The following is a 45,899-nucleotide window of genomic DNA, read 5'->3' as shown; positions in this document are numbered from 1 at the left end:
GCGCGCCCCGCGCCCGCCCCCCCCCCCCCACGACGGGCGTGGCCGCCACGTGGCTGGCGGTCGAGGCGGGCGAGGGCAAATACCTCTTCCCGCTGGGACACGCCGGCGAAATCTTTCCCTGGACGCCGCCACAGCCTGTGCCCTACACGCAGGCGTGGTTCCTCGGCGTTGCCAACCTGCGCGGCGGCCTCTATGGCGTCGTGCAGCTGTCGGCATTCGCCACCGGCGTTCCGGGCGCGCTGGCCGCCACCGAGGCGGCCCGCATCCAGTCGCGGCTCGTTGCTTTCAACGAGCTGCTCGAAGTCAACTGCGCTTTGCTGGTCGATCGACTGGCGGGGTTGCGGGGTGCGGAGGCCTTCACGGCCTCCGAACCTCCTGGCGCAGAAGCACCTGCCTGGCATGGGCATCTGTTTACCGACGCGGCGGGAGAGCGCTGGCAGGAAGTCAACCTGCAGGCGCTTTCCCAGCAACCCCAGTTTTTGAGCATTGGTGCGTAGTGCCCCCGCACGCCGTACCGGAAACTATCTGAAGGACCGACCGTGAGCTCGATCGCCGACAAGTTCAAGAAATTACTGCCCGTGACCAACGGGAACGACAAGGCCCGCGTCGATGGCTCCGGTTCCACGTTGTCTATCGACGACGTAGACACCGTCCAGGTCCCGGACGAGAAAACCGTGCGTATCGCCAAGAAGGGGGCCGCGCCCGCGGACACCGGCTTCAGCGACCTCGACCTGCCGGGCGGCGGCGGCGACGCCGCCAACGAGCCGGGCGCTGCGGCTGTCGAAGCGGTGCCCGACACCATCGACGGCCGCGCGGGCTCCAATCCGGCGCGGCAGCAGCGTATCCTGGCCATCATGCTGGCGGTCGCGGTGCTGTTGCTGTTGCTGGTGGCCGGTTCCGCCATTCTTCGCGCGGACCGCCTGGCTCAGCAGGTGGCTGCCACCGGCCAGTCGCTGATGCAGTCGCAGCGCCTTGCCAAGTCGATCTCGCAGGCCCTCGTCGGCAGCGCCTCGGCGTTCGTCGAAGTGAAGGACAGCGCCGACGACCTCTCGCGCCGCGTCGCGGGTCTGACCAACGGCGACGACTCGTTGCACCTGGAGCGAGTGGGCAACCAGTACGACGAGGAGATGAACAAGATCAATCCCCTCGTCACCCGTGCCGATGCCAGCGCCAAGGCCGTGCTGGCCCAGCGCCAGATCCTGACGCAGGTGGGAGCCGCCTTGCGCGACATCAACCAGCAGTCGTCCACGCTGCTCGAAATGACGGAAACCGTCGCGTCGCTGAAGATGCAGCAGAACGCCACGCTGCCCGAGATCTCGGCCGCCGGCCAGCTGGTGATGCTGACGCAGCGCATCGGCAAGTCGACCAACGAGTTCTTCACGGTCGAGGGTGTGAACCCCGACGCCGTGTTCCTGCTCGGCAAGGACCTGAACACCTTCCAGGAAACCACCCGCGGCCTGCTCGACGGCAATGCACAGCAGCGCTTCCCCGGCTCGAAAGACCCGCAGACGCGCCAGCAGCTCGAAGCCATCCTGAAGACCTACGAGCAGATGCGCACGCAGGCTTCCGCGATTCTGGGCAACCTGCAGGGCCTGGTGGCGGCACGCGAAGCGCAGGCTTCGATCCTGACCGACAGCGAGCCGCTGCGTAAGTCGCTCGGCGACCTGCAGGACAAGCTCTCCGCACGCACCGGCCTCGGCGCCGGAACGATCGTGCTGCTGTTCGTGCTGTCGCTGGCCGCCCTCGCCCTCGCCGGTGCCATCGGTTTCGTGCAGGTGCGCGAAGGCCGCGAACGCGCCGCCAACGCCGAGCGCGAACGCCTGGCCGCCGAGCAGTCCTCCGAAGAGGTGGGCCGCATCAACAACGCCAACCAGGCCGCCATTCTTCGCCTGATGAACGAACTGCAGACAGTGGCCGAAGGCGACCTGACGCAGGAAGCCACCGTGACCGAGGACATCACCGGCGCCATCGCCGACTCGGTGAACTACACGGTGGAAGAACTGCGCTTGCTGGTGGGCAACGTGCAGAACACGGCGACCCGCGTGGCGCAGACGACGTCGCAGGTGGAAAGCACCTCGACCGAACTGCTGGCCGCCTCGACCGAACAGCTGCGCGAAATTCGCGAAACCGGCCAGTCGGTGCTGACCATGGCCGAGCGAATCAACGGCGTGTCCACGCAGGCGCAAGAGTCCGCCACGGTGGCGCGCCAGTCGCTGCAAGCCGCATCCTCGGGCCTGCAGGCCGTGCAGAACGCCATCGGCGGTATGAATTCCATCCGCGACCAGATCCAGGAAACCTCCAAGCGGATCAAGCGCCTGGGCGAGTCGTCGCAGGAGATTGGCGAAATCACCGAGCTGATCTCGGACATTACCGAACAGACGAACGTGCTGGCGCTGAACGCAGCCATCCAGGCCGCATCCGCCGGTGAAGCCGGCCGAGGCTTCTCGGTGGTGGCGGAAGAAGTTCAGCGACTGGCCGAACGCTCCGCAGACGCCACGCGCCAGATCTCGGCGCTGGTGAAGGCGATTCAGACCGACACGCAGGATGCGGTGGGCGCCATGGAGCGTTCCACGCAGGGTGTGGTCGAAGGGGCCAAGCTGTCCGACAACGCGGGTACCGCGCTGTCCGAGATCGACCGCGTGTCGCGCCGTCTTGCCGACCTCATTGAGCAGATTTCGCAATCCGCCTCCCGCGAAGCCGATTCGGCCAACGTGGTGGCCGCGAACATCCAGCACATTTTTGCCGTGACGGAACAGACCGGCGAAGGCACGCGCACCACCGCCCAGCAGGTGCGCGAGCTGTCGCAGATGGCCGAAGAACTGCGCCGTTCGGTGGCCCGTTTCAAGATTGCCTGACCCCGATAGATAAGAACGGCGAGCACCCAACGTGTCGATTCAAACCCCTGCCACGGCCCCCCCCGCCGGCAACATGCCGGCCACCGAAGACCTCGGGCCGCTGGCCTGGGTGCTGGGAGAAATCCAGAAATCCCTTGACGGTGTAGGCAAGTCGCTGCGGCGCTTCGTGCGCGACGTGGACGCTGCTGCGGCCGAGCCCGAGAGCGGCCCGCTGCAGATGGCCCGCCAGCAACTGCACCAGGCCGTTGGCGCCCTTCAGATGGTGGGGCATTCCTCGCCCGCTCTGGTGCTTGGCGCCATCGAGTTCGCGGTACAGGGCTTCATTGCCGAACCGCAGCGCTGCACCGACGCCGCAGTGCTCAAGATCGAGCGTGCCGGCTTCGCCGTCGTCGACTTCCTGAACGCCTTGCTGGCTGGCAAGCCCGTGTCGTCGGTGGCGCTGTTTCCCCAGTACCGCGACGTGCTGGAACTGGTCGGCAACGAGCGCGTGCACCCCGCCGACCTGTGGAGCACCGCGTGGCGCTGGGTCGAGATCAAGCCTGCCCTCACGCAGGCCGCCGTGGCTTACGACCCGGCCGTGCGCTCGCGGCTCGACCGTGAAGTGCTGCAGCTGGTCAAGACCGGCGACGTGCACGCCGCGCGCCGGCTGCATGCGCTGTGCCTGGGGCTCGGACGCGGCGCGCTGCTGCCCCGCGTCGCCAGCTTCTGGACCCTGGCCGCCGGCTTCTTCGAAGCTCTGGCCACCGGCCTGATCGCGCCCGACGCCTACGTCAAGCGCGCCGCCTCGCGCGTGCTGCTGCAATACGCCACCCTCGCGCGCGGCGACAGCCTGGTGTCCGACCGCCTCGGCCAGGACCTGCTGTTCTTCTGCGCTCAGGCCGTGCCCACCGGCAGCGACGACGCCGCCACGCTGCGCACCGTGCGCAACGCCTGGGGCATCGCCAGCGAGCCGCGCGTCGACTACACCGTCGAGCAGTTCGGCCGCTTCGATCCGCTGGTGCTGCAACAAGCCCGCAAGCGCATCGAGACCGCAAAGGAAATGTGGTCGGCGCTCTCGGGCGGCGACATCACCCGCACGCGCCAGGTGGCCGACACCTTCGCGCAGCTCGGCGAATCGCTGCAGAAGCTGCATCCGCCGAGCCTGCCGATGGTGCTGGCCCTGACCCACGCGGTCGAAGCCTCCGTGCGCACAGGCCAGGCGCCCGGTACCGAACTCGCGATGGAAGTCGCCACCTCGGTGCTGTACCTGGAAGCCGCGCTCGAAGACCTCGACCCGAGCGATCCGCAGCTCACGGCCCGCACGCTGCAGCTGGCGGGGCGCATCGAACGCGTGCGCGCGGGCGGCCATTCCGAGCCGCTCGAGCCGTGGATGGAAGACCTCTACCGCCGCGTGAGCGACCGCCAGACCATGGGCACCGTGGTCGACGAGCTGCGCAGCCACCTGAGCGAGCTCGAGAAATCGCTCGACCAGTATTTCCGCCGCCCGGCCGAAAAAGGCCTGCTGCGCACCGTCCCGACGCAGCTCCTGCAGATGCGCGGCGTGTTCTCCGTGCTCGGCCTCGACCAGGCCGCGCTCACCGTGCAGCGCATGCGCGACGACGTCGAGGCGATGCTCGTCAGCACCTCGCCGGCCGAGGAAATGGCCGGCTTCGACGCGCTGGGCAACAACCTCGGCGCGCTCGGCTTCCTGATCGACATGCTGGGCTACCAGCCCGCGCTGGCCAAGCGCCTGTTCGTGTTCGACGCCGATGCCGGCGAACTCAAGCCGCTGATGGGCCGCCAGGCCACCGACAGCACGGCCGACGCCGCCGCCCCGAGCCAGGCTCCGGCCGCCGTAGCCGTGCTCAGCATCGAGGAAGTCGACGCCCAGATCGCCTCGAAGCTCGCCGCACTGGCCACGCCCAACCGCAAGGCCAAGGTCTCGCCGATCGAGGAATTCAGCAACAAGGCCGACAGCTGGACGAACAAGATCACCGGCCCGAGCGCGCTGCCCGACACCGAAGTCACCGAGCTCGAAGAAGACGACCTGCAGAACATCTTCCTCGACGAAGCCCGCGAAGTGGTGGAGAACGGCCTGGCCGCCATCGCAGAACTCGCCGGCTACCCGGACGACACCGAAGAACTCACGATCCTGCGGCGCGCCTTCCACACGCTCAAGGGCAGCTCGCGCATGGTCGGCCTCACCGACTTCGGCGATGCCGCCTGGTCGCTCGAACAGGTGCTCAACACCTGGCTGGCCGACCAGCGCCCCGCCACGCCGGAACTGCTGTCGGGCACCGAGCGCACGCTGAAGGAATTCGGCCAATGGGTCGAAGCCATCGCTTCGGGTTCTGCGCACGGCTGGCAGTCCACGCAGTTCAGCCGCGTGGCCAACGCGCTGCTGGCTGGCGAGCCCGTGCCCCCGCCGGTGCGCATGGCCGACGCCGAGGCCCTGGCGGTCGCCGCGCGCCACATCGCAGCCGAAGAGCCTGTGACCGCGCCCGCCCCCCTTCTCGAGGTTCCGGCGCCGGTGGCGGCGGAGCTGCCGCCGCTGCAGCTGCCGGATCTGCCCGATCTGTCGCTGGCCCCGGAAGTACCTGCGCCCGCACCCGCTGCGGCGCCCGAAGCGCCGCTCGAAACCGTGGCGTGGCAGGAGCCCACTGCGCCCGCCGCGCCCGAGACCGACGACGATTTCGCGTCGACCGATTTCATCGACTTCGAGTCGAAGCAGACCACCGAGCCCGCGGCGCTGACAGCCCTGCCGAGCGGCGAGGAGTTCGATTTCCTCTCGCCCGCGAAGACGCCCGTGGCCACCGAGCCGAAGCTGGCGGAAGCCGAGCCCGTGATCGAAGTCGTCGAAGCGGTCGAAGCCACCGTGCCGACCACCGCCGGCCTGCCCGATCTCGATTGGGAACCCGCGCCGCTGCCCGTGCAGGCCGCCGCCGAGCCGGAAGTCATCGAAGCCGCGGCGCTGCCGCCGCATGAGGAAGAACCGGTCGCCGAGCCCGAGCTGCAATCGGTCGCCGAACCGGAACCCGAACCCGAACTGCCCGCCCCGGCGGTTGCCGAGGTGATCGCGCCCATCTTCGAGGCGCCGGTGGCGCCTGCCGAAGCCCAGATCCTGGTCGCCGACGAAGCGCCCGAGCCCGTTGCCGCGGCAGCCACGCCTGTCGTGTCTGCCGAACCGCAGGAAGAAGCCGCGGAAGACATCGCAGCCGCGGCTGCGAGCGCCGAAGACCAGGTCAAGGTCATCGGCCCGCTGCGCATCGGCATCCAGCTCTACAACGTCTACCTCAACGAGGCCGATGAATGGTCGCGCCAGCTCGCCACCGACGTCGGCGAATGGGCGCTCGAATCGCACGAACGCCTGCCCGACTCGACCGTTGCGCTGGCCCACTCGCTGGCCGGCAGCTCGGCCACGGTCGGCTTCCACAGCCTGTCGGGCATGGCCCGCCTGCTCGAAGCCGCGCTGCAGCACCTGCAGATGCTGGGCAGCGGCACGCGGGAGCAGGGCATGGTGCTGGTGGCCGCGGCCGACGAACTGCGCCGCCTGCTGCACCAGTTCGCCGTCGGCTTCCTGCGCGACCCGGCCGAAGGCACGCTGCAGGCGCTGCGCGACATCGCCAATTCGCCGATGCCGACCGAACTCGCCATGCGTGCCGAGGCCCGGCCGCTGCATCAGGTGGTGGTTGCCGAATCCGTCGCCGACGTGGCGCTGGACGATTCCGAAGACGCCATCGACCTGGCCGACGCGGTCGACGTCGACCTGTTCCCGATCTTCGAGGAAGAGGCGGCCGAACTGCTGCCGCAGCTCGGCGAGGCGCTGCGCCAGTGGGCGCATCACCCAGACGATGGTGCCCCGCGCGCCTCGGTGCTGCGCACGCTGCACACGCTCAAGGGCAGCGCACGGCTGGCCGGCGCCATGCGCCTGGGCGAGCGCGCGCACCGCATGGAGTCCGAGATCGAAATCCTGGGCTCCCAGGGAGCGGCACGCGCCGACATCGAAAAGCTGCTGGCGCGCCTCGACACCCTGCAGGCCACCTTCGACGCATTGCGCGCGGCCGACGACGCCACGCAGGTCGAGCTGGCCCAGATCGTGGCCGCGGCCACTGCGACCGCGCCTGCCGCCCCGCCGCCGCAGGTTGCGGCCGAAGCCGGCGTGCCCGCGAACGACGAAATCGCCGCTCCCGTGGCGAGCCTCGAAGACCAGCCTGGCGTCCCCGCGACGCTGCAGCCGCGCCCCGCGCCCGCGCTGCTCACGCCGCTGCGCGCCGCAACGGGCCAGGCCGTGCGCATCCGCACCCAGCTGCTCGACCGCCTGGTCGCGCAGACCGGCGAGGTCATCATCACGCGTTCGCGCCTGGAGGCCGAGCTGGGCCAGCTGCGCGGCTCGCTGTCCGACCTGACGGGCAACCTGGACCGCCTGCGCCAGCAACTGCGCGACATCGAGGTGCAGGCCGAAAGCCAGATGCAGTCCCGACTGGCGCAGGCCAAGGACTCGCAGCAGAGCTTCGACCCGCTCGAGTTCGACCGCTTCACCCGCGTGCAGGAACTCACGCGCATGATGGCCGAGTCGGTGAACGACGTGGCCACCGTGCAGCGCACGCTGCAGAAGACGGTGCAGGCCACGGAAGACGATCTCAGCGTGCAGGCGCGCCAGACGCGCGAACTGCAGCGCGGCCTGCTGCGCACGCGAATGGTGGAGTTCGAGGGCATCTCCGACCGCCTCTACCGCGTGGTGCGCCAGGCCTCGAAGGACACCGGCAAGCAGGTGCGCCTGGACATCGTCGGCGGCTCCATCGAAATGGACCGCGGCGTGCTTGACCGCATGACGCCCGCCTTCGAGCACCTGCTGCGCAACTGCGTGGCGCACGGCATCGAGAGTGCGGCGGTGCGCGAGAAGGCCGGCAAGGACGCCAGCGGCCTGATCGTCATCGACCTGCACCACGAAGGCAACGACGTCTCGGTGAGCTTCCGCGACGACGGCGCCGGCCTCGACAACAAGCGCATCGCAGAGCGCGCCCGCGCCCTCGGCCTGCTCGAACACGACAAGGAGCTGTCGGCCGAGGAAGCCACCGAGCTGATCTTCAAGCCTGGCTTCTCGACGGCGGGGCAGGTCTCCGAACTGGCCGGCCGCGGCATCGGCATGGACGTGGTGCGCGCGCAGATCGCGGCGCTCGGCGGCCGCATCGAAACGCACAGCAACCCCGGCCAGGGCACCACCTTCAAGCTGGTGCTGCCGCTGACCACCGCCGTGACGCACGTGGTGATGCTGCGCGCAGGCGAAGTGTCGATCGGCGTGCCGTCGAACCTGGTGGAGCTGGTGCAGCGCGTGGGCGGCACCGACCTCGAGGCGGCCTACCTGCACAACAGCCATCCGTTCGGCAGCGAGCAGGTGCCGTTCTACTGGGCCGGTGCGCTGCTGCAGGCCTCGACCCGCAGCGAACACGCGGTGGCCAGGAACAACACGATCGTGGTCGTGCGAAGCGCGGCACAGCGCGTGGCCCTGCACGTGGACGAAGTGCTGGGCAACCAGGAAGTCGTGGTCAAGAACCTCGGCCCGCAGCTCGCGCGGCTGCCCGGCTTGGCCGGCATCTCGGTGCTGGCGTCGGGGGCGGTGGCGCTGATCTACAACCCGGTGGCGCTGGCCTCGGTGCATGGCGAACAGGCGCGCGAGCGCCAGGCCGCCGCGCTGGCAGCGCCGGCGCACGGCGCCGCGGCCGAACACGGCGCGCCGCAGCAGCCGCTGCCGACGCTGGCTCCGGTGGCACCGCAGGTCCCGCTGGTGCTGGTGGTGGACGACTCCATCACCGTGCGCCGCGTCACGCAGCGCCTGCTGCAGCGCGAAGGCTATCGCGTGTCGCTTGCGGCCGATGGCCTGCAGGCGCTCGAACGGCTGCAGCAGGAGCGCCCGGCGGTGGTGCTGTCGGACATCGAGATGCCGCGCATGGACGGCTTCGACCTGGCCCGCAACATCCGCGCCGACGATTCGATGGCCGGCCTGCCGATCATCATGATCACTTCGCGCATCGCCGAGAAGCACCGCGAATACGCGCGCACGCTGGGCGTGAACCACTACCTCGGCAAGCCGTACTCGGAAGAGGAACTGCTGCGCCTGGTGCGTGCGTACACGAGCGAATCGACGCTGGCTGCTGCCGCTTGATGCTGGCCGGGGCGCTCCCGGCGGCGACCAGAGAACAGGGGCCTTCGGGCCCCTTTCTCATGGCTTCTGCAGCACCTTGGCCCGCGCCGCCGCGTAGCGCTGCAGCGTCTTCTCGCGCGCCTCGGCGTGGTCCACCACCGGCTTCGGGTACGTCTCGCCGAGCGTAATGCCCGCCGCCTCCAGCTCCACCGGCGAGGCCAGCCAAGGCGCATGGATCGCCGCGTTCGACAGCCCCGCGAGCTGCGGCAGGTAGCGGCGGATGAACTTGCCCTCGGGGTCGAAGCGCTCGCTTTGTGTCACCGGGTTGAAGATGCGGAAGTAGGGCTGCGCGTCGCAGCCGCTCGAACTGGCCCACTGCCAGCCGCCGTTGTTCGAGGCCAGCTCGAAGTCGTTCAGGTGCAGCGCGAAGTAGGCCTCGCCGCGCCGCCAGTCCAGCCCCAGGTCCTTGCACAGGAAGCTCGCCGCCACCATGCGCAGGCGGTTGTGCATGTAGCCGCTCTGGTTGATCTGCAGCATGGCGGCGTCCACCAGCGGATAGCCGGTGCGGCCTTCGCACCAGGCGTCGAACAGCTGGTCGGCGTGCTTGCCGTGGTGCCACTGGATCCGGTCGTACTCGGGCCGGAAGCTCTTCGACTCGCCGCCCGCGTGCACGTGCGGAAAGTGCGCCAGGATCTGGAAGTAGAACTCGCGCCAGATCAGCTCGCTCAGCCAGACCGCCGCCCCGGCATTGCCCTGCAGCGAGAGTTGGTGCGCCAGGCTCGCAAGCTGCCGGATCGACACCGTGCCGAAGCGCAGGTGCACGCCCATGTAACTGGGCCCGCGCACCGCCGGGAAGTCGCGCGCCTCGGCGTAGCGGTCGATGCGCTCGAAGAAGTCCTCGAACAGCAGGCCCGCGCCGCGCGTGCCGGTGGGAATCTCCAGCGCCGAGAGGTTGCTTTTCTCGAAGCCGATCTCCCGCAGCGCGGGCACCGGCTCTCCGTAGGCCTGGGGCGAGGGCGCCAGCGCGTCGGCGTGGCTGCGCACCGGGTACGGCTTCAGGAAGAATGAATCGACCTTCGCCAGCCAGGCCCGCTTGTAGGGCGTGAACACGGTGTAGGGCTGGCCGGTCTGGGTCAGGATCTCGTCGCGGTCGAAGACGGTCGAGTCCTTGTAGGTGTGGAAGGCCACGCCCGCGTTGGCCAGCGCCCCGAACACCCGGGCGTCGCGCTCCAGCGCGTCGGGCTCGTCGTCGCGGTTGGCGAACACCGCCTGCACGCCGAGCTCGCGCGCCAGCGCCGGAATCTCCTGCACCGCCGCGGCATGCCGCACGACCAGCCCGCCGCCCAGTGTGCGCAGCTCGGCTTCGAGCTCCACCAGCGATTCGCGGATGAATTCCACCCGGCGGTCGACCGAGGGCAGGGCGTCGAGGATGGCCTTGTCGAACACGAAGGCGCAGACCACCTGGCGGCAGGCCCGCAGCGCGCGATACAGGGCCGCGTTGTCGTCCACCCGGAGGTCCCGGCGGAACCACATGAGCCCTTTGGGATAGGTCTTGTCTACGGCCAGTAAAATCGGGGGCATATGGCCGCCGATTCTGCCCCGATGAACCTCACGCATCACTTTCTGATAGCGATGCCCGGGATGGAAGACAAAACTTTCAACCGCAGCGTCGTGTACCTCTGCGAACACAGCGAGCGCGGAGCGCTCGGCCTCGTGATCAACAAACCCAGCGACATCAACCTCAAGGTGCTGTTCGAGAAAATCGAGCTCCACCTGGCCCGCCCCGAACTGGGCGAAGCCCCCGTCTTCCAGGGCGGCCCGGTGCAGACCGAACGCGGCTTCGTGCTGCACGAGCCGGTCTTCACGCAGGCCGAGAAGCCCGAGGAATCGGTCTACGCCTCGACCATGACCATTCCCGGCGGGCTCGAGATGACCACCTCCAAGGATGTGCTGGAGGCCCTGGCCACCGGCGCCGGCCCGCGCAAGGTGCTGGTCTCGCTGGGCTATTCGGCCTGGGGCGAGGGCCAGCTGGAGTCGGAACTGGCCGAAAACAGCTGGCTCACCGTGGGCGCCGACCCGGCCGTGATCTTCGACACGCCCGTGGAGCAGCGCTACGACAAGGCCTTGCTGCTGCTCGGTCTGGAGGCCTGGAAGCTTTCCCCGGACGCGGGTCACGCATGATGAACCTGGCTCACCCCCAGGCTGCGCGCACTTCGTGTCGCTTCGCCAACCCCCTACCGGGGGCGTGCCGGCCGCTTCGGGCGGCCGTGCGCGGCGGCCCCCTGTGAGCGGACCGGCGATGTCTGACAGCGCTCGGCCCCCAGCACCTGCCGTTGTCCCCGCCAATTTCCAGAGCTTCCTGGGCTTCGACTTCGGCGCCAAGCGCACCGGCGTGGCCAGCGGCAACCGGCTGCTGCGCACCGCCAGCCCGCAGGCCACCATCAAGGCCGAGGGCGCCGATGCCCGCTTCGCGCAGGTCGAGGCGCGCATCAAGGAATGGCAGCCCGACGCGCTGGTGGTCGGCGTGCCCTACCACCCCGATGGCGCCTCGCACGAGAACACCCGCCGCGCGCAGAAGTTCGCGCGCCAGCTGCGCGGGCGTTTCAATCTTCAGGTGTTCGAGGTCGACGAGCGTTACAGCACCACCGAGGCGCTGGCCTCGGGCGCACGCGATGCCGATGCGGCTTCCGCCTGCATCATCCTGGAGCAATTCTTGAGGAGTCTCCCGTGAGTTCAATCCCCGACGCCGAAGCGCTCTACACGAAGCTGCTCGCCGGCGTGAAGCCGCTGATGCGCCCCGAAACGAAGCTGGTGGGCGTCACTTCCGGCGGCGCCTGGCTGGTCGAGCGGCTGCAGAAGGACCTGGGCCTGAGCGGCGCGCCCGGCATCATCTCGTCGGCCATGCACCGCGACGACTTCGCGCGCCGCGGGCTCTCGGCCAGCGCGCAGACCTCGCTGCCCTTCGACGCGAATGGCGCCGACGTACTGCTGCTCGACGACGTGCTCTACACCGGCCGCACCATCCGCGCCGTGCTCAACGAGCTGTTCGACTTCGGCCGTCCAGCCAGCGTGCGGCTCGCCGTACTGGTCGACCGCGGCGGGCGCGAGCTGCCGGTGGCTGCCGACTTCGCCGCCACCACGCTCACCTTGCCGAACACGCAACTGCTTGCCCTCGCCCGCGCCGAAGATGGCGCCTTCAGCCTCAAGGTGGAGGAAAACCGCTGATGCTCTACAAGCGAAACCCCCAGCTCAACAAGAACGGCGAGCTGATCCACCTGCTGTCGATCGAGGGCCTGCCCAAGGACATCGTCACGCACATCCTCGACACGGCCGCCAACTTCACCAGCGTGAGCGACCGCGAGGTGAAGAAGGTGCCGCTGCTGCGCGGCAAGAGCGTGTTCAACCTCTTCTTCGAGAACAGCACCCGCACCCGCACCACCTTCGAGATCGCGGCCAAGCGCCTCTCCGCGGACGTCATCAACCTCGACATCGCGCGCTCTTCGGCCACCAAGGGCGAGTCGCTGCTCGACACGATCGCCAACCTCAGCGCCATGGCCGCCGACCTGTTCGTGGTGCGCCACAGCGAGTCGGGTGCGCCGTACCTGATCGCTCAGCACGTCGAGCCGCACGTACACGTGGTGAATGCTGGCGACGGCCGCCATGCGCACCCGACGCAGGGGCTGCTCGACATGTACACGATCCGCCACTACAAGAAGGACTTTGCGAACCTCACGGTCGCGATCGTCGGCGACGTGCTGCACTCGCGCGTGGCGCGCTCCGACATCCATGCGCTCACCACGCTCGGCTGCGCCGAAGTGCGCGTGGTCGGTCCCAAGACATTGGTGCCCGGCGACATGGCCGGCATGGGCGTGCGCGTGTGCCACACGCTCGAGGAGGGCATCAAGGACTGCGACGTGGTCATCATGCTGCGCCTGCAGAACGAGCGCATGAGCGGCGCGCTGCTGCCGTCGTCGCAGGAGTTCTTCAAGACCTTCGGCCTCACGCCCGAGAAGCTGCAGCTGGCCAAGCCCGACGCCATCGTGATGCACCCCGGCCCCATCAACCGCGGCGTGGAAATCGACTCCGCCGTGGTCGACGGCAAGCAAAGCGTGATCCTGCCGCAGGTCACCTTCGGCATTGCCGTCCGGATGGCCGTCATGAGCATCGTCGCAGGCAACGAAGCATAAAGATGTTGCTCGCCCCCCGTCTTCGCGCACTTCGTGTCGCTTCGCCAACCCCCTGCCGGGGGCAACACCGGTGGCCCGGCGAAGCCGGTTCCACGGTGTTTCCCGAAAAGGCCCCGACTGCCACCGGAAGAACAGACGCATGAACATTCTTATTTCCAACGGGCGCGTGATCGATCCCGCCTCCGGCGTCGACAAGAAGGCCGACGTCGTCATCAGTGATGGCCGCATTGCCGGCATCGGCAACATCCCCGCGGGCTTCAAGGCCGAGCGCACCCTCGATGCCACGGGCTGCATCGTCGCCCCCGGCCTCGTCGATCTCGCCGCGCGCCTGCGCGAGCCCGGCTACGAACACGAAGGCATGCTTGAAAGCGAAATGGCCGCGGCCATCGCCGGCGGCGTCACCAGCCTCGTGTGTCCGCCCGACACCGACCCGGTGCTCGACGAGCCCGGCCTTGTCGAGATGCTCAAGTTCCGCGCCGAGAAGCTGCAGCGCGCACGCCTGTTCCCGCTCGGTGCGCTCACGCGCGGCCTGGCCGGCGGCGTGCTGACCGAGATGGCCGAACTCACCGAAGCCGGCTGCATCGGCTTCAGCCAGGCCGACGTGCCGCTGGCCGACACGCAGGTGTTGCAGCGCGCGCTGTCGTACGCCAGCACCTTCGGCTACACCGTGTGGCTGCGTCCGCAGGACCGCGACCTCGGCAAGGGCGTCGCGGCCAGCGGCCCGCTCGCCACGCGGCTCGGCCTCGCGGGCGTGCCCGTGTCGGCCGAGACGATCGCCATCTTCACCATCGTCGAGCTCATGAAGGCCACCGGCGCGCGCGTGCACCTGTGCCGCATCTCCAGCGCGCGCGGCGTGGCACTGGTGCGCGAGGCCAAGGCGCAGGGCCTGCCGCTGACCTGCGACGTCAGCATCAACTCGCTGCACCTGGCCGACACCGACATCGGCTACTTCGACAGCCGCGCCCGCCTGAACCCGCCGCTGCGCCAGCAGGGCGACCGCGACGCGCTCTCGGCCGCGCTGGCCGACGGCACCATCGACGCGCTGGTGTCCGACCACACGCCAGTCGAGGCCGACGCCAAGACGCTGCCCTTCGCCGAGAGCGAACCGGGCGCGACGGGCCTCGAACTGCTGCTGCCGCTCGCGCTGCAGTGGGGCGAGCGCAGCGGCGCGGGCATGGCGCGCGCCATCGAGGTCATCACCTCGGCGCCGGCGCACCTGCTGGCGTCCGCCGACGCGGGCACCGGCATCGGCCGCCTCGTCGAAGGCGGTGTGGCCGACCTGTGCGTGTTCGACCCGGCGCTCGAATGGCAGGTGCAGCCCGATGCGCTCAAGAGCCAGGGCAAGCACACGCCGTTCGCCAGCTACCCCATGCAGGGCCGCGTGCGCCACACACTGGTGGCAGGCCGCGTCGTCCACGGCTAGAAATGAAGCTCGCCCCCAGTCTTCGCGCACTTCGTGTCGCTACGCCAACCCCCTTGCAGGGGGCAACACCAGCGGCCCGGCAGAGCCGGTTCCGCGGTGTTCCGCGACCATGCATTGACATTGAAGAAAGTAGCTGAGAGGGCGCACGTCTGATGTTTCATTCGCTGAAAGCCTGCTGGCGCCTCCTGCATGCGATCGCGCATGCGCTGGCCGGCTGGTGGACGATCCGTTTCACCTTCCCCGGCCTCTCGCAGCCCGAGCGCAATGCACGTGTGCAGGCATGGTCGAAGCGCATGCTCGAGATCATGGGCATCACGCTCAAGGTGCAGGGCACGCCGCCGCCCGAAGGTCCGGTCCTGCTGATCTGCAACCACCTCTCCTGGCTCGACATCACCTGCATCCACGCGGCACGCCATGTGCGCTTCGTGTCGAAGTCGGACGTCAAGAACTGGCCGCTGATCGGCACGCTGTCGAATGGCTCCGGCACGCTCTACATCGAGCGCGAACGCCGCCGCGACGCGCTGCGCGTGGTGCACCACATGACCGAGGCGCTGTGCAACGGCGACCTGATCGGCGTGTTCCCCGAAGGCACGACCAGCGACGGCCGCGGCCTGCTGCCGTTCCATGCCAACCTGCTGCAGGCGGCCATTTCCTCGGGCGCACCCGTGCTGCCCGCTGCACTGCGTTTTGCCGATGCGGCCACCGGCGAAACCAGCCAGGCCCCGCGCTACATCGACGACGACAGCCTCGCCGCGTCGCTATGGAACACGCTGCGTGCGCCGCCGCTGCTGGCCATCGTGCGCTTCGGCGAACCGCAGCATCCGCACGGCCGCGAGCGCCGCGCCTGGGCCCAGTCGCTGCATGAAGACGTGCAGCAGCTGCGCCGCGAGACGCACTGACGAGAGAGACAAAAAAAGCGCCCCACGAGGGAGGCGCTTAACGGCGCACGGATGCGCCGTGAGGAGGAACCGATCCGTTTCTTCTTCGACTTCGCTTTTCTTCTTGTTTCGTCAAAGAATCCCGAAGATCTTCAGGCCGATGATCACGATCAGGGGTACGCCGCACAGCCAGAGGATGATGCTTTTCACGATCAGGTCTCCTTGAAACAGGCAGGCCTGCAGACTGGCCGCGGCGCAGCCTCACCGGTGCGGGAGAAAGCAAACCATGCGCGTGGGCGGGTGCCTACACGAGGAGCAACCCGGTCGGATCAGTAGCGTTCCTCGTAATAGCGGCGGTGCTGTTCGCGCTCCCATTGCCGGCGACGCCATTCACGGCGCTCGGCGCGGCGTTCTTCCCAGCGCGAGTCGGGCTCGTAGTAGACCGGAGGCGGAACCGAATACGCGGGCTGCTGGTAGCGCACCGGCGGCGGGGGCTGGTAATAGGTGGGCGGCGGCGTATAGACGGGCGCCGGCTCGTAGTAGACCGGCGGCGGCTCGCTGACGACCACGCCCGGCACGCCGATGCCGATGGACCAGCTTGTTTCTGCATTGGCCGATGCGGCCATGCCCAAGGTGCCTGCGGCGACGACGCCGGCAGCGGCGAGCTTGAGAACAGTTCTGCGAAAAGTCATTGGGGACTCCTGGAGGGCGGAAAAAATAAGCCCTCATGGGTGTCCAACGCGCCGGCCCCCGCAACGGCGCACTTCGCTGCTGTGAAGAACGTTCCCAGATGTGACGAGCCCGGTCGCGATCGGTGCGGCGGCCGTCAGCCCGTAGCCGCTGCGTGCAGGCAGATCGCGCTGCGGCGGGCCGCCAATCGCGCATTTGCCACCGATTCCGGCATCGACTTCGGCACCCACGCGGAAGCGCACGACCCTAGCATGAAAGATCCCGTGTTCAACTTCACCAGACCTTTCATGTCAAACAATCTGCTCGTCAACTTCAACCTCGACCAGCTCGGCGAACCGCGCGAATACCGGCCGCCGGCCGAACGCGTCATCGAAGGCGACATCGTGTGCCGCAACTGGGACGTCGACAGCGCCAAGGACGGCAAGGTGCGCGCTGGCGTGTGGGAGTCGACACCCGGTGTGAACCATTCCATCAAGGGTGAGACCTGGGAGTTCTGCCTGATCCTGTCCGGCCTGGTCGAGATCACCGAGGCAGGTCAGAGCCCGGTGACTTACGGAGCCGGCGACTGCTTCATCATGAAGCCTGGCTACGTCGGCACCTGGCGCACCATCGAAACGGTGCGCAAGGTGTGGGTCATGGCTTGAGGGGGAGAGAGCCGAGCGTGTGGATTGCGCCGTGGCCGGTGCATGACATGACATCGGCGCGCCGGCATTCGACGAGATCGTGCAGCGCGGCGCACTCACCACCGGCCTGACCTGGCACCTCGCGCGCCCGCGCTGGTCGTGGACATGGATCCAGGGACTGATCGCTTGTTGGCACATGTCGTGCTTGAGCGTTTCCTTTCGTCCTTTTCGCCATTCCACCCAACGGAGTTCCATGTGAAGCGTGCTGCCCCTGCCCCGTTCCTGAAGCCCCTGGCCGCCTGCGCGGCAATCGCGACCCTGGCCCTGGTCGCCCCCCATGCGATGGCACAGGAAAAGACGCTGCGCATCGCCATGACGGCAGCCGACATTCCGCGCACGCTGGGCCAGCCCGACCAGGGCTTCGAGGGCAACCGCTTCACCGGCATTCCAATCTACGATTCGCTCACGCAGTGGGATCTGTCGAAGGCCGACGCACCGAGCGTGCTGGTTCCCGGCCTCGCCACCTCGTGGGCAGTGGACGCCAAGGACAAGACCAAGTGGGTCTTCAAGCTGCGCCCCGGCGTCAAGTTCCATGACGGTTCGGCCTTCTCCGCCGACGCCGTGGTGTGGAACGTGCAGAAGGTTCTCGACAAGGACGCCCCGCAGTTCGACCCCAGCCAGGTCGGCGTGACGGCTTCGCGCATGCCCACGCTCAAGTCGGCGCGCAAGATCGACGACACGACGGTCGAGCTCACCACCAGCGAGCCCGACGCCTTCCTGCCGATCAACCTCACGAACCTGTTCATGGCCTCGCCCGCGCACTGGCAGAAGAAGTTCGATGCCGCCGCAGGCGCCACGCCTGCAGACAAGGCCAAGGCCGCCTGGACCGCCTTCGCCGCCGACCCTGCCGGCTCGGGTCCGTTCAAGGTCACGCGCTTCGTGGCGCGGGAGCGGCTGGAGCTGGCCGCCAACAAGGGCTACTGGGACGCCAGGCGCGTGCCGAAGATCGACAAGGTCGTGATGCTGCCGATGCCCGAAGCCAATGCGCGCACCGCCGCGCTACTGGGCGGCCAGGTCGACTGGATCGAGGCGCCCGCGCCCGACGCCATGGCGCAGATCACGCAACGCGGCTTCAAGATCTATTCGAACGCGCAGCCGCACGTATGGCCATGGCAACTCTCGTTCGCCGAAGGCTCGCCCTGGCTCGACAAGCGCGTGCGCCAGGCGGCCAACCTGTGCATCGACCGCGGCGGCATGAAGCAACTGCTGGGCGGCATGATGGCCGAGCCCAAAGGCACGGTGCCGCCGGGCCACCCGTGGTTCGGCAAGCCCAGCTTCGACATCCGCTACGACGTGAAGGCCGCGCAGGCCCTCATGACGCAGGCCGGCTACTCCGCGGCCAAACCGATCAAGGTGAAGGTGCAGATATCGGCCTCGGGCTCGGGCCAGATGCAGCCGCTGCCGATGAACGAGTTCGCGCAGCAGTCGCTCAAGCAGTGCTACTTCGACGTGCAGTTCGACGTGATCGAATGGAACACGCTCTTCACCAACTGGCGCAAGGGCGCGAAGGACCCCTCGGCCAATGGCGCCAATGCGGTCAACATCAGCTTCGCAGCGATGGACCCGTTCTTCGCGATGGTGCGCTTCGTGAGCACCAAGGCCTTCCCACCGGTGTCGAACAACTGGGGCTACTACGGCAGCCCCGAGGTCGACAAGCTGGTGGCCGACGCGCGCACCAGCTTCGACGACAAGGTGCGCGACGCCGCGCTCGCAAAGCTGCACACGCACATCGTGGACGACGCGCCGTTCGTGTGGATCGCCCACGACGTGGGGCCGCGCGCACTCTCGTCCAAGATCAAGAACGTGGTGCAGCCGAAAAGCTGGTTCATCGACATCGCCACCATGACGATGGACTGACCCCCTCCCGCAGCCAGCCACGAGCCATGTTCGCCTACCTCCTGCGCCGCGTGATCTACGCCGTGCCGATCATGATCGGCGTGGCCCTCGTGTGCTTCCTGCTCGTGCACATCGCGCCCGGCGATCCGCTGGTGTCGATCCTGCCGCCCGATGCGTCCGCCGAACTGCAGGCGCAACTGCGCGAGCTGTACGGCTTCAACCGTTCGCTGCCCGAGCAGTTCGCGATGTGGCTGTGGCGCGCGGTGCACGGCGACCTGGGCGTGTCCATCGCGAGCAATCGCGCGGTGGCCGGCGAGGTGTTCACCGCCGTGGGCAACACGCTGCGGCTGGCGGTGGTGGCCACCTTCATCGGGTTCGTGCTGGGTTGCCTCTTCGGCTTCGTGGCGGGCTACTTTCGCGGCTCGTGGGTCGACCGGCTGGCCTCGGTGTTCTCGGTATTGGGCGTGAGCGTGCCGCACTACTGGCTGGGCATGGTGATGGTGATCGTGTTCTCGTCGCAGCTCATGTGGCTGCCGGCCACCGGCGCGGGCCCCAGCGGCTCGGACGACTGGGCGTGGGACTGGGCGCACCTGCAGTTCCTGCTGCTGCCGGCGCTCACGATGTCGGTGATTCCCATGGGCATCATCGCGCGCACGGTGCGCGCGCTGGTGGCCGACATCCTCGACCAGGAGTTCATCGTGGGCCTGCGCGCCAAGGGGCTCACTCACCTCGGCGTGTTCCGCCACATGGTGAAGAACGCGGCGCCCACGGCGCTGGCCGTGATGGGCCTGCAGCTGGGCTATCTGCTCGGCGGCTCGATCCTCATCGAGACCGTGTTCTCGTGGCCGGGCACCGGCTTCCTGCTCAACTCGGCCATCTTCCAGCGCGACCTGCCGCTGCTGCAGGGAACGATCCTCGTGCTGGCGCTGTTCTTCGTGCTGCTGAACCTGCTGGTCGACGTGCTGCAGACCTTGCTCGATCCGCGCATCGCGCGTGCCTGAAGAAGAAAGCCGCCAAGCAATGTCCACCGTGCTTCCCATCTCTTCCGCCGTTGCCGTCGAACCCTTGCCGGCCCAGCGCTCTCGCGGCTACTGGGTTTCGGTGTGGCTGCGTCTGCGGCGTGACCCGGTCGCCGTCGGCGCGGCCATCGTCGTGTTGCTGCTGATCGCGCTCGCTGTCTTCGGCACATGGTTCGCGCCGGCCGACCCGTACCAGTCGTCGATGCTCAAGCGCCTCAAGCCCATAGGCACCGAGGGCCTTCCGCTGGGCAGCGACGAGCTGGGCCGCGACATGCTCTCGCGCCTTATCGTCGGCGCGCGGCTGTCGCTGTTCATCGGCATCACGCCGGTGCTGTGCGCCTTCGTGCTGGGCACGATCATCGGCATCGTCGCCGGTTATGCGGGCGGGCTGACCAACACGCTGATCATGCGCACCATCGACGTGTTCTACGCCTTTCCCTCGGTGCTGCTGGCCATCGCTCTGTCGGGCACGCTGGGTGCGGGGGTGGTCAATTCGTTGATCTCGCTGACCATCGTGTTCATTCCGCAGATCGCGCGCGTGGCCGAGAGCGTCACCACGCAGGTGCGCACTCGCGACTACGTGGAAGCGGCGCGCGCTTCGGGCGCCAGCCCCTTCAACATCGTGCGGGTGCATGTGCTGGGCAATGTGCTCGGGCCGATCTTCGTCTACGCCACCAGCCTGATCGCGGTGTCGATGATCCTGGCCTCGGGCCTGTCGTTCCTGGGTTTGGGCGTGAAGCCGCCGGAACCCGAATGGGGCCTGATGCTCAACACGCTGCGCACTGCGATCTATGTGCAGCCATGGGTCGCTGCGTTGCCGGGCGCGATGATCTTCATCACTTCGATCTCTTTCAACATCCTGTCCGACGGACTTCGCTCGGCGATGGACAACAAGGGGTGAAGCCATGGACGCACTGAAGGATATCGGCGGCCCCGCCCAACCGCTCCTCACCATCAAGGGCCTGGTCAAGCACTTCCCGCTCAAGAAAGACCCGCTCGGCCGCGGCGGTGGCGTCGTGCGGGCGGTCGACGGCGTGGACTTCGAGGTGCTCAAGGGCGAAACGCTCGGCGTGGTCGGCGAGTCGGGCTGCGGCAAGTCGACCACCGCCCGACTGCTGATGCAGCTGATCGAGCCGACGCGCGGCGAAGTCGTGTTCGACGGCCGGGAAGTCGGCAGCCGGGACCTGCCGCTGAAAGAATTCCGCCGCCAGGTGCAGATGGTGTTTCAGGACAGCTACGCCTCCCTCAACCCGCGCCTCACCATCGAAGATTCGATCGCCTTCGGGCCGCAGGTGCACGGAGTGTCGCGGCGCGAATCGGTTGAACGTGCGCGCGACCTGCTCGCCCGCGTGGGCCTGTCGCCGCAACGCTTTGCCGAGCGCTACCCGCATGAACTCTCGGGTGGCCAGCGGCAGCGCGTAAATATCGCGCGGGCCCTCGCATTGCAGCCGCGCATGGTGATTCTCGACGAAGCCGTCTCCGCGCTCGACAAATCGGTGGAGGCGCAGGTCATCAACCTGCTGCTCGACCTGAAGGCCGAGTTCGGGCTGACCTACGTGTTCATCAGCCACGACCTCAACGTGGTGCGCTACGTGAGCGACCGCGTGATGGTGATGTACCTCGGCCAGGTGGCCGAGATCGGCCCGGCCGATGCGCTGTACGACGCACCCGCTCACCCCTACACGCGTGCGCTGCTTTCTTCCATGCCGTCGATGGACCCGGACCACCGCACCGAAGAAGCAGCGCTCGCGGGCGATCCGCCGAACCCCATCAACCCGCCCTCGGGCTGCCGCTTTCATCCGCGCTGTGCGCTGGCCGCGCCGGTGTGCGCCAAGGTCGTTCCCGAGCGCATCGTCACCGGCTCGCAGCACGCGGTGAGCTGCCTGATCCACGAGGCGGGCAGCGGGCATCCGATGGCCATCGAAACCCCGAGGAAAGCAGCATGAGCGACAACGATAAACCGATGGTCCGCCTGCGCGACCTCAGCGTCACCTTCAGTGGCGGTCGCAAGCCGGTGCACGCCGTCAGCGGCGTGAGCCTTGAAGTGCAGCGCGGCGAGGTCGTCGCGCTGATCGGCGAGTCCGGCTCAGGCAAGAGCGTGACCATGCGCACCCTGCTGCGACTGCACCCCGAGCGCCGCACCCGCATGGGCGGCACGGTGCAGGTGGCCGGGCGCGACGTGCTCGCGATGTCGCAGCGCGAGCTGGCCGACTTCCGCGGCAAGGTCGCATCGATGATTTTCCAGGAGCCGCTGCTGGCGCTCGATCCGGTGTATTCGGTGGGCGCGCAGATCGTCGAGTCGATCCGACGGCACGAATCGGTCACGCAGGCCGAGGCGCAACATCGCGCGCTGGCGCTGTTCGAGCGTGTGCGCATTCCGAGCCCCGAACGGCGCCTGCAGGCCTATCCGCACGAGATGTCGGGCGGCATGCGCCAGCGCGCCATGATCGCGCTGGCACTCGCCTGCAAGCCCCAGCTGCTGCTGGCCGACGAGCCCACCACCGCGCTCGACGCCACGGTGCAGATCCAGATCCTGCTGCTGCTGCGCGAGCTGCAACGCGACCTGGGGCTGTCGGTGATCTTCGTCACGCACGACATCGGTGCCGCCGTCGAGGTGGCCGATCGCATCGCCGTGATGTATGCGGGCCGCATCGTCGAGGAAGGCACTGCGCGCGAGCTGATCCGCTCGCCGCGCCATCCGTACACGATTGCACTGCTCAAGAGCCGCGCGCATGGTGCGCTGGCACGCGGCACGCGGCTGGAAACCATCGGCGGCGCGCCGCCCGACCTGTCCGCGTTGCCGCCCGGCTGTGCCTTTGCCGAGCGCTGTGCGCTCGCGAGCGATGCCTGCCGCGCGGCGCAGCCGTCGGTGCTCGAGCTTGCACCCAGTCATCGCGTGCGCTGCATTCATACCGATGCGGCGGCGGCCATCGCGCCGGTGCTCGTCGCCTGACTGACCACCCCCACACGCCCCATCCATCGCCATGCCCCTGCACGACCCCGCCCACGCCTTCGTTCCGTACCCCGATGCGCCAGTGCCGCGCGCTGCGACCGGTCCGCTCGTCGACCTGAGCTTTGCAGCAAAAGACCTGTTCGATGTGGCCGGTTACCCCACGGGCGGCGGCAACCCCTTCGTGCTGGCGATGTCGGGCATCAAGACCCGCACCGCGCCCACGGTGCAGAAACTGCTCGATGCCGGCGCACGCTTCGCCGGCAAGACCGTGACCGACGAACTCGCGTTCTCGATGAACGGCAACAACGCGCACTTCGGCGCACCGGTCAATGGCGGAGCGCCGCTGCGCATCGCGGGCGGCTCGTCGTCGGGCTCGGCCTCGGCGGTGTCGTCGAATCTGTGCGACTTCGCGCTCGGTACCGACACCGGCGGCTCGGTGCGTGCGCCGGCCAACCACTGCGGCCTGTACGGCCTGCGTCCGACGCACGGCCGCGTGAGCCTCGAAGGGGCGCTCGACCTGGCGCCGAGCTTCGACACCTGTGGCTGGTTTGCGCGCGACGTCGGCACATTTGCGCGCGTGGCCGATGTGCTGCTGGGTGCCGACGCGGCCACCTTGCCCGAGCGCGTGCGGCTGCTGCGGCCCGATGACGTCTGGGCGCTGGCTGTGCCCGCCGCGGCCGATGCGCTCCAGGGCGCGGCCGGCCGCGTGCAGGATCTGCTCGGCCCCGCGCAAGGCACCACGGTGGCGCTGGAATCCTTCGACGCGATGTACTGGCACTTCCGCTACCTGCAGTCGCGCGAGGCCTGGCTCACCGACGGACCGTTGATCGAGCGCTACGCGCCGCCGCTCGGCCCGGGCGTGGCCGAGCGCTTTGCGTGGTCGCGCGAAGTGACCGATGCGCAGGTGACGACCGCGCGCATTTTCCGCACGGCCTTTCGCGCGCACCTGACCCACCTGCTCGGCACCGACGGCGTGCTGCTCCTGCCGACCATGCCAGACATCGCGCCGCTGCGCAGCGACAGCGAGGCTTCGATGGAGGACTACCGCAACCGCGCGATCCGCATGCTGTGCATTGCGGGCCTGGCGGGCTTTCCGCAGCTGTCGATTCCGCTGGCCACGCGCGAGGGTGCGCCGCTGGGCATTTCGCTGCTCGGGCCGGCCGGGTCGGACCGGTCGCTGGTTGCGCTGGCACAGCGCATCGTGGGCTGAAGCCGGGGCTTCAGAGCCGCACGCTGCCGCTCTGCCGAAGAAGGCAGATGTCGCAATCGACGCCGCCCCCCGCGCGTTCGATCACCACGAAGTCGCCCGCATCCACCGCCAGCAGCGCGTGATGCCAGGTGCCGGGCGCAAGCACCACGCCCTGGCGCCCGTCGGTGACGAAGGCCGCGAGTTGCTTCGCTGACGTGGGCGCCTCGCCCGCGCGGGCGACCACGATCACGAAGCGCCTGTCGCCCAGCGGCACGAAGCTCTGGCTGCCGAGCGCATGGCGCTCCATCTCCGATACCTCGTGCGGAAAGCGCCGCGCCTGCGCGCGGAACAGCGCCAGCATCGGCCGGCCGCCTTCGGCGTCGAGCCGCAGGTCGTCGAGCAAGTCGAAGCGCCGCGCATTGCCGCCGTTGATGGGCCGGCCTTCGACGGCGGGCACCTCGATCACGATGCCATACGGCGTGAAGGCTTGGGAAGTCAACGGCTTCGCCACGAGTGCCACGGCGCCTGTTGGGAGGTCATTGTTCATGTCTCGATTGCAGCAGAAATGTGGCCCACGCGGGTCATGTGCCGGGTGTGACCGGCACGCTGCCGATTGAGCCGAACATGGCATTTGGCGAGGCGACCGGTATCCTCAAAAAGCGACTCCGGCTGAGAGGGACTTTCCTACGATGCCCGGCGGCAGGCGCTTTGTCATGAGCGGTCGCAGGAGCGGCGGGGCGTTTGTCTCGGTAGAGAAGGGGCGAACCGCTCATGTGCGCATGCGGTGCAACTTCTACAGTGACTTGACGGCCAAACGCTCTGTGCTCAGACGGTAGAAAGCGGTGCCGGTTCGTCGACACACTGGAGAAGCGCATGAAATCGCACAGTCTGCCACCAGGAGCTTTCGCTCACGGACTGCAACGCTTCGATCCACTCATGCTTCAGAGACCATGCCCGCTGTCTTGATGGATTCCGATCTGCCTGAAGGCTGGAGCTGCTCGGTAGAGCTCGAGATTTCTCTTGATGGCGCCTACACCGCGCGGGCCGAACTGCGGCACGAAATCACGCGGTGCTGCGTGCTGTTGGTTACCCAGCAGCCGACCCGTGAAGCCGCGATCGAATGCATGAAGTCGCGTGCCTCTCGCTTCATAGAGGAATGGAATGCAAGATCGCCATAGCATGGTGTTACGCGACGCGGCATCCGAAGGCGGGCGCACGTACATATCGGGGGCGCTCATGCTGTAAGCCACTCCTTATGTGGCTCAACAGCGGGCATCTGGCGCTCGCATCCGAGGCATGCATTCCCGCAATCGTGCCGCCGTCCCTGACGGCTCAAAAGGGCCGTTGTCGAATCGCGCTCAATGACTTAGTCGACCTCTGCAGATTCGGCGCATCCTGCTCGGTGCGTTGGGATGAATCGTGATTGACTAGCAGAAGTCCGCTTCGCGCTCGAGCGACTGCTGAAGTATCAGCTACCGGGCCAAGAGCCGCCAGTTGCAGCAGTAGGAAGCAGCCCATGTCGACAAGCGCGGCGCAATACCGCTGCATGTCCGTTTCGAAGAACCTGTTAGGCATCAACCCAGCCTCTTGTGAAACGTGCAAAGTTGTACTCGTCGATGACCTTAATCGCGCTAGATCCGTCAGCGCCATTCTGCAAATTTTTCGACAAACCAGTTGCAATGGCTTTCGTCATCCACAGGAAATCGAGATACTTTCCGACAGGGTCTTTTGCGTAGTGACAGCCGTAGCCGCGTGCGATCTTGTCGTCCCAAAGAGGCAAGAAACTTGGGGCCAGAAGATGCAGCGCTTTAGCAGTGGCAACGGGACTCTGCGTTCCCTTTTTAGATCCGCTCCGAATCGCCAGCGCAGCAGAAAAACCTTTGAAGAGCCTTCGAACGAGAGACTCGTCAGCTTCGCCGAATTCCAAGATGTTCCGCGTACGGAGGCTCTCCAGATAGGACATATTCTTCTCTATGCATCGCTCAAGCTTAAAGAAGTCAAACTGCCCATACCGATAGAAGGCTTGGTTCCAGGTGAGAAGGAGAACACCCATTCCGTCTGCCACCTCCCGCGCGTTTCCCCAGTGGTGATTCACCAAGAAGGTAGCAGTTTTGTACATGGCTTCGCGAGGAAGGTTCTTCCTGAATGCCTTGCTGCCGCGCAGGATTACTCTCTGTCCAGGCAAATCCTTGGCTGTCATCACTCTTGCTCCTTTTATTCCTATCGCAATGCAGCAGTTCAGCCGCCCGCGACGTCAGCACCTTCAACGGCTTGCATGGGAGCTTTACCAAACAATCTTTTTCTCGTTTCCCCAACCTTCGCGCCCCGTCTTTACGCCCCTGTGTTCCGGCGTCGCCTGGATGCGGAAGACAAGGCGCCCGTTCTCAGGGCCGCCTTGGTGTACGCGAAAGCCAACGATCTTTCCGCCGAATCGGGACGGCTCGTTCTGGCCGTCATGAAGGTAAAGGTCTCCGCCCTCGGCCACGAGCCGTTCGGCGGTCGGCACTGAGACGACCCAATAGCCGCAGTCGTATTCGTACGGGTTGGCGGCGTCTTTGACTTTGTGGGTGTTTCCGAGGCGTTCGACGAGGTGAAGGGCTGGCATTCGGTTCGCTCCTGTGAGCAGCAATTGTGCAATCGACCGAGGCGAGCCCGTCAAATCGAAGTCGATGTCCGGTGCTCGCTGCGCTCCGCGGCAGCTCTGCCGATGCCTGCAGGCGGTAGCGAAATGCTCGCCCGGGGCTCGATGGAGCCTCAGTGCCCGCGAGCCACGCCGGGCAACACGTCCTGTGCGGGCGAGGCGCGCCGACGACCGAGTACCGCAAGGCTGAGCCCTGCGGTCAACGAAGCTCCGAGCCCGCCGTACAGCATGACCCATCCGAAGCCATGGGTCACGGCGGCCTGGAGGATCGCGCCGGCGGCATCCGGTGCAGCCAGCGTCGCCAACATCTGCTGCGCGCCCGCCACGTCCCCGCCGGCAAGCCGCTCGGCCAGCGCACGCAGCCGCGCTGCATCGAGCGCCGGCCCCAGCGCCGTGCGCAGCGCGGCCAGGATGCCCGCCACGAGCACCAGCCCCATCACGGCGATGTTGATGGCCAGGGTGATGAGGCGTGCGCTGACGTCCATGCCCGAGGCCATGCCGGCGCGGTTGGCGGGCACCGAGGCGGTGGTCATGTTGGTCGCGGGCGTGGTGGTCAGGCCCAGACCGATGCCGGCGATCAGCGCGCCGGGCAACACCGTCCAGTTGCCCAGGTGCGTGAGGCTGCTGCCCAGCTTCATCAGCGCGAAGCCCAGGCCGATCAGGAACAGGCCGGCGGGGATCACGAAGCGCGCCTGGTAGCGCAGCAGCAGCCATTGCGCGATCGGCGGCATCACAAGAAAGGGCACCGTGTAGAACAGGAGCGCCAGCCCGGCAGTGGTGGTGTCGTAGCCCAGGCCGGCGGAGAAGTACAGCGGCAGGTAGATCATGAACGGCCAGTAGCTGCAGTTCATGCCGATGCAGCCGAGGATGGCGCCCGAGAAGTCGCGGATCTTGAACACCGAGAAGTCGAACATCGGATGCGGATGCAATCGCTCGACCGCGACGAACGCGATCAGGCTGAACACCGTTGCCGCTGCCAGGCCCAGCGCGGCCGTGCTGGTCCAGCCCAGGCCCTCTCCCTGCGTGATGAGGGAGGTGAGCCCGAGCACCGCGACGGTCAGCGTGGCGATGCCGGCGAGGTCCAGCTTCTGCTGGCGGGCCTGCGGGTCGCTGGACTCCGCCACGCCGGCCATGATCAGTGCCAGGCCCAGCAACGCCAGCGGCGCGTGCACCAGGAAGACCCAGTGCCAGCTGGCCAGCGCGACGATGACGCCGCCGATCACCGGGCCGAAGCCCAGACCGATGCCGGCTACCACGCCCCAGATCGCGAAGGCGCGGCCGCGTGCCTTGCCGTCGGGGAACTGGTGCGACAGGATCGCAATGGAGCAGATGAACATCGCGCCGCCGGCCATGCCCTGCAAGAAGCGGCCGGCGATCAGCACCGCTGTGCTGGGCGCCAGGCCGCACAGCAGCGATGCGATGCCGAAGGCCATTACGGTGAGCGCGAACACGCGGCGCCGCCCGTAGCGGTCGGCCAGCGTGCCGGTGGCCATCAGCACCGTGGTGCAGGCGATGGTGTAGGCGTTCATGATCCATTGCAGGTCCTGGAAGTCGGCGTGCAGCCGCGCTTCCAGTACCGGCAGGATGATCGGCACGCTGGAGATCTCCAGGCCGAACAACAGTGCCGCCAGGCAAATGGCGGCCAGCGCAAGGGTGGGATGGCGAGGGGTGGAAGAAGACATCGGCGCGTCGTGAAAGGAAAGAAGGTCGACAGTGGAAACAGGAGGTTCCAGGCATTCTCAAGACCCTGATTTCATTACGCAAATGATTAAATTTCCTTCCATTCAAGAAGCTGGTTCATTAATCTAGCGCCATGAGCTTCGACACCGGCCTGCTGCAGGCATTCATCGCCGTCCACCAGGCCAACGGCTTCACCCGTGCCGCCGAGCAGTTGCACCTGACGCAATCGGCGGTCAGCCACCAGATCCGCCGGCTGGAAGAACTGGTCGGGCGCCCGCTGTTCCACCGCACCACGCGGCGCCTGAGCCTGACCGCCGACGGCGAGGACTTCCTGCGCCATGCCGAGCGCATCCTTCAGGCGCAGGACGCGCTGACGCGGCACTTCCGCTGCTCGCCCATCGAAGGCACGGTGCGCTTCGGCGTGCCCGAGAGCTTCATGAGCGAGGGCCTGCCGCAGCTGTTGCGCCAGTTCTCGCGCAGTTGCCCCAACGTCCGGCTGGAGGTGAGCGTGGGTCTGACGCTCGACCTGGCCACGATGGTGCGCGAGCGCGAGCTCGACCTGGCGGTGGTGGTGTCGGTCTCGGGCGCGGTCGAGGGCACGCTGCTGCGGCGTCTGCCGATGGTATGGGCCGCTGCCGAGGGCTTCGAGCGCCCCGACGGCGCCTCGCTGCCGCTGGCCTATTCGCCGACGCCCTGCGTGTGCCGCCAGGTCAGCATCGATGCGCTGAACAAGGCCGGCATCCCCTGGCACGGCGCCTTCAGCTCGCACAGCCTGCAGGACCTGCGCACGGTCGCGCTGAGCGGCCTCGCGGTGGCCACGTTCACCCGCGACAACCTGCGCCCGGGCATGGTGGCGCTGGACGAGCGCGACGGCCTGCCCGCACTGCCGACACTGGACTTCACGCTGGCCTACGGCGAAGGCGACGCGAAGGAGCGCAGTCCGGCCGTGGTCGAGCTCGGCCGCCTGATCGAACAGGCCGAGTGGGCCCGCCAGGACAAGCCCGCGCGGCGACCACGCCGCACGCTGCGCGTGGCGTAACGCCGCCTCGACGCCTGGCTGAAACCGGACCACGCGAACCTGGAGGCCTCGTACGCGGTCCTCGATGAGCGCGAGCGCCCGTATTACGAGCACAGACTACGCGGCGTAGGGCTATGTGCGGCCGCCATTTGCCGACGGCAGCTTCAGACTGGCAATCGACATTCGCTTCTGGACAACGAATGCCGGCTGTAGCAGCAAGTGGCCATAGGGACCAGCGGAGCACGGCCGACCGGTCTGCGGCCCGAACCCAGGCGTTCGCATTGACCGTGCACGGTGCCACCGCCATTGATTGCCTTCCTTGTTGATGAGAACTGGTCCTGGTCCCGGCGCAGGCCATAGTCCGCCAGACGCACGGTATAGGTGGCCCGAGGCTCAGGCACTACATCTTCGAAGTTGAAGGGCACTTCGTTCAAGGCACGAGCAGAGGCAGAAGTAAGGCTCTATCAGATTCGCAAGAGATTCTTCGATCTCAAATGTTGATCTGCAAGGCGGCGCGTCCCTGCTCGACATGCCACGGCAATGCAGCGATAAACTGGGATTTCAGCAGCTTCACGCTTGTGGCCAACCGCCAGTCGATCTACTTCAACTTTCACCACGAGAGCAACCTTGCGGCAAATGGTGCACTCCACCTTCGTCTCTTCAACGTCCTGCGACAGGACTGTGGACTTGTTCAGATCATTCTTAGCTCGTAGATCGCAGCAGCTGCTCCATCCTCGAGCCGCGCTGCATGACCGCGCCGGCCTTCTGCATCCGCTCCTTCTCGCTCAGCCCGGGGTCGCGCATGATCTGCTGGCTCGCCTTGAACATTTCCAGGTTCGCGATGGTGATGAGCTGCCGGTTCGAGGACTGGCGCCAGCCGGTCAGTTTGTTGATGTCCCAGAGGATCCTTTTCTCCTCCGGATCCTTGGTACCGAATCCGTAGGTGAATGAGGCGATCCTCTGTTTCAGCTGCTGCGGCAGCTCGGTGCGCCAGACCATCGGGGATTCGGGAATGTCAGGCGACTCCCACAGCACGCGGATCTTCGCGGCGTCGGCCGGGCGCCGGGAGCGAAGGTTGTCCAGCTCCGAAGTGTTGTTGGTCGCGACATCGACCTCCCCCTTGGCAACGGCCAGCAGGTTGGCCTCGTGGCTTCCGCGCCGGACTTCCCTGAACAGTCCCGCCGGGTCGATCACTCCCTTCTTGACGAAAGCGAAGTACATCGGGACGAGATGTCCCGAAGCACTCTTTTCGTCGCCATCGCCGAAGCGCAGCTGCGGGGCCGAGCGGATCAGGTCCTCGAGATCGCGCAGCTTGCTGTCTTGCGGCACGATGAGGATCGAGCGATAGGAAGCCTTGCCCTGGTTCACCATGGTGGCGAATACGCTGCCGACCCCCATCTCCACGACGTCCAGCGCGGCTGCATTTCCGAGCCACGCTACATCCATGCTCCCCGCTGCGAATTCCTTCACGATCTCGTCGGCGGCGCCGAACACGCGCCGGTCTATCGAAGTACCCGTTGCAAGCGCCATCCGATCGAGGAACGGATTCCAGTTCTTCAGCATGACTTCGGGATCCCGGGGGCTGATGAGTCCGAAGGCCAGCCGGGCGGTGGGCTGAGGCCCGGGCGGTTTTGCGGCCTGGGGCGTGCCTTGCGCCCAGGCGGGTGTGCATCCGGCAGCGCCGGCCCCGATCAAAAAATGACGTCGTTTCACTGTGTCTCCTGATGCTTTTTCAGCATGTGTCGTTGGTGGGCAAGGGAGCGGACACCTGAGCAGCCAGATGCGCAGCCCCGAATCCATGATTGAGTCGTCATGCGCTGGTGCCGAGAGGAAAAGCACGGTGACTGTGCGAAAGCATGTTGAAAGACTCGAGTCCGGAAGATGGATGCCGGCGGCCATGAACGTGCCGGTCGCCCGGGGCGCAAGTGCGAGCCCGGCGGCATCGGCTTCAGGCCGGGCGGTCTTTCTTTCGACTGTCTTTCGACTGTGCGTGGTGCAAGCCCCAGTTCATGGCAAGGCCCTTGATGGCACCATTCGTCCATGAAGCTTTTGCTCGTGGAAGACGACTTTGACCTGTCGGGGGTGCTCTCCCGCAGCTTGTCGTCGCGCGGCTTCGAACTGCTGTGCTGCAGCGACGGCGTCGAGGCCTTGGCCGCGGCTCGCAAGAAGAGCTTCGACATCATCGTGCTCGACCTCTCGCTTCCCGGGCTCGACGGGCTCGAGCTCCTTCACCGTCTGCGCGGCGACGGAAATGCGACCCCGGTGCTCGTGCTGACTGCCAGGGGCGCTGTCGGGGACCGGATCGCCGGTCTCAACGCAGGGGCCGATGACTATCTGGCCAAGCCGTTCGACCTGGAGGAGTTGATCGCGCGCGTTGGCGCGTTGACCCGCCGCTTCGGGCGCGACGGGGAGTTCAGGTGCGGACGACTGCGCTACGAGGCGTCAGCCAATGTTTTCTACAAGGACCAGAGCCCGCTCGATCTCTCGCAGCGCGAGGCCGATCTCCTGAAAAAGCTGATGTCACGCGTCGAGCACGTCGTCCCCAGGGAGGTACTGAGGGACGCGGTGTTCGGCGCGGACGCGGCGCAGGCGGACGCCATCGACGTCGTCGTACACCGGCTCCGGAAGAAGCTGGTCGGCGCGAATGTCGAGGTGCTGAACCTGCGGGGAGTCGGATATCTGTTGTGCGACGACGCGTCGGTGGCGGCGCAGCGTCCACTCCCTTGACATGAAGTCGCCGCTTCAACCGCCGCGCGCCGGGTCGCTTCGGCACTTCCTGCTTCTATGGCTCCTCGGGGGGCTATGGCTCCTGATCGCGTGCCTCGTGCTCGTCCATCTGGTGGCGGGCCTGATCACCTTGGCGCGCGAGCAGGATGCCCGCCTCGTCGCGAAGCTTGGGCGGATCGACGCGGCAGGCGGTGGCGAGGTGCAAGGCGTTCAGGGCCCGGTGCCGCCGGTGCCATCGTTCTATCGGGTCAGTGCCATCGACGGAAGCCTGATCGCGGGCGACCGCATGCTCGAGGCATTTCCGTGGACGGCGACCCTGCCGGAGTCCGGTGATCCCCGCTTCTATGTGAGCCAGCGGAGCGGGACCTCCGTGCGGGCCGTGGCGGCCCTGCGAAAGGACGCCCACGCTCCTGACCGGAAGGTGGTCGTCCAGTTTGCCGAACCGATGCGTGCACGCTTCGAGGTCTGGGACGAGCTCCCCGGGCAGCTGCTCGGATGGATCGGCGTGGCAGCCGTCGGCATGTCCCTGGTGGTGATCTCGGGTGTGGCCATGACCTCGCGATGGCTGGAGCGTGCCCGCCAGGCCCTCGATGCGCCGCAACTGGATGTCGGTCTCTACGACGGGCCGTCCGAGCTGCGCCCGGCGATGGCGCGCATGCACGAACTCCATCTGCGGCAGCGCGAATGGGTGGAAGAGCAGCGCCGCTTCCTCGCCGACGCGTCGCACCAGCTGCGCACCCCCATGTCGGTGCTCCGGACTCAGCTGCAGTCGGCCATCGCGGGCGATGTGCCGGCCTCCGAGATCCTGCCGCAGATGCTGCATACGGTGGATCGGGCGACGGACATGGCCAATCAGCTGCTCAGCCTGAGCAAGCTCGAGCAGATCAAGCGTGCGGGCCGGCTGCAGACCGTGCTGCTGCACGCCGTGGCCCTGGACGCGGTAATGGAGCTCGCACCGCTCGTCGCGGCCAAGCGCCTGGACTTCGCGCTCGAAGGCGACGATGGGCTTGGCGCCACCGGCGATCCGCTCATGCTCGGCGAGCTGCTTCGCAACTTGCTTGCGAACGCGATACATCACACGCCCGACGGCGGCCGGCTCGGCATCCTGATGCGCGCCTATGCCGCAACGATCGAACTGGTGGTGTGGGACGGTGGGCCCGGCTTGGACGATGCGTTGCGCCCGAGGCTGTTCCAGGCGTTCTCGGCGACCAAGGGCGGTGTTGGGCTGGGGCTGTCCATCTGTCGGCAGATCGCGGAAGCCATGGGCGCGACCATGGAGATTCACAACCGCGTCGACGGCGGCCGCGTCATCGGCGTCGACGCCGTGGTTCGCTGGAGCCAGGGGCCCTGACCGCCGACGGCGCGGCGTGCCGCATCGCTGCGCTTGCCGCGTCCTTCAATCCGTGCCTTTTCACAGCCTTCGCGTGGCTGGGGGCAGTGCTTTCACAAATTTCTCTGGTTTCAACCGTCAAGGAGACGAACATGAAGAAGAAAAACGCGCTTGCCGCTCTCGCGGTCCTCGCCATGGCAGGCATGACCGGTCTGACCGGCGTGCCTGTCGCCCACGCGCAGGGCGCAGGCCAGCTGAACGTCATCTGTTCCGTCCAGGACGAATGGTGCTCGCTGATGAGCACGACCTTCGCCCGCAGTTCCGGCATCAAGGTCAATGTGCTCAAGCGAGGCAGTGGCGAGGCGCTGGCGCAGCTGCTGGCGGAGCGCAGCAATCCGAAGACCGACGTGTGGTTCGGCGGCACGGGCGATCCCCATCTGCAGGCCGCGGAGCAGGACTTGACGCTCGAGTACAGGTCGCCGTCCCTCCCGCAGCTCCACGCCTGGTCGCAGTCGCAGGCCGAACAATCGAAATGGCGGACCGTCGGCGTGTACTCCGGTCCGCTGGGTTTTGCATTCAACACCGAGCTGCTGGCGAAGAAGAAGCTGCCCGAGCCCAAGTGCTGGAAGGACTTGCTCTCACCGGCGCTGCGCGGCGAGATCCAGGTTGCCAACCCGGCGAGCTCGGGCACCGCCTACACCATGATCGCGACCCTGGTGCAGCTGATGGGGGAGGACAAGGCTTTCGAGTACATGAAGGCTCTGCACAGGAACGTCGGGCAGTACGCGCGCTCCGGCACGGGTCCCATCAAGGCTGCGGCCCGCGGTGAGACCACTGTTTCCATCAGCTTCGTCCATGACGCGCCCAGCGAGCAGATGCAGGGCTTTCCGATCGCGACCGCGACACCCTGCGAGGGAACGGGCGCGGAGATCGGATCGATGTCGATCGTCAAGGGCGCACGCAACCTCGATAACGCGAGGAAGTTCTATGAGTGGGCCCTGACGCCGGCGGCGCAGCAGCTGGCAGCCGCGGCGCATCAGTTCCAGCTGCCCTCGAACAAGTCGGCCAGGCTGGACAGCCACGTTCCCGATTTCCGCAAGATCCGCCTCATCGACTACGACTACGCGAAGTACGGGCAATCGGCAGAGCGCAAGCGCCTGATCGAACGCTGGGACCGCGAGGTCAATTCCCTGCCACGTTGATCGGTCCGGCATGAAACTCAACGACAACAACCGACCGATCGCGGTCTGGTCGATCATCGGCTTCGTCGCTTTCTGCGTCCTCCCCTGGTATGCGCTGCCCGAAGGCTTGTCCGGACTCCAGAGCATCGGCGAATTGTTTGCCGGGCATGACAGCTCCAGCGCGCTCGCCCAGATTCTGCTGCATCGGCGTCCCTGGCTTGCCGTGGGGGTCTGGCCGCTGGTCGTTGCGCTGGTATCCCTGCGCATGACGCCGGGGGTCGCCCAGGGCCGCCTCCTCGCTTGGTGCAGCGCGCTGGGCGTGGCGGGAATGCTTCTCCAGGGCTTCGCCATCGGATTGCCCGCAACTAGCGTGATCCACGGCGCAAGCCAGCCAGGTTTCGGCTGGGGGGCCATGCTGGTGCTGTGTTCGCTTCTTATGCTGGCCGCATTCGGCATGGCGCGAACCGGCGCATTCCGCGGCGACCTGTTCGTCGCGGCGGCGGTGCTCGGCGCCAGCAGTCTGCTGGTCACCTTCGTCGCCTTTCCGGTCTTCAGGTCGTTGTCCGGCGCCTTCCTCGACGACAGCGGCCACCCCAGTGTTGCGGCCTGGCTCGCACGGATCGCGAGCGAGCGGATCTGGGGCATCGGCTGCGCATACTCCGCGCAGAGCTGCGGCGTCGCGTGGAACACGCTGGCACTGGCCACGCTGACCGGCCTCACAACGACGGTGCTCGGAACGCTGCTGGCCCTGATCGAGAACCGCAGCGACTCCAGAATCCGCAACGCGCTTCGATTCCTCGCGCCTCTGCCCATCATCACGCCTCCCTTCGTCGTGGGATTGGGCCTCATCCTCCTGTTCGGGAGGGCGGGCATCGTCAACCAACTGATCGAGTGGGCCTTCGGCGTGGAGCCTACGCGCTGGTTCTATGGCTGGTTCGGCGTCTGGCTTGCGCAGCTGTTCGCGTTCACACCGATCGCCTTCCTGATCGTGCGCGGCGTCATCGAGGGCATCAGCCCTTCGCTCGAAGAGGCATCGCAGACCCTGCGCGCGGGCGGCTGGCGCACCTTCCTGTACGTCACCTTCCCGTTGATGCTGCCGGGGCTCACGAATGCGTTTCTCGTCGGCTTTATCGAGAGCATCGCCGACTTCGGCAACCCGATCGTCGTCGGCGGGCAGTTCTCGGTCCTGTCCACGGAGATCTTCTTCGCCATCGTCGGCGCCCAGTTCGATCAGGGCAGGGCAGCCGCGCTCGCGCTCATCCTCACCGTGTTCGCCCTGGGCGTCTTCGCGCTGCAGCGCCGCGTCCTCGGCCGGAAGAACTTCACCACCGTTTCGGGCAAGGGCGACGCAGGGCTTGCGATGCGCCTGCCCGACGGGCTGCGGCGCGCGGCGCTGTGCGTGGTCGTGCCCTGGCTGATCTTCACTCTGGTTGTCTACGTCTTCGCGTTCTGCGGCGGCTTTGTGCAGACCTGGGGACGGAACTATTCGCCGACCCTTGCCCACTTCCGCACGGCCTTCGAGGTTGCGATCGAGGGTGGTGCCGTGCAATGGATCGGCGTGGCCTGGGACTCGCTCTTCACGACGGTGCGGCTGGCCGCGATTGCGGCACCGCTCACGGCAGCCATGGGCCTGCTGATCGCCTGGCTGCTGGCCCGTGTCCAGTTCCGCGCGCAGGGCGTGTTCGAGTTCTCGGCGCTCATGGCTTTCGCGATTCCGGGGACCGTCCTGGGCGTCAGCTATGTCCTGGTGTTCAACGTTCCGCCGCTGGAGATGACCGGCACCGGCCTGATCATCGTGATGTGCTTCATCTTCCGGAATCTCCCGGTGGGCGTGCGGGCCGGTGCCGCGGCATTCAAGCAGCTCGACAAGTCGCTCGACGAGGCCTCGCTGATGCTTCGCGCCTCGACGGCGCGGACGCTCTGGTCGGTCACGCTGCCGCTGCTCAAGCCTGCTCTGGCCGCATCGCTCATCTACAGCTTCGTGAGATCGATGACCACCGTTTCCGCCGTGATCTTCCTCGTGACGGCCGAGACGGAACTGGCCACTACTTTCATCATCGGGCGAGTGGGCCAGGGCGACTATGGCGTGGCCCTGGCATACAGCACCGTCCTGATCGTCCTGATGGCACTGGTCACGGGCCTGGTCCAGTGGCGGGTCGGAAATCGCCGCCTGGGCAGAAGAGCTTCCGCGGCGGCAACACCCGTCGGCGCGTCCGACGTGCATCGCAGCCCGGCGGCAACTGCATCGCCGTGATCCCAATCCTCCAGCGAAAGAAACTCATGTACGGCATCGAATTCAAGAACGTCTCCAAGAGCTACGGCACGGGTGCCGGCGCGCCGATGGTCGTCAAGGACATCAGCTTCGGTGTTCCGAAGGGAACGCTGACCACCATCCTCGGACCGTCGGGATGCGGAAAGACCACGACACTGCGGATGATCGCGGGCCTGGAAAGCCCCAGCTCGGGCCGCATCTTCATCGACGGCACGGATGTCACCACGCTCGGTGCGGCGCTGCGGAACGTGAGCCTTGTGTTCCAGAGCTATGCGTTGTTCCCGCACATGAGCGTCATCGAGAACGTGTCCTACGGGCTGCGCATGTCAGGCCTGCCAACGCCTCAGGCCAGGGAAAAGGCGGGGCTGATGCTCGAGACCGTGGGCCTCAAGGGCATGAACGAGCGCATGCCCAGTGAGCTCTCGGGTGGCCAGCAGCAGCGGGTCGCGCTGGCGCGTGCGCTTGCGCTGGAGCCTGCTGTGCTCCTGTTCGACGAGCCGCTGTCCAACCTGGATGCCCGGCTGCGGCGCTCCATGCGCGAGGAGATCCGCTCGCTGCAGCAGCGCCTTTCCCTGACGGTGGCCTACGTGACGCATGACCAAAGCGAGGCGCTGGCGGTCAGCGATCACATCATCGTGATGGATCAGGGGGTGATCGCGCAGCGCGGGGCACCGCACGAACTGTACGAATCGCCGCAATCCGAATTCGTTGCGGGCTTCATGGGCGAGGCCATGCTGTTCGATGGGCTTTGCGATGAACAGCGACGGGTTGGCCTGGGTACCCTGAGCATCGCCGCACCTGCGGGAATCGGTCAGGGCCCCGTGAAGGTCGCGGTGCGTCCGGAGGCCTGGGTCATCAGGCCCGTCTCCAACGACGGCCTCGCGGCGCGGGTGATCAAGAGAACCTACGTTGGCAGCACTGTCGAGTACACGTTCTCCAGCCAGCTCGGCGAGATCTTCGTGGTGTCGCCAGAAGTCAGGCAGACCTTGGCGCATGGCGCGCCAGTGAGCCTGCACCTGGCCGACCACGGCGTTTCCATCGTTTCCTCGGTGAAATAGGCGGGCGCCCGCTGCGTTCGCAGGACATCGGTGTCGACGCCGGCGCGATAGCCTTCAGATCATGCAGATGAGATTCCGACAACCGGCGGTTGCCGCCAGTGGGGAAGATTGCAATCCCTTGCTGCAACTTCCCGAATTCGACGACAGGCAGTCGAGGAACCTGCAGCCTCGCCAGTCGCTGTTCGACATGAATTCCTGCCTGTCTTTTTCGGAGCATGGCGTGCCATGGCAACCCGGGCGCTTGCGTTACCACCAGGATTTCGAACTCCACGTCATCATGACTCCGTTTGCTTGTGCTTTCGTCGGGGACGAGATCCACAGCTTCGCATCGGGCAATGTCGTCCTGATCGGCCCGCGCCTGCCGCACAACTTCCGGTTCACGGGCACAGCCGATGGCGCTCGCGCGGCGACGAATCCCGTTCTGCGATTCGCCGATGCACCCTTGCGCAAGAGCATGGTCCTGCTGCCGGAGCTGCGCGAGGCCGAAAGCCTTCTGGACAGGGCCCATCAGGGCGTCGAGTTCGTCGGGTTCCGGGAAGCCGCTATGAAGTACTTGGCGCGAATCGAGCAAAGCCGAGGGCTGGAGCGCTTTTCGGTTTTTTCGGCGCTTCTGGACGAGCTCGCGCGATGGAAGGACACAAGGGTCCTGACGAAGCTGAAGTACGGGCAGGCGCAACCCCTGGCCGGCTGCCGGTCGGGAAAGATCTACGCCGTGCTGGACTACCTCCGGGTGAACTACATGCAGGAATTCAGCCTGCCCGAGATCGGCGCCATGGTCGGGATGCACGAGGCGGCGCTTTCCCGCCAGTTCCGCAAGCTCACCGGCAGAACATTCACCGCCTTCGTTGCCGAGCTGAGGGTGGCCAAGGCCTGCCAGTTGCTCCTCCATAGCGACCGGCAGATCAGCGCCATCTGCTATGCCGTCGGCTTCAACAACATTTCGAATTTCAACAGGCACTTCCTCAAACGCAAGGGCCTGACGCCGACTGAGTACAGAGCGCTCGGCGAGTTGGGCCGACGCAGCGGCTTGGACTGAACCCCATCGACTGGAGCACTAGGGTCATCGGAACTAAGCCACCTGCTGATCATCGCGTTCAGTCCAGGCCCCGCGGGTGAGCCAGGTGCCAGCACGTGGCTTGCTGGTATGCGTGGCCCAGCTGCAAGGCCTGCAGTTCGCCGAGGCCGGGACCAATCACCTGCACTGACACCGGCAAGCCTTGTCGCGTGAAGCCGGCGGGCAAGGCCAGTGAGCAGAGATCGAGCAAGTTCACGAAACGCCCCAAAAGCGACAGTGGCGTGAGCAGTTCGTCCACATCGGACACCGGAATCGCTGCGATGGCATTGGTCGGGAAGATGCAGACGTCCACGTTCATCATGGCTTGCTGCATCGCCGCCTGGGCGTGCGCCCGAGCGGCGAGCAGTTGCTGGTAGCGGGCCGCGCTGATGTCGCGTCCGAGCAGAATGCGGCGCCGCACATGGGGATCGAAGTCCAGGTCGTCGCGCTCGAACAGCGCGCCGAGATTCGCGTAACCCTCGGCGCTCATCAACTGACCTGCGATCTGCATCGCTTCGGTCAGCGACGTCGGCAAGGGCTGGCGCACCAGCGTGACGTCGAGGTCCTGGAAGGCTTGCAACGCCGCGTCATAGACCGAGAGCACCTCGGCGTCCACATGCTGCCGCTCTCCGTCCGGCAGCACCCACGCCCGCATACCCGCGACTGGAAAGCGCAGCGATGGCGCGAGCCTTCGCACCGGAGACGAACGCGATGCCGCGTCGAGCGGGTCGGGCCCTGCGATCACATCGAGCAGCAATGCGCAGTCAGCAACGTCGCGCGTGATCGGGCCGACCGTGTCGTGCGTCGGGCACAACTCGACCAGGCCGTGACGGCTCACCATGCCGTGTGTGGTCTTGAGTCCGACGACGCCGCACAGCCCGGCCGGGATGCGCACCGAGCCGCCGGTGTCCGTGCCGATCGCCGCGCACGCCATCCCGGCGGCCACCGCCACTGCGGAGCCGCTGCTCGAGCCACCTGGCACTCGTCGTGTCGTCAGGTCCCAGGGGTTCCAGGGCGTCCCCATCACGGCATTCGTGCCCCATCCGCCGAACGCGAACTCCACCGTGTGCGTCTTGCCGAGCACCACTGCGCCGGCCTGCCGCAGCCTGTGCACGGCCGTGGCGGTGACCTCGCCGATTCGGGGCGGCCGTGCGACCGACCCCGCCGATGTGGGCCAGCCCTCGATGTCGAACAGGTCCTTGACCGCTACGGTCACGCCATGCAGCGGACCGAGCTTCACGCCGGCCCGCCGCAGTGCATCGAGGCCATCGGCCGCGGACTGGGACTGTGCCACGTGCACATCGACGTAGGCGTGTAGGCCCGGGTCCAGCCGCGCGATCCGCGACAAATGCAAATCGACCAGTTCGCGGCTGCAGATTTCGCCGGCATCGAGCAGTGCCTGCAGGCGTCCGATGGTTGCGAATGCGAGTTCAGTGTCCAGGGTGGTCATGGCACAGGTCCTTCAGAACGCAGCGTGGTTCGTGGCGCCGGACCAGTTCGCCAGGCCGCTGCGCTCCAGTGCAAGCCAACCGCAGGCCACACCTGGCGCGCTGACCACAGCGCGCCCATCGTGCTGAGCTTGACTGCGCTGCAATCGGTGCGATGCCGGGCATGCACCGTAGCGCGGCCAAGGGCGAGGTCGGTGAAGGCAGCTTCGAGCGCGGACGCGCAGCCAGGGACAACCAGCAGCGCGTCGATGCGCGCGTCGTCGAGATAGGGAATGTTCATTACGGGTTCGTGAGGTCGTCGCGTCGGAGATCGGCGCATGACGTGTCTGCCATCGTCATCGCTCAGTTTGCGCCGCCCATCACACGGCGGCCGCGCGCCAACCGCGCCTCCAGCCAGCGCGAGAGCAGCGACAGCGGGAATGCAATGGCGAAGTAGAAGAGGCCCACCAGCAGGAAGATGTGCAGCGGCAGGAAGGACTCGCTGCTGATCGCTCGCGCGGTGAGCATCAGCTCATCGGTAGCAATTAGCGCGCACAGCGAGCTGTCCTTCAGCAGCGAGACATAGGCATTGAGCAACGGCGGCATCATCACGCGCAGGGCTTGCGGCGCGCTCACGTTCACGAAGACCTGCCGCGGCGTCATGCCGACGGCTAGGCCCGCCTCGCGCTGGCCCCTGTGCACTGAACCGAGACCACTGCGCAGGATCTCGGCCACGTAGGCCGACCCCTGCAGACCCAGGCCCAACACGCCTGCCCAGAATCCCGACAGCGTGACGCCGGCCTGTGGCAGCGCGAAGTAGATGGCCAGTAGCAGCGCGAGCAGCGGCACCGATCGGATGAACTGCACATAGACGCCGGCGGTGCGCTGAAGCCCGCGGGATCCCCTGCGCTGCGCCCAGGTCAACAGTGAACCGAGCAATGCCGCCAGGCCGAAGCCGGCGAGCGACAGTGCCACGGTCACCAGCGCGGCGCTGCACAGGCGCCCGCTCCAGTCCCCCCAGTAGTCGGCACAGGTGGCGAAGAATTCGATCATCGACCCACTCCCAGTCGGCGCTCGACATTCGCGAAGCCCCAGATGATCGGCAGAACGATGGCGGCGTAGAGTGCTATTGCGGCCAGATAGATCAGCGTGGTCTCGAAGGTGGAAGTCACGAGGTTGCGGGCGTAGAACATGATTTCGGGAACAGCGATGGCCGACGCAATGGAGGTGTCCTTGACCAGTTGGCTGCCGTAGTTGCCCAGCGACGGCAAGGTGACACGCAGCATCTGCGGTAGCAGCACACAGCGCAGCACTTGCGTCGGCGTGAGGCCGATGGCCAATGCAGCTTCGCGCTGGCCAGTGTGCAAGGACCTCAATCCGGCCGTGAAGATGTCGCACAACACGGCCGCCCCGACCAGGCCTAAGCCCACGCAGGCAGCTGTCACCGGCGACAGCCGGACGCCGGCGGACGCGAGCCCGAAGTACAGGACGAACAAGTGCGCCAGCGCCGGAACGTTGCGCATCCATTCGCTGTAGGCCGCGATGGCGCCTTGCACGAGGCGGCGGTGAGTGAAGGTGCGCGCCAGCGCCAATGCCAGCCCGCACAGCGCCGCGATCAGGAATGCGCCCACAGAGACCTGCAAGGCCGTCAGCGCGCCGACAGACAAGGTCTTGATGATGGCAAGAAAGGTATTCATCACCGCTCAGGTTTTTCAGCGCTGAGACGAGACACGGCCGCCCGCCTGACACAGGAAGGCCTTGGTGCGCGCCGCCTGCGGCCGGTCGATGACCTCGATGGCCGTGCCCTGCTCGACGATGTGTCCGCCGTCCATGAAGATCGCCCGGTCGGCCACCTCGCGAGCGAAGCTGATCTCGTGTGTGACCAGGATCATCGAGCGGCCTTCTTCCGCGAGTTCTTTGATGACGCCCAGCACCTCGCCGACCAGTTCCGGGTCGAGCGCCGAGGTTGGTTCGTCGAACAGCATCACCTTGGGCCGCTGCGCCAGCGCTCGCGCGATCGCGACCCGCTGCTGCTGGCCGCCGGACAGGCGCTCCGGGTACTCTTCGGCCTTGTGGCGCAGATGCACCTTCTCCAGCATCTCATCGGCCAGGTTGTAGGCCTCGGCGCGGCTCAGGCCCGCGCACTTGATCGGACCGAGCGCCACGTTGTCGCGCACGCTCAGATGCGGCCACAGATAGAAGAGCTGGAACACCATCGCCATCTCGGCACGCTGCGGCGCCAGTTCGGTGTCCGTCATCAGGCGCAATTCACCACGCCGATCCGGCACCTGACCGATGCGCTCGTCTTCTAGAAAGACTGAGCCTTCCGTGGGTTTTTCCAGGTAGTTCAAGCAGCGCAGGCAGGTGGACTTGCCCGAGCCGCTGGGGCCCAGCAACGCCAGCGTCTCGCCGCGCTGCAGATCAAACGAGATGCCCTTGAGCACGTCCAGGCTCCCGAACGACTTGCGCAGGGACTGGACGCGTAGCAGCGCTTGCGCGCTGGCTGGGGTGATGGCTGGAGCGATAGCGTTCATCGACTGACGTGGCCTGAATGACGGACCGGTTTACTTGCAGCCGGGCAATTGCCAGCCGGCCGGGCGATCCACGCTGGCGCGGAAGTTCTTGCCGACTGGCACATACCAGACGTCTTGCACCAGGCCGTAACGTTCGCCGATCTTCTTGATCTCGCAGCCCTGCCAGAGCTTGGCGATCTCGGCGTTCACTGCCTTAGCCAGTTCTGGGCTGTCCTTGTTAAGGCCGAACACCACCTGACCAAGTCCGGTGAGCAGCGGGAAGTCTGGGTTGTTGTCGGTGAAGGCGTTGAAGCGCAAGTTCCATTGCGGGTTGCGCGAGATGGCGTACTGCACGACCGGCGGGTCGCCGATCACGGCATCGATACGGCCGGCGAGCAGGTCGCGCACCGCTGCGTCTGAAGTGTCGTACTGGCTGAGCTGCAGGCCGGTGATCTTGCGCAGCTCGGGAATGAAGGAAAAGCCGGTGATCGTGCCAACCTTCTTGCCTTCCAGGTCCTTTAGCGTCGCCCAGTTGGTCTTGGACGACTGCATGATCCCGTTCTTGAAGTAGTGGATCGGGTCGCTCAAGGTCATGATCTTCGAGCGCTGCTCGGTCCAGCCCATGGTGCCAGCCATCACGTCGACGCGTTTGGCTTGCACGGACGCGATCGTGCCCGACCACTCCATCAGCGCAGGCTTGACCTGCAGCTTCAGCGCGTCGGCCACGCGCTGTAGGATCTCGCCGTCGTAGCCAATCATCTTGCCGTCTTGATAACCGGTTCCGGGCATGTCGCCGGTGAAGGCGATCGTCAGCTTGTTCACCTCGATGGTTTGAGCCTGCACACTCGCAAGCAGGCCGACGAGGGTGAGCAGGGCACACAGGGGGCGGGGCAGTTTGCCGATGTTCATGGAGGCTCCGAAAAGATTGAAGGGCTAGAAAGAGGACGTGAGCAAATGGTAGAAATGAACGCCGAAACCCTCCTGTATCGGTGCGAGCAACAATAGAACGTATGCGACATTCAGGGATATCCCGGTGAGCCGCCGAGGCGGGGAACCCGCGCCACCGCCACACCAGACAGCCACGCTGGATTGGCTCGATGCCGAGTCGCCTCCGCGGGTCAGCTCGCCACGTCAGGCCGAACTGCGTATTGGCATCGTGTTGTGGCCAACGTTTCCGTTGCTGTCGCTGGCCGGACTCAGTGATGCGCTGCGCCACGCCGCCGACATGGGCGACCGCAGCCGCCAAGTCCGTTGCACCTGGCGCGTGCTCGGGCTGGAGGGCGAGTCGGTGCGTGCCAGCTCCGGCATCGAGGTGCCGGTACAGCAGGCCTTCTCGTCCACGTTCGACTTTGACTACTTGGCGGTGATCGGCGGTCTGCTACCGCAGATCGATCGCGTCCCCGCGGGCTATCCGCGCTATTTGAAGCAAGTGGCGGAGGCCGGCATTCCATTGATCGGCGTCTGCACCGGAAGCTTCGTGCTGGCCCGTCACAGACTGATGGACGAGCGCGTCGCTTGCGTTCATCCGTTCCACGTCGATGACTGGAAGGCCATGTTTCCGGGCCATCCATTCGTTACTCACACCGACTACCACGTCGATCGGGATCGCATCACCTGCGCCGGAGGCATCTCGATCATCGAACTCGCCGCCGAACTGGCGCGCCGGCATTGCGGCCCGGGTACCTCAGCCAAGGTCATCCACCAGATGACCGTCGCGCCGCGAAAGTCCAGCAGCCACATGGCGCGTCGTCAGGCGCTGGGCTACATCACGACCGAGAAGGACAAGCTGCGTCAGGTCGTGCTGCTGATGGAGAAGAACCTGTCACCGCCGCTGGAGATCGCCGTCATCGCGCGCCTCGTAGGTTCGAACCCGCGACAGCTCGAACGGGCTTTCCTCGCCGAAACCGGCTTCACCCCGTCGGACTACTACCGAACCCTGCGCCTGAAGTACGGGCGATGGCTGCTCACAACCTCGGACATCAGCATCAACGAGATTGCCTTCGAATGCGGATTCGCCGACGCGTCACATTTCATCCGCCACTTTCAGACGCAGTTCGGGATGACGCCAGGTCGTTTGCGGCGGGCGTTGGAGGGAGGCGCATGACCGTGGCCCATCCGAACGACCGGTTTGGCCGATAGTACCCATTCGCGCGAGGCCGAGGGATATCGGCAATCACTGCAAAGCAGAAGCCCCAGTGCTCCTACCGCATGATAGGGTTACCCCCTCGGCAACCGCGAGGCAGAAGTTCTCCTACGAACCATGGGTGCGCTACTGAAAGATCCAACGTCACCTTAGCGGCTGTCTCATCGCAAGGGAGATGGTCACCAACCCGTCAGGTGCTGCCGCAGGCCGCTGGATGGTCGCGACCCGCTTGACGGTGCATAAAGGCTCTGGACGTCTTCTCGATGCGGATGGCAGCTTGCATGGCCAGAAGCTCGAGGGCCTGTGGGAGTTGGTGAAGATCGCCAAGGGCGGCGAACGGCAGGAGCCGTGGATCCTGTTCAAGAAGAAGGACGAACACGCGCGCGCGCACGCCAAATGATCCGGATGGCGTTACATTGTCTTGGACGACTCTGGACGGTTCGCTGATGTCTCAAGGGGAGAACTGCGGTTCGGCCGTACGTTGATGGACATTTTTGGACATCAACGTGGTGCTTCGACAGGAACCGCAAAACATGCGGTAGGCCACGACAGTATTGGATTTTTTCTTTTTCTTATTGGAAGATACCGACAAAAATACCGGCAAACGGCACTGCGTTGCTCGTGCGCAACGCCATTCGCCGGCCACGTTTCCGCCGCACAAGAAGCCGCCGCCGAGCCCTCAGGGCCTGTTTCCCGTTGAGGAATGGCAGGGCACACATGAACCGGAAAAACCTGCCAGCGGGCCTCCTGGAGGCGGGCCGAGCCATTTGCTGGGCAGCGCGAGCGCACAACTCAACATGGCGATGCACGCGAGGACCGCCCCCTCTTGACGGACCTTGAGGGCGGCTGAAGCGCGCCGCGATAAAAGTGCGCTCCGATCGGTGCGATAAATGTGGAAGTGCAATCGCGATACCCCGCCAACAACTAGCGCTCAGTAGCCCCAATGTTGGCGCCGACCGGAAACTGAGCCAGTTTTGCGGGTAGTGCCGAAGTAAAAGTGAGCCAGGTGTTCAACCTACCC

39 protein-coding genes are annotated in these 45,899 nt (G+C 66.5%); 25 read left to right on the top strand and 14 right to left on the bottom strand.

Going from position 1 to position 45,899, the window contains the following annotated elements; genetic code table 11:
* The 3 genes from ACCC97_RS19445 to ACCC97_RS19435 all read left to right on the top strand — a co-directional run.
* Nucleotides 1–497, top strand: a 497-nt coding sequence (locus ACCC97_RS19445; protein ID WP_413334468.1) for a chemotaxis protein CheW, incomplete at its 5' end; no start/stop codon positions are given.
* Nucleotides 498–539: 42 nt separating this feature from the next.
* Nucleotides 540–2,855 carry a methyl-accepting chemotaxis protein gene (locus ACCC97_RS19440; RefSeq protein WP_413334466.1) on the top strand — a complete coding sequence of 772 codons (2,316 nt, stop codon included), beginning with the start codon at nucleotides 540–542 and terminating at the stop codon, nucleotides 2,853–2,855.
* Nucleotides 2,856–2,886: 31 nt separating this feature from the next.
* Nucleotides 2,887–8,997 carry an Hpt domain-containing protein gene (locus tag ACCC97_RS19435; RefSeq protein WP_413334464.1) on the top strand — a complete coding sequence of 2,037 codons (6,111 nt, stop codon included), beginning with the start codon at nucleotides 2,887–2,889 and terminating at the stop codon, nucleotides 8,995–8,997.
* A 57-nt stretch (nucleotides 8,998–9,054) separates the two neighbouring features.
* Here the strand turns inward: ACCC97_RS19435 and ACCC97_RS19430 are convergent, their stop codons facing one another.
* The gene (locus ACCC97_RS19430) at nucleotides 9,055–10,557 is read right to left on the bottom strand and encodes a cryptochrome/photolyase family protein (RefSeq protein ID WP_413334462.1); all 1,503 of its coding nucleotides are present in this window, start codon (nucleotides 10,555–10,557) and stop codon (nucleotides 9,055–9,057) included.
* On the opposite strand from ACCC97_RS19430, the gene ACCC97_RS19425 reads away from it, so the two are divergent.
* The 6 genes from ACCC97_RS19425 (at nucleotide 10,558) to ACCC97_RS19400 (ending at nucleotide 15,485) form a co-directional block, all read left to right on the top strand.
* Nucleotides 10,558–11,157, top strand: a complete 600-nt coding sequence (locus ACCC97_RS19425) for a YqgE/AlgH family protein (RefSeq protein WP_007838420.1) — start codon at nucleotides 10,558–10,560, stop codon at nucleotides 11,155–11,157.
* 118 nt (nucleotides 11,158–11,275) lie between these two features.
* Complete coding sequence (gene ruvX, locus ACCC97_RS19420) at nucleotides 11,276–11,707, top strand: Holliday junction resolvase RuvX (RefSeq protein WP_413334460.1); 432 nt, start codon at nucleotides 11,276–11,278, stop codon at nucleotides 11,705–11,707.
* Entirely contained in the window at nucleotides 11,704–12,201 is a 498-nt protein-coding gene (gene pyrR, locus ACCC97_RS19415; RefSeq protein ID WP_007830976.1) for a bifunctional pyr operon transcriptional regulator/uracil phosphoribosyltransferase PyrR, read from the top strand. Before ruvX ends, pyrR begins: the two co-directional genes overlap by 4 nt.
* Nucleotides 12,201–13,163: an aspartate carbamoyltransferase catalytic subunit gene (locus ACCC97_RS19410; RefSeq protein WP_413334458.1), complete on the top strand. Its 963-nt coding sequence runs from the start codon at nucleotides 12,201–12,203 to the stop codon at nucleotides 13,161–13,163. Before pyrR ends, ACCC97_RS19410 begins: the two co-directional genes overlap by 1 nt.
* 139 nt (nucleotides 13,164–13,302) lie before the next feature.
* Complete coding sequence (locus tag ACCC97_RS19405) at nucleotides 13,303–14,586, top strand: dihydroorotase (RefSeq protein WP_007830979.1); 1,284 nt, start codon at nucleotides 13,303–13,305, stop codon at nucleotides 14,584–14,586.
* A 152-nt stretch (nucleotides 14,587–14,738) separates the two neighbouring features.
* Nucleotides 14,739–15,485: a lysophospholipid acyltransferase family protein gene (locus ACCC97_RS19400; RefSeq protein ID WP_007830981.1), complete on the top strand. Its 747-nt coding sequence runs from the start codon at nucleotides 14,739–14,741 to the stop codon at nucleotides 15,483–15,485.
* Nucleotides 15,486–15,793: 308 nt separating this feature from the next.
* Here ACCC97_RS19400 and ACCC97_RS19395 read toward each other — a convergent pair whose 3' ends face one another.
* Nucleotides 15,794–16,156, bottom strand: a complete 363-nt coding sequence (locus ACCC97_RS19395) for a hypothetical protein (RefSeq protein WP_413334455.1) — start codon at nucleotides 16,154–16,156, stop codon at nucleotides 15,794–15,796.
* Nucleotides 16,157–16,441: 285 nt separating this feature from the next.
* Here ACCC97_RS19395 and ACCC97_RS19390 point away from each other — a divergent pair, with 285 nt between their 5' ends.
* From ACCC97_RS19390 to ACCC97_RS19360, 7 genes are all read left to right on the top strand, one after another.
* Entirely contained in the window at nucleotides 16,442–16,798 is a 357-nt protein-coding gene (locus ACCC97_RS19390) for a cupin domain-containing protein (RefSeq protein ID WP_042673053.1), read from the top strand.
* A gap of 234 nt (nucleotides 16,799–17,032) precedes the next feature.
* The gene (locus tag ACCC97_RS19385; protein ID WP_413334453.1) at nucleotides 17,033–18,694 is read left to right on the top strand and encodes an ABC transporter substrate-binding protein; all 1,662 of its coding nucleotides are present in this window, start codon (nucleotides 17,033–17,035) and stop codon (nucleotides 18,692–18,694) included.
* 26 nt (nucleotides 18,695–18,720) lie between these two features.
* A complete protein-coding gene (locus tag ACCC97_RS19380; RefSeq protein WP_413334451.1) occupies nucleotides 18,721–19,674 on the top strand; it encodes an ABC transporter permease in 954 nt (317 codons plus the stop codon).
* A 19-nt stretch (nucleotides 19,675–19,693) separates the two neighbouring features.
* Entirely contained in the window at nucleotides 19,694–20,593 is a 900-nt protein-coding gene (locus ACCC97_RS19375) for an ABC transporter permease (protein WP_413334449.1), read from the top strand.
* Nucleotides 20,594–20,597: 4 nt separating this feature from the next.
* Nucleotides 20,598–21,638, top strand: coding sequence for an ABC transporter ATP-binding protein (locus ACCC97_RS19370; protein WP_413314360.1), 1,041 nt, complete (start codon nucleotides 20,598–20,600; stop codon nucleotides 21,636–21,638).
* Complete coding sequence (locus tag ACCC97_RS19365; RefSeq protein ID WP_413334447.1) at nucleotides 21,635–22,645, top strand: ABC transporter ATP-binding protein; 1,011 nt, start codon at nucleotides 21,635–21,637, stop codon at nucleotides 22,643–22,645. Before ACCC97_RS19370 ends, ACCC97_RS19365 begins: the two co-directional genes overlap by 4 nt.
* Before the next feature lie 31 nt (nucleotides 22,646–22,676).
* On the top strand, nucleotides 22,677–23,855 hold the full coding sequence (locus ACCC97_RS19360; protein WP_413334445.1) for an amidase: 1,179 nt from the start codon (nucleotides 22,677–22,679) through the stop codon (nucleotides 23,853–23,855).
* Between the two features lie 10 nt (nucleotides 23,856–23,865).
* Here the strand turns inward: ACCC97_RS19360 and ACCC97_RS19355 are convergent, their stop codons facing one another.
* The 5 genes from ACCC97_RS19355 to ACCC97_RS19335 all read right to left on the bottom strand — a co-directional run bounded on the left by ACCC97_RS19355 (nucleotide 23,866) and on the right by ACCC97_RS19335 (nucleotide 28,157).
* Nucleotides 23,866–24,381, bottom strand: a complete 516-nt coding sequence (locus ACCC97_RS19355) for an ureidoglycolate lyase (RefSeq protein WP_413334443.1) — start codon at nucleotides 24,379–24,381, stop codon at nucleotides 23,866–23,868.
* 394 nt (nucleotides 24,382–24,775) lie between these two features.
* The gene (locus ACCC97_RS19350; RefSeq protein WP_157632158.1) at nucleotides 24,776–25,072 is read right to left on the bottom strand and encodes a hypothetical protein; all 297 of its coding nucleotides are present in this window, start codon (nucleotides 25,070–25,072) and stop codon (nucleotides 24,776–24,778) included.
* Between the two features lie 329 nt (nucleotides 25,073–25,401).
* A complete protein-coding gene (locus ACCC97_RS19345; RefSeq protein WP_007830991.1) occupies nucleotides 25,402–26,034 on the bottom strand; it encodes a hypothetical protein in 633 nt (210 codons plus the stop codon).
* A gap of 84 nt (nucleotides 26,035–26,118) precedes the next feature.
* A complete protein-coding gene (locus ACCC97_RS19340) occupies nucleotides 26,119–26,439 on the bottom strand; it encodes a hypothetical protein (protein WP_413334441.1) in 321 nt (106 codons plus the stop codon).
* A 149-nt stretch (nucleotides 26,440–26,588) separates the two neighbouring features.
* Nucleotides 26,589–28,157: an MFS transporter gene (locus ACCC97_RS19335; protein ID WP_413334439.1), complete on the bottom strand. Its 1,569-nt coding sequence runs from the start codon at nucleotides 28,155–28,157 to the stop codon at nucleotides 26,589–26,591.
* 131 nt (nucleotides 28,158–28,288) lie between these two features.
* On the opposite strand from ACCC97_RS19335, the gene ACCC97_RS19330 reads away from it, so the two are divergent.
* Entirely contained in the window at nucleotides 28,289–29,194 is a 906-nt protein-coding gene (locus tag ACCC97_RS19330) for a LysR family transcriptional regulator (RefSeq protein ID WP_007830996.1), read from the top strand.
* A gap of 681 nt (nucleotides 29,195–29,875) precedes the next feature.
* Here ACCC97_RS19330 and phnD read toward each other — a convergent pair.
* Complete coding sequence (gene phnD, locus ACCC97_RS19325; protein ID WP_007830998.1) at nucleotides 29,876–30,886, bottom strand: phosphate/phosphite/phosphonate ABC transporter substrate-binding protein; 1,011 nt, start codon at nucleotides 30,884–30,886, stop codon at nucleotides 29,876–29,878.
* A 327-nt stretch (nucleotides 30,887–31,213) separates the two neighbouring features.
* Between phnD and ACCC97_RS19320 the strand changes: the two genes are divergently transcribed.
* From ACCC97_RS19320 to ACCC97_RS19295, 6 genes are all read left to right on the top strand, one after another.
* On the top strand, nucleotides 31,214–31,900 hold the full coding sequence (locus ACCC97_RS19320) for a response regulator transcription factor (RefSeq protein WP_413334437.1): 687 nt from the start codon (nucleotides 31,214–31,216) through the stop codon (nucleotides 31,898–31,900).
* Nucleotide 31,901: 1 nt separating this feature from the next.
* Nucleotides 31,902–33,251 (top strand): ATP-binding protein, encoded by a 1,350-nt coding sequence (locus ACCC97_RS19315; protein WP_007831002.1) that lies wholly within the window; start codon nucleotides 31,902–31,904, stop codon nucleotides 33,249–33,251.
* A gap of 131 nt (nucleotides 33,252–33,382) precedes the next feature.
* A complete protein-coding gene (locus tag ACCC97_RS19310) occupies nucleotides 33,383–34,432 on the top strand; it encodes an ABC transporter substrate-binding protein (RefSeq protein WP_007831004.1) in 1,050 nt (349 codons plus the stop codon).
* Nucleotides 34,433–34,442: 10 nt separating this feature from the next.
* Complete coding sequence (locus tag ACCC97_RS19305; protein ID WP_413334434.1) at nucleotides 34,443–36,665, top strand: ABC transporter permease; 2,223 nt, start codon at nucleotides 34,443–34,445, stop codon at nucleotides 36,663–36,665.
* 26 nt (nucleotides 36,666–36,691) lie between these two features.
* The gene (locus ACCC97_RS19300; RefSeq protein ID WP_413334432.1) at nucleotides 36,692–37,741 is read left to right on the top strand and encodes an ABC transporter ATP-binding protein; all 1,050 of its coding nucleotides are present in this window, start codon (nucleotides 36,692–36,694) and stop codon (nucleotides 37,739–37,741) included.
* A gap of 118 nt (nucleotides 37,742–37,859) precedes the next feature.
* Nucleotides 37,860–38,777 (top strand): helix-turn-helix domain-containing protein, encoded by a 918-nt coding sequence (locus tag ACCC97_RS19295; RefSeq protein WP_413334430.1) that lies wholly within the window; start codon nucleotides 37,860–37,862, stop codon nucleotides 38,775–38,777.
* Nucleotides 38,778–38,835: 58 nt separating this feature from the next.
* Here the strand turns inward: ACCC97_RS19295 and ACCC97_RS19290 are convergent, their stop codons facing one another.
* From ACCC97_RS19290 to ACCC97_RS19265, 6 genes are all read right to left on the bottom strand, one after another.
* Nucleotides 38,836–40,245 carry an amidase gene (locus ACCC97_RS19290; RefSeq protein ID WP_007831008.1) on the bottom strand — a complete coding sequence of 470 codons (1,410 nt, stop codon included), beginning with the start codon at nucleotides 40,243–40,245 and terminating at the stop codon, nucleotides 38,836–38,838.
* On the bottom strand, nucleotides 40,242–40,523 hold the full coding sequence (locus ACCC97_RS19285) for a hypothetical protein (protein WP_042673049.1): 282 nt from the start codon (nucleotides 40,521–40,523) through the stop codon (nucleotides 40,242–40,244). Before ACCC97_RS19285 ends, ACCC97_RS19290 begins: the two co-directional genes overlap by 4 nt.
* Nucleotides 40,524–40,585: 62 nt before the next feature.
* Complete coding sequence (locus ACCC97_RS19280; protein ID WP_007831011.1) at nucleotides 40,586–41,275, bottom strand: amino acid ABC transporter permease; 690 nt, start codon at nucleotides 41,273–41,275, stop codon at nucleotides 40,586–40,588.
* The gene (locus ACCC97_RS19275; RefSeq protein ID WP_413334427.1) at nucleotides 41,272–41,919 is read right to left on the bottom strand and encodes an amino acid ABC transporter permease; all 648 of its coding nucleotides are present in this window, start codon (nucleotides 41,917–41,919) and stop codon (nucleotides 41,272–41,274) included. The genes ACCC97_RS19280 and ACCC97_RS19275 overlap by 4 nt, the downstream gene beginning before the upstream one ends.
* Nucleotides 41,920–41,934: 15 nt before the next feature.
* The gene (locus ACCC97_RS19270; RefSeq protein ID WP_413334425.1) at nucleotides 41,935–42,756 is read right to left on the bottom strand and encodes an amino acid ABC transporter ATP-binding protein; all 822 of its coding nucleotides are present in this window, start codon (nucleotides 42,754–42,756) and stop codon (nucleotides 41,935–41,937) included.
* A gap of 30 nt (nucleotides 42,757–42,786) precedes the next feature.
* On the bottom strand, nucleotides 42,787–43,644 hold the full coding sequence (locus ACCC97_RS19265; protein ID WP_007831017.1) for an ABC transporter substrate-binding protein: 858 nt from the start codon (nucleotides 43,642–43,644) through the stop codon (nucleotides 42,787–42,789).
* 124 nt (nucleotides 43,645–43,768) lie between these two features.
* On the opposite strand from ACCC97_RS19265, the gene ACCC97_RS19260 reads away from it, so the two are divergent.
* Both ACCC97_RS19260 and ACCC97_RS19255 read left to right on the top strand, forming a co-directional pair.
* The gene (locus tag ACCC97_RS19260; RefSeq protein WP_237726057.1) at nucleotides 43,769–44,839 is read left to right on the top strand and encodes a GlxA family transcriptional regulator; all 1,071 of its coding nucleotides are present in this window, start codon (nucleotides 43,769–43,771) and stop codon (nucleotides 44,837–44,839) included.
* Between the two features lie 214 nt (nucleotides 44,840–45,053).
* Nucleotides 45,054–45,278, top strand: a complete 225-nt coding sequence (locus tag ACCC97_RS19255; RefSeq protein ID WP_157632160.1) for a hypothetical protein — start codon at nucleotides 45,054–45,056, stop codon at nucleotides 45,276–45,278.
* Nucleotides 45,279–45,899 lie beyond the last annotated feature (621 nt).

It is taken from the genome of Variovorax sp. Varisp85 (assembly GCF_047304045.1).
In the GTDB taxonomy this organism is placed as follows: domain Bacteria; phylum Pseudomonadota; class Gammaproteobacteria; order Burkholderiales; family Burkholderiaceae_C; genus Variovorax.
This window is presented reverse-complemented; position numbering and strand designations above follow the sequence as displayed.

Coding starts and splice junctions, on each gene's coding strand:
- ACCC97_RS19430 (WP_413334462.1), bottom strand. CDS start 10,557: ATGCCCCCGATTTTACTGGCCGTAGACAAGACCTATCCCAAAGGGCTC.
- ACCC97_RS19425 (WP_007838420.1), top strand. CDS start 10,558: ATGGCCGCCGATTCTGCCCCGATGAACCTCACGCATCACTTTCTGATA.
- ruvX (WP_413334460.1), top strand. CDS start 11,276: ATGTCTGACAGCGCTCGGCCCCCAGCACCTGCCGTTGTCCCCGCCAAT.
- ACCC97_RS19410 (WP_413334458.1), top strand. CDS start 12,201: ATGCTCTACAAGCGAAACCCCCAGCTCAACAAGAACGGCGAGCTGATC.
- ACCC97_RS19405 (WP_007830979.1), top strand. CDS start 13,303: ATGAACATTCTTATTTCCAACGGGCGCGTGATCGATCCCGCCTCCGGC.
- ACCC97_RS19400 (WP_007830981.1), top strand. CDS start 14,739: ATGTTTCATTCGCTGAAAGCCTGCTGGCGCCTCCTGCATGCGATCGCG.
- ACCC97_RS19395 (WP_413334455.1), bottom strand. CDS start 16,156: ATGACTTTTCGCAGAACTGTTCTCAAGCTCGCCGCTGCCGGCGTCGTC.
- ACCC97_RS19390 (WP_042673053.1), top strand. CDS start 16,442: ATGTCAAACAATCTGCTCGTCAACTTCAACCTCGACCAGCTCGGCGAA.
- ACCC97_RS19380 (WP_413334451.1), top strand. CDS start 18,721: ATGTTCGCCTACCTCCTGCGCCGCGTGATCTACGCCGTGCCGATCATG.
- ACCC97_RS19375 (WP_413334449.1), top strand. CDS start 19,694: ATGTCCACCGTGCTTCCCATCTCTTCCGCCGTTGCCGTCGAACCCTTG.
- ACCC97_RS19370 (WP_413314360.1), top strand. CDS start 20,598: ATGGACGCACTGAAGGATATCGGCGGCCCCGCCCAACCGCTCCTCACC.
- ACCC97_RS19365 (WP_413334447.1), top strand. CDS start 21,635: ATGAGCGACAACGATAAACCGATGGTCCGCCTGCGCGACCTCAGCGTC.
- ACCC97_RS19360 (WP_413334445.1), top strand. CDS start 22,677: ATGCCCCTGCACGACCCCGCCCACGCCTTCGTTCCGTACCCCGATGCG.
- ACCC97_RS19355 (WP_413334443.1), bottom strand. CDS start 24,381: ATGAACAATGACCTCCCAACAGGCGCCGTGGCACTCGTGGCGAAGCCG.
- ACCC97_RS19350 (WP_157632158.1), bottom strand. CDS start 25,072: ATGAGCGCCCCCGATATGTACGTGCGCCCGCCTTCGGATGCCGCGTCG.
- ACCC97_RS19345 (WP_007830991.1), bottom strand. CDS start 26,034: ATGACAGCCAAGGATTTGCCTGGACAGAGAGTAATCCTGCGCGGCAGC.
- ACCC97_RS19340 (WP_413334441.1), bottom strand. CDS start 26,439: ATGCCAGCCCTTCACCTCGTCGAACGCCTCGGAAACACCCACAAAGTC.
- ACCC97_RS19335 (WP_413334439.1), bottom strand. CDS start 28,157: ATGTCTTCTTCCACCCCTCGCCATCCCACCCTTGCGCTGGCCGCCATT.
- ACCC97_RS19330 (WP_007830996.1), top strand. CDS start 28,289: ATGAGCTTCGACACCGGCCTGCTGCAGGCATTCATCGCCGTCCACCAG.
- ACCC97_RS19320 (WP_413334437.1), top strand. CDS start 31,214: ATGAAGCTTTTGCTCGTGGAAGACGACTTTGACCTGTCGGGGGTGCTC.
- ACCC97_RS19315 (WP_007831002.1), top strand. CDS start 31,902: ATGAAGTCGCCGCTTCAACCGCCGCGCGCCGGGTCGCTTCGGCACTTC.
- ACCC97_RS19310 (WP_007831004.1), top strand. CDS start 33,383: ATGAAGAAGAAAAACGCGCTTGCCGCTCTCGCGGTCCTCGCCATGGCA.
- ACCC97_RS19305 (WP_413334434.1), top strand. CDS start 34,443: ATGAAACTCAACGACAACAACCGACCGATCGCGGTCTGGTCGATCATC.
- ACCC97_RS19300 (WP_413334432.1), top strand. CDS start 36,692: ATGTACGGCATCGAATTCAAGAACGTCTCCAAGAGCTACGGCACGGGT.
- ACCC97_RS19290 (WP_007831008.1), bottom strand. CDS start 40,245: ATGACCACCCTGGACACTGAACTCGCATTCGCAACCATCGGACGCCTG.
- ACCC97_RS19285 (WP_042673049.1), bottom strand. CDS start 40,523: ATGAACATTCCCTATCTCGACGACGCGCGCATCGACGCGCTGCTGGTT.
- ACCC97_RS19280 (WP_007831011.1), bottom strand. CDS start 41,275: ATGATCGAATTCTTCGCCACCTGTGCCGACTACTGGGGGGACTGGAGC.
- ACCC97_RS19275 (WP_413334427.1), bottom strand. CDS start 41,919: ATGAATACCTTTCTTGCCATCATCAAGACCTTGTCTGTCGGCGCGCTG.
- ACCC97_RS19270 (WP_413334425.1), bottom strand. CDS start 42,756: ATGAACGCTATCGCTCCAGCCATCACCCCAGCCAGCGCGCAAGCGCTG.
- ACCC97_RS19265 (WP_007831017.1), bottom strand. CDS start 43,644: ATGAACATCGGCAAACTGCCCCGCCCCCTGTGTGCCCTGCTCACCCTC.
- ACCC97_RS19255 (WP_157632160.1), top strand. CDS start 45,054: ATGGTCACCAACCCGTCAGGTGCTGCCGCAGGCCGCTGGATGGTCGCG.